This window comes from Pantoea sp. GL120224-02 (assembly GCF_900215395.1).
Lineage (GTDB): Bacteria > Pseudomonadota > Gammaproteobacteria > Enterobacterales > Enterobacteriaceae > Pantoea > Pantoea communis.
In genome coordinates this window covers 401,728-454,734 of sequence record NZ_OBEC01000003.1, presented here as the reverse complement: position 1 = coordinate 454,734, position 53,007 = coordinate 401,728, and the positions used below count along the sequence as shown (strand labels likewise).

The 53,007-nt window shown below is 52.6% G+C and carries 39 protein-coding genes and 1 pseudogene (1 of these 40 only partly in view); 23 read left to right on the top strand and 17 right to left on the bottom strand.

The window, feature by feature from the left end; all coding sequences use genetic code 11:
- The first annotated feature begins 370 nt into the window (after nucleotides 1-370).
- Complete coding sequence (locus CRO33_RS09165; RefSeq protein ID WP_097117923.1) at nucleotides 371-1,855, top strand: sensor domain-containing diguanylate cyclase; 1,485 nt, start codon at nucleotides 371-373, stop codon at nucleotides 1,853-1,855.
- A gap of 19 nt (nucleotides 1,856-1,874) precedes the next feature.
- On the opposite strand, the gene CRO33_RS09160 is transcribed toward CRO33_RS09165, so the two are convergent.
- The gene (locus CRO33_RS09160; RefSeq protein WP_097117922.1) at nucleotides 1,875-3,269 is read right to left on the bottom strand and encodes a M24 family metallopeptidase; all 1,395 of its coding nucleotides are present in this window, start codon (nucleotides 3,267-3,269) and stop codon (nucleotides 1,875-1,877) included.
- Nucleotides 3,270-3,561: 292 nt separating this feature from the next.
- Here CRO33_RS09160 and CRO33_RS09155 point away from each other — a divergent pair, with 292 nt between their 5' ends.
- From CRO33_RS09155 to fecE, 9 genes and pseudogenes are all read left to right on the top strand, one after another.
- Complete coding sequence (locus tag CRO33_RS09155) at nucleotides 3,562-4,554, top strand: sugar phosphate isomerase/epimerase family protein (RefSeq protein ID WP_097117921.1); 993 nt, start codon at nucleotides 3,562-3,564, stop codon at nucleotides 4,552-4,554.
- A 723-nt stretch (nucleotides 4,555-5,277) separates the two neighbouring features.
- A pseudogene (locus tag CRO33_RS09150) lies at nucleotides 5,278-6,201 on the top strand (substrate-binding domain-containing protein).
- 222 nt (nucleotides 6,202-6,423) lie between these two features.
- Nucleotides 6,424-6,945, top strand: a complete 522-nt coding sequence (fecI, locus tag CRO33_RS09145) for a ferric citrate uptake sigma factor FecI (RefSeq protein WP_097117920.1) — start codon at nucleotides 6,424-6,426, stop codon at nucleotides 6,943-6,945.
- 3 nt (nucleotides 6,946-6,948) lie between these two features.
- A complete protein-coding gene (gene fecR / locus CRO33_RS09140; protein WP_202404563.1) occupies nucleotides 6,949-7,896 on the top strand; it encodes a ferric citrate uptake sigma factor regulator FecR in 948 nt (315 codons plus the stop codon).
- Between the two features lie 98 nt (nucleotides 7,897-7,994).
- Nucleotides 7,995-10,355: a TonB-dependent Fe(3+) dicitrate receptor FecA gene (gene fecA, locus CRO33_RS09135; protein WP_097117918.1), complete on the top strand. Its 2,361-nt coding sequence runs from the start codon at nucleotides 7,995-7,997 to the stop codon at nucleotides 10,353-10,355.
- Between the two features lie 64 nt (nucleotides 10,356-10,419).
- Nucleotides 10,420-11,307 (top strand): Fe(3+) dicitrate ABC transporter substrate-binding protein, encoded by an 888-nt coding sequence (locus CRO33_RS09130; RefSeq protein ID WP_176505745.1) that lies wholly within the window; start codon nucleotides 10,420-10,422, stop codon nucleotides 11,305-11,307.
- The gene (gene fecC / locus CRO33_RS09125) at nucleotides 11,304-12,293 is read left to right on the top strand and encodes an iron-dicitrate ABC transporter permease FecC (RefSeq protein ID WP_097117917.1); all 990 of its coding nucleotides are present in this window, start codon (nucleotides 11,304-11,306) and stop codon (nucleotides 12,291-12,293) included. Before CRO33_RS09130 ends, fecC begins: the two co-directional genes overlap by 4 nt.
- Entirely contained in the window at nucleotides 12,290-13,246 is a 957-nt protein-coding gene (gene fecD, locus CRO33_RS09120; protein ID WP_097117916.1) for a Fe(3+) dicitrate ABC transporter permease subunit FecD, read from the top strand. Before fecC ends, fecD begins: the two co-directional genes overlap by 4 nt.
- Nucleotides 13,247-14,020: a Fe(3+) dicitrate ABC transporter ATP-binding protein FecE gene (fecE, locus tag CRO33_RS09115; protein ID WP_097117915.1), complete on the top strand. Its 774-nt coding sequence runs from the start codon at nucleotides 13,247-13,249 to the stop codon at nucleotides 14,018-14,020.
- A 1-nt stretch (nucleotide 14,021) separates the two neighbouring features.
- On the opposite strand, the gene CRO33_RS09110 is transcribed toward fecE, so the two are convergent.
- The 7 genes from CRO33_RS09110 to CRO33_RS09080 form a co-directional block, all read right to left on the bottom strand.
- Complete coding sequence (locus tag CRO33_RS09110; RefSeq protein ID WP_097117914.1) at nucleotides 14,022-15,260, bottom strand: aromatic amino acid transporter; 1,239 nt, start codon at nucleotides 15,258-15,260, stop codon at nucleotides 14,022-14,024.
- A gap of 113 nt (nucleotides 15,261-15,373) precedes the next feature.
- Nucleotides 15,374-15,940, bottom strand: coding sequence for a hypothetical protein (locus tag CRO33_RS09105; protein ID WP_255253261.1), 567 nt, complete (start codon nucleotides 15,938-15,940; stop codon nucleotides 15,374-15,376).
- 232 nt (nucleotides 15,941-16,172) lie between these two features.
- Nucleotides 16,173-16,424 (bottom strand): hypothetical protein, encoded by a 252-nt coding sequence (locus CRO33_RS09100; protein ID WP_236699759.1) that lies wholly within the window; start codon nucleotides 16,422-16,424, stop codon nucleotides 16,173-16,175.
- 233 nt (nucleotides 16,425-16,657) lie between these two features.
- The gene (locus CRO33_RS09095) at nucleotides 16,658-17,668 is read right to left on the bottom strand and encodes a Gfo/Idh/MocA family protein (RefSeq protein ID WP_097117913.1); all 1,011 of its coding nucleotides are present in this window, start codon (nucleotides 17,666-17,668) and stop codon (nucleotides 16,658-16,660) included.
- Nucleotides 17,669-17,701: 33 nt separating this feature from the next.
- Nucleotides 17,702-18,523, bottom strand: coding sequence for a TIM barrel protein (locus CRO33_RS09090; protein WP_097117912.1), 822 nt, complete (start codon nucleotides 18,521-18,523; stop codon nucleotides 17,702-17,704).
- A 144-nt stretch (nucleotides 18,524-18,667) separates the two neighbouring features.
- Nucleotides 18,668-20,113: a sugar porter family MFS transporter gene (locus CRO33_RS09085; protein ID WP_097117911.1), complete on the bottom strand. Its 1,446-nt coding sequence runs from the start codon at nucleotides 20,111-20,113 to the stop codon at nucleotides 18,668-18,670.
- A 320-nt stretch (nucleotides 20,114-20,433) separates the two neighbouring features.
- A complete protein-coding gene (locus tag CRO33_RS09080) occupies nucleotides 20,434-25,983 on the bottom strand; it encodes an autotransporter outer membrane beta-barrel domain-containing protein (protein WP_097117910.1) in 5,550 nt (1,849 codons plus the stop codon).
- Nucleotides 25,984-26,563: 580 nt separating this feature from the next.
- On the opposite strand from CRO33_RS09080, the gene CRO33_RS09075 reads away from it, so the two are divergent.
- Entirely contained in the window at nucleotides 26,564-27,907 is a 1,344-nt protein-coding gene (locus tag CRO33_RS09075; RefSeq protein ID WP_097117909.1) for an MFS transporter, read from the top strand.
- Between the two features lie 135 nt (nucleotides 27,908-28,042).
- Nucleotides 28,043-29,200, top strand: coding sequence for an alpha-hydroxy acid oxidase (locus CRO33_RS09070; protein ID WP_097117908.1), 1,158 nt, complete (start codon nucleotides 28,043-28,045; stop codon nucleotides 29,198-29,200).
- 86 nt (nucleotides 29,201-29,286) lie between these two features.
- Here the strand turns inward: CRO33_RS09070 and arnF are convergent, their stop codons facing one another.
- From arnF to arnB, 7 genes are read right to left on the bottom strand one after another with little or no spacing between them, the layout of a single operon-like run.
- Nucleotides 29,287-29,661: a 4-amino-4-deoxy-L-arabinose-phosphoundecaprenol flippase subunit ArnF gene (gene arnF, locus CRO33_RS09065; RefSeq protein WP_097117907.1), complete on the bottom strand. Its 375-nt coding sequence runs from the start codon at nucleotides 29,659-29,661 to the stop codon at nucleotides 29,287-29,289.
- Nucleotides 29,658-29,990, bottom strand: coding sequence for a 4-amino-4-deoxy-L-arabinose-phosphoundecaprenol flippase subunit ArnE (gene arnE, locus CRO33_RS09060; RefSeq protein ID WP_034829847.1), 333 nt, complete (start codon nucleotides 29,988-29,990; stop codon nucleotides 29,658-29,660). The genes arnF and arnE overlap by 4 nt, the downstream gene beginning before the upstream one ends.
- A complete protein-coding gene (gene arnT / locus CRO33_RS09055; RefSeq protein WP_097117906.1) occupies nucleotides 29,987-31,648 on the bottom strand; it encodes a lipid IV(A) 4-amino-4-deoxy-L-arabinosyltransferase in 1,662 nt (553 codons plus the stop codon). The genes arnE and arnT overlap by 4 nt, the downstream gene beginning before the upstream one ends.
- A 31-nt stretch (nucleotides 31,649-31,679) precedes the next feature.
- Nucleotides 31,680-32,564 carry a 4-deoxy-4-formamido-L-arabinose-phosphoundecaprenol deformylase gene (gene arnD / locus CRO33_RS09050; protein ID WP_097117905.1) on the bottom strand — a complete coding sequence of 295 codons (885 nt, stop codon included), beginning with the start codon at nucleotides 32,562-32,564 and terminating at the stop codon, nucleotides 31,680-31,682.
- The gene (arnA, locus tag CRO33_RS09045) at nucleotides 32,561-34,540 is read right to left on the bottom strand and encodes a bifunctional UDP-4-amino-4-deoxy-L-arabinose formyltransferase/UDP-glucuronic acid oxidase ArnA (RefSeq protein WP_097117904.1); all 1,980 of its coding nucleotides are present in this window, start codon (nucleotides 34,538-34,540) and stop codon (nucleotides 32,561-32,563) included. The genes arnD and arnA overlap by 4 nt, the downstream gene beginning before the upstream one ends.
- Entirely contained in the window at nucleotides 34,537-35,523 is a 987-nt protein-coding gene (gene arnC / locus CRO33_RS09040; RefSeq protein ID WP_097117903.1) for an undecaprenyl-phosphate 4-deoxy-4-formamido-L-arabinose transferase, read from the bottom strand. The genes arnA and arnC overlap by 4 nt, the downstream gene beginning before the upstream one ends.
- 5 nt (nucleotides 35,524-35,528) lie before the next feature.
- Nucleotides 35,529-36,665 carry a UDP-4-amino-4-deoxy-L-arabinose aminotransferase gene (arnB, locus tag CRO33_RS09035; protein ID WP_097117902.1) on the bottom strand — a complete coding sequence of 379 codons (1,137 nt, stop codon included), beginning with the start codon at nucleotides 36,663-36,665 and terminating at the stop codon, nucleotides 35,529-35,531.
- A gap of 516 nt (nucleotides 36,666-37,181) precedes the next feature.
- Here arnB and CRO33_RS09030 point away from each other — a divergent pair.
- The 8 genes from CRO33_RS09030 (at nucleotide 37,182) to CRO33_RS08995 (ending at nucleotide 46,903) form a co-directional block, all read left to right on the top strand.
- Nucleotides 37,182-37,397 (top strand): hypothetical protein, encoded by a 216-nt coding sequence (locus CRO33_RS09030; RefSeq protein WP_097117901.1) that lies wholly within the window; start codon nucleotides 37,182-37,184, stop codon nucleotides 37,395-37,397.
- A 162-nt stretch (nucleotides 37,398-37,559) separates the two neighbouring features.
- Complete coding sequence (locus CRO33_RS09025; protein ID WP_097117900.1) at nucleotides 37,560-38,324, top strand: prepilin peptidase; 765 nt, start codon at nucleotides 37,560-37,562, stop codon at nucleotides 38,322-38,324.
- A gap of 215 nt (nucleotides 38,325-38,539) precedes the next feature.
- Nucleotides 38,540-39,922, top strand: a complete 1,383-nt coding sequence (locus CRO33_RS09020) for a diaminobutyrate--2-oxoglutarate transaminase (protein ID WP_034829839.1) — start codon at nucleotides 38,540-38,542, stop codon at nucleotides 39,920-39,922.
- 12 nt (nucleotides 39,923-39,934) lie between these two features.
- Complete coding sequence (locus CRO33_RS09015; protein WP_097117899.1) at nucleotides 39,935-41,401, top strand: pyridoxal phosphate-dependent decarboxylase family protein; 1,467 nt, start codon at nucleotides 39,935-39,937, stop codon at nucleotides 41,399-41,401.
- 396 nt (nucleotides 41,402-41,797) lie between these two features.
- Nucleotides 41,798-43,291: a purine-cytosine permease family protein gene (locus CRO33_RS09010; RefSeq protein ID WP_097117943.1), complete on the top strand. Its 1,494-nt coding sequence runs from the start codon at nucleotides 41,798-41,800 to the stop codon at nucleotides 43,289-43,291.
- Entirely contained in the window at nucleotides 43,291-44,997 is a 1,707-nt protein-coding gene (locus tag CRO33_RS09005) for a nitrilase-related carbon-nitrogen hydrolase (RefSeq protein ID WP_097117898.1), read from the top strand. The genes CRO33_RS09010 and CRO33_RS09005 overlap by 1 nt, the downstream gene beginning before the upstream one ends.
- 140 nt (nucleotides 44,998-45,137) lie before the next feature.
- Nucleotides 45,138-46,292 (top strand): transporter substrate-binding domain-containing protein, encoded by a 1,155-nt coding sequence (locus tag CRO33_RS09000; protein WP_097117897.1) that lies wholly within the window; start codon nucleotides 45,138-45,140, stop codon nucleotides 46,290-46,292.
- On the top strand, nucleotides 46,289-46,903 hold the full coding sequence (locus CRO33_RS08995) for an ANTAR domain-containing response regulator (protein WP_097117896.1): 615 nt from the start codon (nucleotides 46,289-46,291) through the stop codon (nucleotides 46,901-46,903). Before CRO33_RS09000 ends, CRO33_RS08995 begins: the two co-directional genes overlap by 4 nt.
- A gap of 25 nt (nucleotides 46,904-46,928) precedes the next feature.
- Here the strand turns inward: CRO33_RS08995 and CRO33_RS08990 are convergent, their stop codons facing one another.
- Entirely contained in the window at nucleotides 46,929-47,840 is a 912-nt protein-coding gene (locus CRO33_RS08990) for a LysR family transcriptional regulator (protein ID WP_097117895.1), read from the bottom strand.
- 97 nt (nucleotides 47,841-47,937) lie between these two features.
- On the opposite strand from CRO33_RS08990, the gene CRO33_RS08985 reads away from it, so the two are divergent.
- Complete coding sequence (locus CRO33_RS08985) at nucleotides 47,938-48,795, top strand: aldo/keto reductase family oxidoreductase (protein WP_097117894.1); 858 nt, start codon at nucleotides 47,938-47,940, stop codon at nucleotides 48,793-48,795.
- A 55-nt stretch (nucleotides 48,796-48,850) separates the two neighbouring features.
- Here CRO33_RS08985 and pdxR read toward each other — a convergent pair whose 3' ends face one another.
- Entirely contained in the window at nucleotides 48,851-50,344 is a 1,494-nt protein-coding gene (gene pdxR, locus CRO33_RS08980) for a MocR-like pyridoxine biosynthesis transcription factor PdxR (protein ID WP_058961043.1), read from the bottom strand.
- 109 nt (nucleotides 50,345-50,453) lie between these two features.
- On the opposite strand from pdxR, the gene gabT reads away from it, so the two are divergent.
- Nucleotides 50,454-51,716, top strand: a complete 1,263-nt coding sequence (gabT, locus tag CRO33_RS08975; protein ID WP_058961044.1) for a 4-aminobutyrate--2-oxoglutarate transaminase — start codon at nucleotides 50,454-50,456, stop codon at nucleotides 51,714-51,716.
- 96 nt (nucleotides 51,717-51,812) lie between these two features.
- A protein-coding gene (gene gabP, locus CRO33_RS08970) for a GABA permease (RefSeq protein ID WP_097117893.1) crosses the window boundary here: on the top strand, nucleotides 51,813-53,007 show its 5' portion. It continues 200 nt past the right edge of the window; 1,195 of the gene's 1,395 nt are visible here — the first part of the coding sequence; the start codon lies at nucleotides 51,813-51,815; its stop codon lies off the right edge, out of view.

Below are 53,007 nucleotides of genomic sequence, written 5' to 3'. Positions count from 1 at the left end.
CCGCCATGTCAGGATCCTCAGCAGGTAGCCCGAAGCGGCCAGGTAAGCTTAGCTCAGAACGGCCAGGTTAGCTTTGCCTCCATAATCAAAGTGCGCATAATCATGATTATGTTAAATTTGATATTTTGAAGCACACCACACATCATGCTGGGCTTTCTGGTGCTCACTTCTACGGCGCCAATTCTCGCTCATCAGATTTATTCCACAAATGCATAAAATTTTCTTTACTCAGCTTATGACAGTTACATGAATCCTGTAATATCCCTATCCACTCTGCCCACCTTTTCAGCATGCACAAAGAGTATCAATGCGTAAAAGTGTCCTCTCAGATAGCACCCCTCGTCTGCTAAAGACTTCTCTTGGAAGAAGTATGGCCGTATTTCTGCTTTCCATCAGTTTACTGGTTGTGGCTATTAATGCCTGGTCTCTTTGGCACTCCTGGCAGCAACACCTGGCAGAAAAAGAAGAGGATGCACGCAATCTCTCGCTCTCATTAGCCAAACAAGCTGAAGATGCCTTTTTACAGGTTGATATTACCCTCGCGGATGCTGTGCGCCAGTTACGTCAAAACGGCAACAGCTTTGCTGCAACACCGCAGTTCCTGCATCAAATCAAAGACCAGCAGAGCAAGCTCCCTCAGCTGCACGGATTGTTTGTTTACGATACCGAGGGACATTGGGTGGCTTCATCTGGCAACTTCACGCCAACCAATGCCAGTAACGCCGATCGTGATTACTTTGTCTGGCATCGGACGCATCCCAGTCTGGATATCCATATCAGCCATGTCATCCGCAGTCGCTCCACCGGTGATCTGGTGATTCCTGTTTCGGTACGCCTAAATGATAATGCGGGGAATTTTGCTGGTGTCGCCCTTGCGACGGTCAAAGTGGATTATTTCCGGCAGTACTACAGCTACTACACGCTTGGCGATAAAGATGCGTTGGGATTGATCCTGGCGGATGCCACGGCCCTCTACATCCGCCCTTTCCCTGATACTTATATTGGCCGAACCCTATCCGCCAGCCCGCTGTTTCAAACCGAGCTGAAATCCGCTTCAAGTGGCAGTGCAACCTGGCGTTCAACGCTCGACGGTGTTGAACGTGTGTTCGGCTATGCTCGACTAGAGCGTTATCCACTGATAGTGACGGCTGGCTATGACCGTGACCGGCTTCGCATGGAGTGGATGACGGCCAACCTGACGAATGTTTTGCTCAACATTGTGCTGCTCTTAACCATTACCGGCATGGGCGTTTTTGTATTGCGTCAGGTGGGTACCAATGTGCGTAATCAAATTGAACTGACCCATGTTCGTGATGAACTGACCACCATCAACCATACGCTGCAATCCCTGGCGTTGGTCGATGGTTTGACCGGGCTGGCGAATCGCCGTCAGTTCGATGCTCTGCTGGAGCAAGCCCTGCTTCGTTCAGAAAAGCACGCTGAGCCGCTCTCGCTGGTGATGATCGATATCGATTATTTCAAACGCTATAACGACACCTACGGGCATGTTGCGGGTGATGAGTGTTTGCAGGATGTCGGCCTGGCGTTAAAGGATAGCGTGCATTATCAAGGCGATATCGTGGCACGTTATGGCGGTGAAGAGTTTGCGATCATTCTGCCCAGCACCTCAGCCTTTGATGCCAAAAAAGTGGCGGAGCGCGCGGTCAGATTTGTTGCAGAAACCGGCATTGCACATGAAAGCTCAGATGTTCCAGCTGGCGTAGTGACCATCAGCGCTGGCTACAGCACGCTGACGTCAACTGGTAAAACCGGCGAAGCAGACCAGCTGAAACAGGACGCCGACAAAGCCCTTTATCTGGCAAAACGCAGCGGGCGTAATCAAATTAAGCCCTGATGTTCGCTATCAGTGCGCTCTATTTCTTCACGCTGAGAGACAGGTGTTTAGCGAGCAAAAACGGCCTTAAATAGCCAACAGCATTGGATAGCGGCAATACATCGGCATTGAGTTTAATGCCGATTTCATCGCGCAGGTAATCACGTCGACATGTAATTCGCTGCCAAAGTTTCGGATACGCTTCAGCGATCTTAGCCTGAAGTGATGAATCGGCCAACGCAACACACTCTTCTGCGCTGACACCGTTATAGCCCGGTACCGATGGAATGATATCGAGCTGCAATATCATGCCACTTCTCAACAGTTCGCCGGAATTTGGGTAAACCGGCGATGACATCCACTCTTCATCAGCAACCAGATGGCCGGGATTGAGATGCCAGCCATATCGGGTTTTGGGCAGTACATCTTCGATCACGTCATAAAGCTCACCGCCAGACATACCCACGCGGATATTTTCCAGCCAGGCTACCTGTGCAGAGAAGTAGGGTTTAGCGATTCTGTCTAACCAATCTTTCTGAGCGTCAGGCAGTTCAGCAGGACTGGCGATAACGAAAGCAGCTCTGCTGGACAAGCCACCTTTAAATCCTGTGGTCAGCGACAAAGGATCGCCGTGCTGCACCCTTTTGTATGTTGGATAAAGGTTAGCATGATCGAAGCGGACGCCGGTGGCAGCGATGGAGACCACCGTATTGTATTGGCCTTCCGCCGTCAGAAGCGCGCCCAAATCAATTTCCCGCACTCCTACTTCCACCGCGTCCATCGCATTAAGAATACAGTTAGATGCCAGATTGGCCCCATACTCATAATGCGCGATTTCATTGGCGTTGTTGGTCACTCTTGCACCGCCAGCGCCGCTAATAAATAAGTGCGCTGCATTTAACAGTTCAGCCTCTTTTTTCAGCGTGCGTTGCAACGCATCAAAAATAAAATAAGGTACATCGAAATAGGCAGAACCATTGCCTGCGGCTGGGGTGAACATTTTCCATCCCACCAGGCCTACTTTACTTTTGTTACTCAAGCCGGCAGATGCCAGAAGGTTTTCAAGCGGTGTTTCATGATCCATTGGCTGGTTAGGCAGCGAAAACAACGGGCAGTGAAGCAACGTGACAGGTACGCGTGAAAAGCGAGCCAGTTTGAGATTCTCATTCCCGAGAATAGCGGTACATTCTCCACTGGCATCAACGATCAACAGCCCCTCTTCAAAACGCGGGATGAACCCTGTTAAGTATTCAAAATTCCCGCCGTGTTCTTTGTCTGCATAAATGACCAGCGCATCAAAACCGCCCTCGACCATCCTTTGCATAACCATATTTTTTCGCTCCAGCATAATCTTGTCGGAGAGGAAAACGGGTTCAACCTGGGTAAATTTTATCGGTGCTTTAGTCGGGCCAAGCTGAATTGGGGGAGACATCATGATGAATGACCTCAGGTTAACGTGTTGAAGGCTGGAGTGGCGGAAACTGATTGCCGCAGGATTAAGCAAGGTAGCACCTGTTGATTTTAATTGTGCACGGATAATGTCTTTCCCGATTCCTTTCTCACCTCAGACACACAAATTTTGTGTGAGGCCACCCTCAATTTCTTCACTCAATGCTGGTTAAGCAAGAAGCTCAAGGCGCAGAATGGAATATATAACCGTTAGTGAATATATATTCATGCATTATTGTATCGCCTCGGATTACCCTAATCCCTAAGGAGAATGTCTTATGAGTGGTTACACCTACCCGAAATTTGGTGCCGGTTTGTGGCATTTTGCTAACTACATAGATCGTTATGCCGTCGACGGATACGGTCCGGCGCTCAGCACGCTAGACCAGATCAAACTGGCTGGCAGTGTTGAAGACTTATCGTATGTTGATGTGCCCTATCCCTTTACTGAAGGTGTTACCGTTGCCCAGGTTAAAGAAGCCTTAGACCAGGCTGGGCTGAAAGCGATTGGCGTGACGCCTGAAATCTATCTGCGCCGCTTTTCTCGCGGTGCCTTTACTAATCCTGATCCCGCACTGCGCAAACAGGCCTTCGACCTGATGCATGAAGCGGCCACAGTCGTGCGAGAATTGGGTGCTAATTATGTGAAAATCTGGCCGGGACAAGATGGATGGGATTACCCCTTCCAGGTTGATCATAAAAATCTTTGGAAACTGGCGGTTGATGGCATGCGCGAACTGGCGAGTGCCAATCCTGATGTCAAATTTGCCATCGAGTACAAACCGCGTGAACCACGCGTTAAAATGACCTGGGATTCCGCTGCGCGCACCTTGTTGGGGATCGAAGATATCGGCCTCGATAACGTCGGCGTGTTGCTGGACTTTGGCCACGCGCTATTTGCCGGTGAATCACCAGCGGACTCAGCCCAGTTGATAATTGACCGCGGCAGGCTGTTCGGTATGGACGTGAATGACAACCTACGTGGCTGGGATGACGATCTCGTTGTCGGCACAGTGCACATGACAGAAATTTTTGAGTTCTTCTATGTGCTCAAAATCAATAATTGGGATGGCGTATGGCAGCTAGACCAATTCCCCTTCCGTGAAGACCATGTTGAAGCTGCCAATCTGTCGATTCGATTCCTGAAGCATATTTACCGTGCACTGGATAAGCTGGATATTGCCGCGTTGCAAGCGGCGCAAAGTGAACAAAATCCACTCAAAGCCCAGAAAATCATTCAAAATGCGCTGTTAAGCAGTATTGAAGACTAGCCCTGTTGTGCCCGGCACTTTTTTGGCCGGGCAACCTCAATACGCCCCACGCACGTCACCACCTAAATTCTCGTACGTAATTGCTTGTTATAAAGGTTGGGTAAAACAAGCTGCATCCGAATTACAGCAATCTTGAAGCCTCCCTACTACGTGTGGACGTGAAAAGCATTCGCGAAAAAATCTATGAGCAGAAGTGTTATGGCTCAAGGGGTTGGCTGTGCATCCTGAACGAACTTGGGTTGTTGAAGCAATATCGGGTTATCTCTCACCAATGCCGGCAGTGCTCTCGATTCACGCCAGATAAACGCGATGCTGAAGTTTATCAATACCTTTGTAATCTTTAACTGCCCTCCGATGACAGTTCTTTAGATGCGCGCGATAAACTGCTGTTTAGCTTCAATCGACGCAGTGGCTTACTGATGCGCATCTTTCAGAGACCTTATTGGATGTTGTAACTTAAGCCCGTAATAAACAAGCGGAGCATTGCCAGAAAAAATTTGCACCCGGTAGCATTTCTATTCTCTTGTTAGGATGCTTCGCCCAAATTTTGTGATCCAGATGAAGGAATCAATTTTTAGCGCGTTGACTAATTTCTAGCCTCATCTGAAAGTAATGTTAAGCGCTCAGGGTCACAGCGAAAAATATACACCGCACTGTGTGTTGATACGCAATTTATTGCACCCGGGTGCACAAATTCCCTATCCACCTTACAGAGATACAAACATGAATTTAATTAAAGCAATAATAATCGCCTGTGGTTTACTCAGTGTGTTTGTCGTGCAAGCCAAAACGTATATGGTGGGCGTTGCTCTGGCGAATCTGGATCTTAACTTTGTTTCAATCCTCCGCAGTCAAATGGAAACGCAGTTGAAAGAGAAAGGATTGAATAGCCAGTTTGCCGATGCCAAAGGCGATGTTTCACTGCAAATCTAGCAGGTTGATGATTTTATTAATCAGGGTGCCGACGCGATTATCGTGAACCCGGTAGACACGCAAGGTGTTATGCCTGTGATTGCTGCAGCAAAGAAAGCCAATATCCCTCTGATTTTCGTCAACCGTAAACCTGAAGTGCCCCTGAGCGGTAAGATGGCTTACGTTGGCTCCGACTCTGCTTTGAGTGGAAAAATGGAGATTGAAGCGCTGGCAAAACGCATGAACAACCAGGGGAACATCGCCATCCTGATGGGTTCACTCTCTACCGAGGAAGCGCGCCAACGCACTAAAGCCGTTGAAGATTATGTCAGCGCTCATCCAGGTCTTAAAGTCATTCAAAAGCAGACCGCTAACTGGCAACGCAATGAAGCCGTCGATAAAACCCTCTCCTGGCTACAGGATGGGAACTCGATCAACGCCATTGTTGCTAACAATGATGAGATGGCAATTGGTGCGATTATGGCACTGGATCAGTTGAAGAAGAGCGATGTGTTAGTGGCTGGCATTAATGGCACACCGGATGATTTGCAATTCATCAAGAATGGCAAAATGGCGGTGACCATTTTCCAGGATGCGAAAGGGCAGGCCATTGGCGCAGTTAATGTGGCAAGCGATATGCTGACCGGCAAAAAAACCGAAGCCTATAACTGGGTGCCCTATCAGACCGTCACGAAGGAAAATTACCAGGCCCTCAGTGACAAGAATCAAAAGTGAGATGATGGCGGTCGACAGGGCCGCCAGTTACACGGATGATGATGGCCCCCCTTTTTTTGGCGTGAAAGCTCCATGTGCCAACGCTGTTCATTCATACCCTGCACGGAATTTCATCCACTTACTGAGTTAGTTTCGCAAGCAAAAAAAGCAGCCCATCGATTGTAATGATAACTATTCGCAGTTAGTATCAGCTCAACTTTACATTTGACACACTTTGACATCATGTTGCCCGCTGCCACTTCCTCTGCTGCGCCTTCGCTTGCGACATTCTATGCCGATAACTGCGGCTGGCTGACGCAATGGCTCACTGCAAAGCTGCGATCCGCTTTTGATGCGGATGACGTCACGCAAGATACTTTCATGCGCCTGATGAGCGGCAACAATCTCTCCGAAGTGCGCGATGCCAAATCTTTCCTGTGTACCATTGCCAAACGCGTGATGGTCGATCGTTTTAGACGTCATGCGCTGGAAAAAGCTTATCTGGAGATTCTCAGCCAACTGCCGGAAGCGGTAACGCCCTCACCCGAGTTACAACAGAGTCAGCTGGAAACGCTGCAACTCGTGGATCAGATGCTGGATGGACTGGGTAACAAAGCACGTCAGGCATTTCTGCTGTCACAGTTGGATAACCTCACCTACGCCGAAATCGCACAGCAGCTTTCGGTGTCTGTTAGTTCAGTGAAAAAGTATATGGCAAAAGCCACCGAGCACTGTCTGCTGTTTCGCCTTGAGCACGGTATCTAAATCATGTCATCCCTCACGACTGAACAACGTCAGGCTCTGCGTAACGCCTCACACTGGTATGCCGTGTTAAGCGGCGAACGTGTCAGTCCGCAGCAGGAAGAAAAGTGGCAGCAGTGGGTCGATGCTAATCATGAAAATCAGTGGGCATGGCAGCAGGTGGAAAATCTGCGCCAGCAAATGCAGACCATGCCAGGCAATATTGCCAGCAAAACGCTGCATGATTCTCAACTGACCCGACGCCACGTTCTGAAGGGCTTACTGCTCGCTGTGGGAGCTGGCGCGAGCTGGCAACTTTGGCAAAGTGACCTTTCCACTGGCATCCGCGCTGACTATCACACGGCGAAAGGCGAAATTCGCCAGTTCCCATTAAAAGATGGCAGCTTGCTCACGCTGGACACCGCTTCCGCCGCTAATGTGCGTTATGACGATAACGAGCGGCATATTGATTTGCTGTTTGGCACTCTGGCGCTCACCAGTGGCAAGGATGCGCTGAAGCGCCCGCTTCGTGTTTATACCCCACAAGGACAACTCACTGCGCTGGGTACCGAATTTAGCGTGGAGCAGCAAGATAATCTCACCCTGCTGAGGGTGAACCAACATGCCGTGGCAGTGCGATTGGCACAGCAACCGGATCAGATCATGATCGTGCAGCAAGGTGAGATGCTGAGTTTCAGCGCTAACGCCTTCGATGCAGTGCAAAAGGTTGACGAAAAACTGCAATGGACACGTGGCCTGTTGAGTGTCAGCGATCGTCCGCTCGGCGAAGTCATCGCGCAACTGGCACGTTATCGCCAGGGCATTTTGCGCTGTGATCCTCAAGTCGCTCAGTTGCGCGTCAGTGGAACCTATCCTCTGTTGCAAAGCGATGTTGCGCTCAATGCTTTGCAACAAACGCTGCCCATTTCCCTGCAACGCGTTACGCGCTATTGGGTCACGGTGAAGGCCCGATAATTTTTTTATAAAAAATGTCTCCGGGGATTGTCCCTTTTCTGCCGCTCATACGACTTCTCTCTGAATACAGCAAAACAATGATAATTTTTGGAGACGTTATGACGGTTTCACGTGCCTCTTCACTGCGCGCATTGTCCAAAGCCAGCCCGCTGGTAATGGCTATTCGCCTGAGTTTGTTACCTTTGGCTTGTTTCACACCAGGCATCGCTCAGGCTGCAGCGCCAGCCACCGCGCATTATGCCATTCCTGCGGGTCCTCTTGATGCCGCGTTGAATCAGTTTGCGGCCTCAGCGGGTATTACGCTGTCACTGGATGCCGAGCTAACTCGCGGAAAAAAGAGTCCCGGCTTACAGGGCGACTATACGATTAATGATGCGTTCACCCATTTGCTGCAAGGCAGCGATCTTCAGGCTAATGGCCTCGGCGCAAATGTATGGACTGTCAAACCGCTCGGTCACACCGTGGGTGAACCCAGTCTGACCGTAGTAGGCGACTGGTTAGGTGATGCGCGTGAATCTGACGTATTCGAACATGCCGGTGCACGCGATGTGATCCGTCGCGAGGATTTCGCCAAAAACGGTGCCGCCAGCATGCGCGAAGTGCTTAACCGTATTCCGGGCGTCAATGCGCCGGAGAATAATGGTACCGGCAGCCACGATCTGGCGATGAACTTTGGTATCCGTGGCCTCAATCCTCGTCTCGCCAGCCGATCAACCGTGCTGATGGATGGCATACCAGTGCCCTTCGCACCTTACGGACAGCCGCAACTCTCTCTCGCTCCGGTTTCACTGTGCAATATGGATGCTATTGACGTGGTGCGCGGCGGCGGTGCAGTACGTTACGGGCCACAAAGTGTCGGCGGCGTGGTCAACTTTGTGACGCGTGCCATCCCTGAGCATTTTGGTATCGAAGCCGGCGTTGAAGGCCAGCTCAGCCCCACCTCCTCACAAAATAACCCAAAGGAAACCCATAATCTTCTGGTCGGCGGAACGGCTGACAACGGTTTTGGCAGCGCGCTACTTTATTCGGGCACCCGAGGCAGTGACTGGCGAGAACACAGTGCCACACGTATTGATGATGTGATGTTGAAAAGCCGTTATGCGCCGAATGAAGTCCATACCTTCACCAGCCTGTTGCAATACTACGATGGTGAAGCCGATATGCCGGGCGGCCTGTCGCGCGCGGATTATAATGCCGATCGCTGGCAATCCACCCGTCCTTATGACCGCTTCTGGGGGCGTCGTCAGTTAGCCAGCCTGGGCTATCAGTTCCAACCCGATCAACAGCATAAATTCAACATTCTTGGTTTCTACACCCATACCTTGCGCAGCGGCTATCTCGAACAAGGGTCGCGTATCACCCTATCACCGCGTGAGTACTGGGTGCGCGGCATTGAGCCACGCTACAGCCAGAGCTTCAATCTTGGCCCTTCTGCCCATGAAGTCGGCGTCGGTTATCGCTATGTCAGCGAATCCGGTCATGAAATGCGCTATTACACCCCAACCGTGAGTGGTGAATTGCCCTCTACTGCCAGCTCTTACGATCGCGACACGCGTTCTGGTACCGAAGCGCACGCCTGGTATCTTGATGACCGCATTGATATTGGCAACTGGACCATCACGCCAGGGATGCGTTTCGAGCACATCAGCTCCTATCAACGCAATGCCATTCGCGGCACTCAGCAGGACGTCAGTTATAACGCGCCACTGCCTGCATTGAATGTGCTTTATCACCTGACCGACAGCTGGAACCTCTACGCCAACACCGAAGGCTCCTTCGGTACAGTGCAATATAGCCAGATTGGTAAAGCCGTAGAGAGTGGCAGCGTTGAACCTGAGAAAGCACGCACCTGGGAGATCGGTACGCGCTTTGATGACGGCGCGCTGACGGCCGAAATGGGCTTGTTCCTGATTAACTTTAACAATCAGTACGACTCAAATCAGACTGACGATTCTGTGACGGCTCGCGGGAAAACCCGTCATACCGGCCTGGAATCGCAGGTACGTTATGACCTTTCCGCCCTGAAGCCTGCGCTGGAAAACGTCTCAGTTTATGCCAGCTACACCTACGTGAATGCCGAAATCCGTGAAAAAGGCGATACCTATGGTAATCAGGTACCGTTCTCACCGCGTCAGAAAGGCACGCTTGGCATTGACTACAAACCGGGCAACTGGACCTTCAACCTCAACAGTGATTTCCAGTCCAGCCAGTTCGCTGATAACGCCAATACCGTTCAGGAGAGTGCTGATGGCAGCACCGGCCGCATTCCCGGCTTTATGCTGTGGGGAGCGCGTGCCAATTATGATTTCGGCCCACAAATGGCCAACCTCAATCTGGCCGTTGGCGTGAAAAATATGTTCGATCAGGACTATTTCACTCGATCGTATGATGACAACAACAAAGGCCTGTACGCTGGACAACCGCGCACCTTCTATTTGCAGGGTTCACTCAAGTTCTGATAAGCCATTTATAACCGGGCAGCCCTTGGGCTAGCCCGGTTTTTTGCTTTGTGGAGATGTCACTATGCAACAATTATTTCGCTGGCTGATGATGGGATGTTTCTTCGCATCGGCTTTAAACGCGCACGCTGTCACGGTGCAGGATCAACATGGGACTTTCACCATCGAGAAGGTTCCTCAGCGCATTGTGGTACTGGAGTTATCCTTTGCGGATGCCCTCGCGGCAGTGGCAGTGAGCCCGGTGGGCATCGCTGATGACAATGATCCGCAGCGTCTGCTGCCAGAAGTCCGTCAGCAGCTGCAACCCTGGCAATCCGTTGGCCTGCGGGGACAGCCAAGTCTTGAAGCCATTAGCGCCCTACATCCTGATCTGATTATTGCTGACAGCAGCCGCCACGCCACGATTTATGCCTCACTGCAGCGCATCGCCCCGGTTTTATTACTGCAATCGAGGAATGAAACTTACGCGGAAAACCTGCAATCTGCCGCGATCATTGGCGATGTGGTTGGGAAACATACTGAAATGCAGCAGCGTTTGGCATTGCATCAGCATCGTATGCATGACGCCGCCGCAAAATTGCCGCCAAATACCTCGGTGCTGTTTGGCACTTCACGTGAAAACCAGTTCACTTTGCACTCCTCAGCCAGTTATACCGGAGGCGTGTTAATGGCGTTAGGAATTCTGGTGCCCCAGCCTGTCAATCACACGCCGATGACCGTGCTCAGCCTGGAGCAGTTGCTGGCGATTAATCCTGATTGGTTACTGGTGGCGCACTATCGCGATGAAAGTATAGTGAAAAAATGGCAGCAAGATCCGTTGTGGAGCCTGATCAAGGCTGAACAGCAGCATCATATCCGCGCAGTGGACAGCAACAGCTGGGCGCGCGCACGCGGATTGTTTGCCGCGGAAAAAATTGCCAGTGACGCCGTCACGTTATTGACTGCGCCATGACACAATTTCAACGCTGGTTAATCAGCCTGCTGGCATTGGGCACCGCGTTTTGGTTCAGCCTGATAAGTTTTGCCGCGCTACCGATATCCGCGCAGGCGGCCTGGCATGCACTGCTGCCAGGAGACGCGCACAGTGTGGCGGAAGCCCTGGTTTATAACCTTCGCCTGCCGCGTACGCTGGTGGCCATCATGTTGGGAGCCAGTCTGGCGTTGGCTGGTGCGCTGTTGCAGGTGCTGACCCACAATCCGCTGGCCTCACCGGCTATTCTTGGCATCAACAGCGGTGCGGCTCTGGCGATTGCGCTGACGTCTGCATTTAGCCCGATTGTGTTGCAGGGCTATCCGCTTTCGATCATCGCGGCTACGGGGGGTGGGTTGAGCTGGCTGTGCGTCAGTGCAGCAGGCCGAGGAAGTAACCAGCACACCGACCGCCAGCGGCTGATCCTTGCTGGCATAGCCCTTTCTGCGTTTTGCATAGCGTTAACGCGTGTGACGCTGCTGCTGTCAGAAGATCACGCCTTTGGCATTCTTTACTGGCTGGCTGGCGGTATTTCCCATGCGCGATGGCAACAAGTCTGGTTACTGCTGCCGTTTGTCGGTTTCCTGACGCCGTTAATTTTATTACAGGCTCGTGCGCTCAATCTGCTCGGCATCGGTGATGAGGCTGCTCATGCGCTGGGGGTGAATTTGTATCGCCTTCGACGACTCCTCAGCGTGGCACTGCTGATACTAGTGGGCGCCTGTGTGAGTGTAGCCGGGCCGTTAGGCTTTATCGGGTTGTTGGTTCCTCATCTGGCGCGGGCGTGGATTGGGCATGATTTACGCATCATGTTGCCGATGTCGATGATCCTCGGCGCGTTGATTTTGTTAATGGCGGATATCGCCGCCCGGTGGTTAGCCTGGCCCGGTGAAATACCCGCTGGCGTGGTGCTGGGATTGATTGGCGCGCCGGGATTTGTCTGGCTGGCGCGGAGACGCCATTCATGAGTGCACGCTTAGTATTCTGTTTACTGTTGGCGGGGATGATAGTCGCCGCGCTGTTCAGTTTGAAACTCGGCGTGCAAGGCATGAGCTGGACGGTGTTTTGGCAATCATGGCATTCCGCTGGCGATGCCCACTATGCCGTGTTCGAATATCGTTTGCCGCGCCTGGTGCTGGCGGTTTTGGTGGGGGCGGCGCTGGCCGTTTCCGGTGTTCTGGTACAGGGCATCATTCGCAATCCCCTGGCTTCACCGGACATTCTCGGCGTCAACCATGCCGCGAGCCTGGCTACGTTGTCAGTGCTGCTGCTCTTCCCTGCGCTTCCTGGCTTCTTGCTGCCCCTGTTTGCCTTCGGCGGTGGATGTCTGGCGTTACTGATATTACGCATGCTGGTGAATTTCTCGACACCTTTACGTCTGGCAGTGGTTGGCATCGCGCTGGCGGCTTGCTGGGCAAGTTTGACGGATTACCTGATGTTATCGCGCCCGCAGGATGTCAACATGGCGCTGCTTTGGCTGACTGGCAGCTTGTGGGGACGTGACTGGTCGATGGTTACGCTGGCATTGCCTATCCCACTGTTGCTGCTGGGCAGCCTGCGTTTTACGCGCGATCTTGATCTGCTGGCCCTCGGCGATGAACGCGCCGCCACCCTCGGCTTCGGCCTGGCGTCCGTTCAGCGTTGGGCTTTAATCATCGCCGTGGCGCTGGCGGCGATCGGCGTGGCGATCTGTGGGCCAATCGGCTTTATCAGCCTGGTGGTACCCCATGTGATGCGCCATTGGGTTGGCGGACGCCATCGCCACTTACTGCCGCTAGCGGCTATTGGTGGTGCATTGCTGCTGGTATTCGCTGATTTATTCGCACGCACTATTGCCCCGCCGATGGAACTGCCAGCAGGTGTGATTACAGCACTACTCGGTGCTCCCTGCTTTTTCTGGTTACTGATTAGGATGCGCTAAATGCAACTCTCAACTCACGATCTCTGTATCGGTTATGGCAACAAACGCATCCTTCACCATTTGAATCTTGCGCTACCGAGAGGACAGATTAGCGCGTTGCTCGGTCCCAACGGCTGTGGCAAATCGACGTTGCTGAAAAGTTTTGCCCGATTACTTACCCCGCAGCAAGGCGAAATACGCATTAAACAGCAAGCTTTAACGTCTCTGACTTCTCGTCAACTGGCACGACATCTGGCGTTGTTACCGCAGCAGCATTTGATACCCGAAGGCATCAGCGTTGAAGAGCTGGTGGGATATGGACGCAGTCCGTGGCTGCCCTTCTGGGGCCGCCTGTTAGCCAGCGACAAAATGCAGGTTCAGCATGCGATGGATCGGATGGATATTGGTGACCTCGCGCGTCAACGGGTCACCGCTTTATCAGGAGGCCAACGCCAGCGGGTCTTTCTTGCTATGTTGCTGGCGCAAGATACGCCGCTGGTTTTACTCGATGAACCCACCACCTGGTTAGACATCAATCATCAGGTTGAGCTGATGAAATTGATGGGTGAACTCAAAGCACAGGGTAAAACCGTTATTACCGTGCTGCATGACCTTAACCAGGCCGGCCGCTATTGCGATCACCTGGTGTTACTGAAGCAGGGGCAGTTGGTGACTCAAGGCACACCGACAGAAGTATTGACGCCGCAGGTCTTACGCGAGGTTTTTCAGGTCGAAGCCAGCGTGGTGGCCGACCCATTGTGCGGCGCACCACTCTGTTTATTTCACGATGCTTAAATCAAGCGCCACCGAAGGTGGGCAGCCAGCCCACCCAGCTCAGTAACCAGGCGACGATATTCAGCACACCGAAAATCATCACCAGCACAATCGGAAGCGTGGAACGCGGCATCCCGGCAAAACGCTGTTGTGCTTTCCATGCCAGCATTGCCGGGATAAACACCGCCCAAAGCGTAGCAAACAGTCCTGCGAAGCCAATCGCAGCGACAAAGCCATGTGGCCAGAGTAATGACGCCATCAATGGTGGCAGAAAGGTCAGGCAGGCGGTTTTCAGCCGTGCAGCAGGAGAATTGCCCCAGCCTAAACGATCGGCGATGAAATCAAACAGACCGGCTGTAACGCCGAGAAAGGACGCAATCACAGCGAAATGCGAAAAGATCGACATCATCAATGCCAGTGCGCTGACGTGCAGATGATTGCTCAGCGCCGCCATTAGCGCGGCGATATCGCCACCCTGCTGCACGATTGCAGGAAATGCCGCGCGCGGCAAATTGCCCATGGTGCTGGTAACCCAGAACAGATAGAGTGCCAGCGACATTAGGGTACCGAGCACCAGCGCTTGAGTGATATGCCGTTTATTGCGGTGGTAATAACTCACCAGCCCGGTGATATTGCCGTGATAACCAAAAGACGCCAGACAAAACGGCAATACCCCGAGAGCATAAGGCCAATAGCTTTCCCCAACTGGCGCCGCGCTGATCAACGAAGGTAAACTGACCTGCGTCAGCAAACCACCAAAGAGCAGGATCAACAGCAGGATTTTCGCCAGTACGCAGAAGGTCATTAAACGACTCACGCCAGTGGTACCGAGCCACACCACGGCGGCAACGCAGAGCGTTAGCGTGATTTTCGCACCGGCGGTGGAGAGCGGCAGCCCCGCCAGATTGAGCGAGTGCTGATAAACCGGACCGCTGGCGGAGATGTAGGCATAAGTCAGGATGCCCAGCACAAACAGAATACTGAGACCGTTAAGCGTTGCCCAACCGCGACCCAGTAGATCTTTGGTTAAGGTGTCATAACCCGAACCCTGCGGATAATGCAGGCTGGTGCGCATAAACAGCAAACCTGATAGCAACATCGCGCCCCACGTCACCAATAACAGCAGCAGCGCCCAACCAAACCATGCACCGGCCATCACAATTGGCAAGGTGAACATACCCGCACCCACCACCGTGCCGCAGATAATCATCGCGCCCCACCAAACAGAGGGTTGGCGACGGCTCAAGGTTAAATCCGTCATTTTGTAAAATCCCTGCAAACATCAAAGGCGGCGATATTACACGGAAAGCGGCGTGAGGGAGAGGCAACGGCAGCAGGTCGTGACGCGCTGAGTGTCAGCGTAGGGTGACAGCGTCATTCGTTAGAGAGGTGTTCAGACTTGTTGTTGATGAATTCATCGAAACATTGGTAAGTGCTGGTATCAAATAACGAAATGGCCTCTACTTCATTCATTGGTATCACATGCCGGAAATGTTGCAGGTTCAATCCCTTTGAGTCCGCCGTAATCCCCTTCTTCAGATAGAGTTCGTAATAACGATGTTGTTCGTGATAATACAACGTGTCCTTATCCCGGTAGCCACTGATACAAGGGATGATAGACAGGTGCTGGGTGAGACTGTGCTCTATACGAGGTGCGGCGACATAACCAATGTAGACCTTGCGTGATTTAAGCGTAACGAAAATCAACATGTCCTCATCAATAGCCTGAACCAGCAGGGATTCAATCGCATCCAGGGCTGCCATTTCACGATAGGCGGCCTGACGGACGCGTTCGTCACGCAATGATTTTTGTGCGGCATCACCTGCCCTCCAGGCGATAAAACACCCTGCACACAAAGAGAGAATGAAAAACAGTGGATATGAGAGAGCCGTTTTGTTCGTTAACCACGAATAGAAGTCTTTGATGCCATAGGTGGACACAAACACATGGGGATTGAAATAATGAGACTAACAATGAGTAAAAACAGGTAGATGAACAGAACCAGGCAAAATCCCTGAATGACAAACTTGCAACCATGCATGGCAACATAAAAGTACGATGTCCAGCCATTAGTTCTGGCCTGGCGTATGCGTGATTTTGATAATGATTTTCTGTAAACCAAAAGCCACAGACCAATACAACCATAATCACCAACGGACCCATCGTTAATCCTTAACGTTTCGCGGCCAATTCCTTCATGCGAGCCTGCATGGAATCGCGGACCTGCGGATTACTCATATTTAACCAGGCATTACCGTTCGCATCAGTGATAATTTTACTGTCATTTGACTGCTCAATATCCTGCTGGTTGATTGATTGCATCAATCGCCCCGGCATGCTGAGAAAACGCTCCAGAAATTTTGGCATATGATCTCCTGACTTCACGAAGTTTAAACCGTCAACGGGCATCAACCGTTTCAACATGATGCCTCCTCAAAGTAAAAACTCAACCTTTCCTGAAATTTCGACATTTAAATGTGGGCAACATTCAATTCAAGTCTGAAAAAGTAGCCCTTTTAGAAGGCAAAACAAGCCATCTCGCTTTAAATGAACTGAATATTTATACAGCACTTAGCGGTGAATCTCCAACGATAAATCAAGCACACTTTCTGACGCTGGCTACTGACACGGGCGCACTTGGTGCGCCCGTGTTTCCGTCATTGATAAAACGCAGGGCGTGGTGGCATGGTAATCGGCACAATCTCACCGTTGTTCTGCGCGGCAACACAAGCATCGGCAGCAACCGCCGCAGCATAGCCATCCCAGGCCGATGGGCCCGTCATGTTGTCAGACAACACATTGTTGATGAAATCCTGCAATTCCACATCATAGGCATCGATGAAGCGCTTTTTCCAGTCGATCAGAATTCCCGTGGAGAGTTTAGCCGCGCTTCGCGTCTGAACGGACATCGGCTCAGGTAAGCTCGCAATCCCGGTCTCACCCACCACTTCACACTGGATATCATAGCCATAGGCACAGTTGACGAAAATTTCGACGTCAATACGCACACCTTTCGCCGTTTCCAGCAGAACTATCTGTGGGTCTTTTAGATGGGATGAGGCTTTACGGGTTTTACGCGGGTAAATCACCTGAGCACTGACGTAATCGTCTTTCAGCAACCAGCGCAGAACATCCAGTTCATGGATCAGCGTATCGGTAATCGCCATGTCCGTGGTGTAGGCATCGCCGACTTCCGGGTTACGGTGTGCGCAGTGCAGCATCAAGGGTTCGCCAATGTCTCCGCTATCAATAACGCTTTTCAATGCACGATAGCCGCTATCGTAAGGGCGCATGAAGCCAACCTGCACGCGCTTTTTACCACTCGCGATCTCCGCCTCCACAATGTTCATACAACCCTGCGCCGTCACCGCCAGCGGCTTTTCACAAAATACCGCTTTCCCGGCTTTAATCGCTGCCAGCACAAATTCTTCATGTGTCGGGCCCCATGATGTCACCAGAACCGCCTGTACATCGGGAGCATTAATCAGGTCATGTGCATTGTCATAGATCTCGGCTTTGAGCGCGAGATCGGTCAGGACCTGCTCGCAGTTAGCACGGTTGATGTCATTCAGTGCAACCACGCGAGCGTTTTGCAGCACCTGACTGCAACGACGAATGTGTTCGCGCCCGATTGCGCCAGTGCCAATTACACCAATATTCAGCGTCATGGTTTGTTCCTTCGTTCTTCTGTACGAGTAAAATTAATGGTTCAGATAATCAATGCTGGTACGAATCTCACGCGCGATATCCGCTTCGCTCCACGCTTCCATCACTGACGAGAAGGGTTCAAACGCGTAAGTACCGGTGTAACCTCTCTCCTCCAGGCGCTGGACTTGTCGTTTCGATTGCAACATGTCATCAGCGCTGAGCATGATGCGTTCTTCATCAGTCAATTCTGCAGTTGGACGTGTATCCGTCACACCAGACAGGTGAACCAATCCAATGCGGTTAACGTCAACGCCACCGGCGAAGTCCTGTTCTGCGCCTTCATACAAATGATGATGGAAGGTATCGAGCACGATCTTGAATGGCACATCTGCCTGTTTGATCAACTGTTGTGCCAGTGCCGCCGAACGCAGCGAACTCTGTGGAAAGCCCAAAGGTTCCACCAGCCCTTCAATGCCGTATTCGGCGAACAGCGGCGCGAGCGTTTTTAAAGCGGCAACCGTTTGTTCACTGGAGACCACCGTTCCGTCATTGAGTGGGCACAGCACCAGCGCTTTCGCCCCGGTTTCACGTGCGTCTTTTAATAAACCCCGTGTTTTTTCCAATATCTCAGCGGATAACTGGTTAAAGGGATACACCGCATTGATTGTTTCGATGGTCAGCGCATGTTGATTTGCCAATTCACGAATTTTCTCGCCCCCTAAACCATCCGTCACACTTCCGCCCTTCATATCATTACGAATCTCGACCTTATTTATCCCTAAATCTTTCACCAGGGTGAAAAACTGATTAATAGTTAAGTTCGGCGCAATTTTTCGATTAATACAAAAGCGGTCACGGCTTATTTTCTGGCTCATGTTATTTCCTGAAATGATTATCAGCGCATTGTGTTTTGTTTATTCTGTTTTGCTGCAGTGTTTAGCGTGTTTTGATAGTAATTTATCTTCTGGATTTATACTGCGTCATCGTTGAGTGATTTACATCAAGCTCGCAAATCCATCCTAAGGCTTGCCGTCATACAGCGCGAAGAAGTAATGCTCGACCTGTTCCAGACTGCGCCCCCGCGTTTCCGGAATGGTGCGCAGCACAAACATCGAGCCACCAATACCGATGATCGCGAAGGTGAGGAATGCGCCTGCAAGACCAAAAGCAGCCAGCAATATTGGAAATGCCATTGAAATAGCAAAGTTGGCCATCCACAGTGCGAACACCGCGCCGCCCATGCAGATCCCACGCATGCGCGCCGGGAAGATCTCCGAAAGCAGCAGCCAGGTCACCGGGGAAAGTGCGCCTTGCTGGAAACACAGGAACATCAGCATGCCAGTCAATACCAGATAGGCACGCAGCAGATTGACCTCTCCGCCTGCCAGATATTCCGGCATGAAGAAGCACACGGCGGCAATAAAGAACAGGCAAGCCGTACAGCCCATCTGTCCCACCAGCACCAGCGGTCGACGACCGATTTTGCCTATCATCCAAATCCCGACCAGGGTCATCAACACGGAAATGACGCCGTTGGCAATGGTGGCAAACAGCGCGGCATCATTGCTCAGCCCCGTTGCTGTCAGCATGGTCGGCGCGTAGTACATAATGGTGTTCACGCCGGTCAACTGCTGGATGGCAGCGATACCAATACCTAACAGAAACACCTTACGTAGCCAGGGCGTACGCAGATCGCGCAGCCGACCTTTACCTTTCTGCCGGTTTTCTTCAATGGTCTCTTCAATCTCTTCTAACTCCCACTCAACATCGTCTGCTGCACGGGTCTTCTCCAACACATGCCTGGCTTCGCGGATATTGCCTCGCATCACAAGCCAGCGCGGGCTTTCTGGCATAAAAATCATGCCCAGCCACAACAGCACGGCGGGAACAGTCGAGAGTGCCAGCATCCAGCGCCAGGTATGTTCACCGCCCCAGATTTCATTGAAGGTTGCATTCGAGACATACGCCAGCAGTTGACCCGATACAATCATCAACTCCTGTAAGGTCACCAGTTGGCCGCGTTTATTGGCTGGCGCGATTTCAGCGATATACACCGGCACAGTCGCCGCAGCACCGCCCACGGCAATGCCGAGGAAAAGTCGTGACATAATCATCGACACAACATCCGGCGCAAAGGCTGAACCGACTGCGCCAAGGGCAAAAATAAACGCCAGAGTGATGATGATTTTGCGCCGGCCCATGGCATCGGCGAAATGTCCGGCCAGCAAAGCGCCGAATGCGGCTCCAAACAGTAACGAGCTGGTCACCAGGCCGGTGGTGAAGGGCGTTAATTGCAGGTCACTGCGCATAAATAACAGCGCACCCGATACCACCCCAGTATCGTAGCCAAATAATAATCCGCCGAGCGTTGCCACCAGCGCAATAATCTTCACAAAAGGCTCAGTTCGCGTCACGCTATTCGGGCCTGACGCGGTATTGGTCGAGATATACAGTTCTTTTTCCATAACCTCTCCTGGTAAAAACGCATTTGGAAATACAGCAGAACAAAACAGAAAATGACGCTATCGGTATTTTTATTTCATGTTAATTTTTATTTGAAATTCATTTTCCGAAATGTGATATCAAGCATTCTGGCTGATTTATTTTGATGGTTAAACATCAAAAGGGAGCGTTAATTTAAAGAGTGAGAGGCGAAGATGGATTCGAATAACCCTGGATTGAGGTGGGCAATGTTTATTAATAGCGGCGTGTATGTATTTAAACATTCGAGAGAGGAAATAAGAAAAACCTTACGCCAATGGATATTGGCGTAAGGTAAACGCGATCAGAATTGCCAGCGAACCCCGCCGTTATAGCGCCAGCCTTTCGTACCGTTACCGTCAATTTCCTGACGATAGTCGGCCTCGGCATACAATGAGAGATTCCCTTTTAGCGCGGCCGTACCACCGATGCCCACATCCCACATCTGTCCGAACTTTCCGCTGTAGAAACTGACACTGTCCGCGCCGCCGTTAATGCCCGCTCGCGTAGTGGCCGCCCCTCCCCAACCACGCGTATAGCTGGTGCGCAGATAAGGCGTATATTGCTGGCCGGCTGTATCTTGCCAGGTGCGATCCAAACGCGCGCCCACGCGGCCAATGGTTTGATCGTAATTGCCCCAACTGACGCGTGTGTTATCCCGATCCACCAGATCATCCATGTTAAGTTGCAAGTACATTAACTGCGCCTGCGGTTCGAGACGTACGCCATTGCCCAACTGCCACGGATAGCCGGTTTCCAGTGAAGCGCCCCAGCCATTGCCTTTCAGTTTGCCCACCTCTTTTTGCCGCGCAATATCGGTATCGCCACGATGCCAGTCGAATGACAGTGCCCCATCAACATAGAAGCCACTGTCACGCAGCCAGGTGCCGTACAGCGACAAGGTATCGCTATCGAAAGTGGTCGAGCTGTAACCGTCCGCTGCATCAGGACGAATACGGGCATTACCGCGCGTATAGGCCACTCCGGCTCGCAAACTGTCGCTGGCGCCTTGAAGATGAATCAGATTGCCGCCCAGTTGCACTGCGCTGTAATCAAGATCGAAATCGTAGCCGTTTTGACTCAGGCTGCGATCCGTCTTGTAGGTGAGATTGGAACCCAGATAACGTATAAACATCTCACCGCCATTGCCCGCGCTGCTGCCTGAATCCTGACGTAGCTCTCCCAGTCGCTTATGAAGATCGTCCATCACCGCCATGTTGTAGTAGGCCAGCCCGACCGGCGCAGAAATATAAGATGGCATCTGAGGCGTAAGTTGTGGGCGCACCGCATTACCTGCTGCATCGCTGACAAAGTTACTCGCGAGACGAAAATCCTGACCGGTTCCGTTAGAACCGCTGTAAAGACCATATTGATAAGGACCCGCGGCGACATAGCCCTTTGCCAGCGCGAAGCTGTTAGCACTGGCATTGCCGGTTACCTGCGCCAGTGCAATGCCCTGTTCAGGCGTCATCACCGCCAGACGGTTCCCCGTCGGGTTAACATCCAGCAGAGTGGTGCCGCTGGTATTGCCATTCACACGCACACTGTCACTGACGCCTGTATCAATTTGCGTATTGAGCTTCACGCGTCCGCCAGCTGAATTGAGATCGCCATCGATGGTTAGCGTGTTGCCCGGAACACCATTGCCATTAGTCAGATCCAGCGTACCGGCATTATTCATCACCAGCGAACCGTCGGTGGCGCCACTCAGCAGTGGATTGACGCCGTTGCCCGCATACAACGTTGAGCCTTCGCCGATATTAATGGTGCTGTGCGCCAGTTTCAGGTTATCGGTCAACGTCCATTGAGTGTTATCGAAGTTGATGGTGCTCCAGCCACCGCCAAGGTTGGTGCCTTTGCTCAGGTCATCGGCGCTAAATGACCCGCCGCGCGCATTGATGTCATTAAAATAGAGCGTGCTGCCTGCGCCATTCTGCGTGGTGATGTGCCGGGTATTGGCCAGATCAACCTTCTCCACCAGCGCCTGGTTAGTACCGCTCCCCATTGTCACGCTGCCATTAAGCGTGCCGCCGGACACCTGCACGATGTCGTTACCGGCCCCCGTATTCACATCCCCCACCACGCTGCCTGACATCAGTGCAATGCGGTCGTTGGTCGCGCCGCCCGCCACCACCTCAATATCCGGGAAGGTGGCGCTGATTTGCCCCTGGTTGATAAACAGTGTTTGACCTCCGCGCAGATCAATCACCGGTGAGACTTTACTGTTTGAGACGATACTGCCCCGGTTAATCACTTCACTGGCGGTGTCAGTGACAATCGCCGATCCGCCACTAAAGTCATACACACCGATAAAGCCTTCGTTGATCACTCTGCCGGTCGTATTAGCGCGTACGCCGGTAGTATTGGCACCCGAAAGGAAAATGGTGTAATTGGGACCGAGGGTCAAATCGTTGTGGGTGACAGAACCATCTTCATTAGCAAACAGATAGCCGATGCCGGGCGCGTTGGTCAGGCTGTTGCTGCTGACGTTGATATAAACATGGTCGTCATAGCCGAACGACGTTGCCGAGCGAATGCCATTACCGCCATTGACGTCCAGTCGCACATAATTCAGTGCAATATTGCTGGTTTCAGCGCGGTTATTAATAAGATTGCGGGCACCACTCAATTCCACATGATCGGCGATAAATCCTGCGGCACCGTTATCAATCAACACCGTGTCTGCGTCACCGCTGGACCAGATATTGCTGCTGTAACTGTTGTACTGTTCGCCTTGCCCATCACCAATAATGTTAAGCGAACCGCCATTGCCAACACGAATGGCAGCGGTCCCTTCGGAATAGATCTGTCCACTGCTTTGCCGATAAGTTGACGCTCCTGATGAGGCATCCAAAGCCACACCTTTATAAGCGGAAATCGAACCACTGTTGACCAGAAGGCCGCCATCCGTCAGTGCAACCGCGCGGCTGTTGTTGCCATTGACGGTGACGGTACCCTGGTTATTGATATAGCCGCCGTCGCCTGCACTCAGTAACGAGATGTTCTCCGCATCCGTCGTCAAATTGGAGCTGTTGCTAATGCTGCTAAAGCCTTCAAGCGCCTGATAACCGATTTGATTGGCAGCATGGAATGCAATTTGACTGCCTTCACCAATCACTACCGTTCCGCCATTGCCCGCCTGTGCGCCCACCGCATGTTCACCGTACAGATTGATGGTGCCATTTTGGTAGAAATAAGCGGCGTCCCCAAAAGCTACGCCGCCCACGGAAGGCTGTGTCGCGCTGGCATTGCCGGCGGAGACATTGATCGTGCCGTTGTTGGTCGCACGAGCGCCAACCGAATAGGTATAACCCTCGGTGTAAAGCCCGCTACTGCCATTCGTGATCGACACAGTGCCATTGTTGGTGGCATTCCCGCCGAGCGAGCCAATCCCCACCGTGTTGCTGCCTTCCAGTGCGATATCACCGTTATTGATCAGCTGCCCAGAGCTACTGGCAATAAAACCAATCTGCCGATCCTGCGAGCCATAGATATTGGCATTGTTAGTCAGCAGCGTGTTGGTGTAAGGCAGCGTTGTGGAGTTGGTAATATTGCCATTGAGGTCGGTACGATTGCCTTGTACCTGTGCCACGATGCTATGTATGCCATTCATATTGACGGTAGTTGCAGCGTCAATCGTGCCCTGCGCAGCACCCTCAATACGCAACCCGATGCCATTTTCGCCGAGATTAAAGATGGCATTGCCAGTGCTGACCGTGGTGTTATCACCACTGCCCAGGACGGCGGTGGAAAGATTGCCGTTTGAAGTTAACGTCATGCCACTGCCATCAAAGCTCGCGCCATCCTGCACACGAAAGATGGATGCGTTATCTCCCGTTACGCCGAAGTGGCCATTCTCGGGCAGTAAAATTTTTGCGTTCGGCCCCATAGCGAGAAAGGTGATTTGATCGGCACCGCTATTACCCGTGGGTAGAGCCGCCTGCGACACATTCACCGTGGCATTGCCTTCCGCGCGTATCCCAATCGCGCCAACTCCGTTTAAGGTGATCGGTCCGCTGATCTCCGCCGAAGCGACGCCGCTATCGATACCGTTCACCCATACTGCGGTGTTACGTGTTCCTTCCGTGACATTTGCATTGCCAGCAATATTGATTTGTCCATCAGACCAGGCGTGCGCAAAACCACCGTCATTCGCCATCACCAACAGGCCGGTACCGTTATCGCCATTCAGGTTAATCACTCCGGCATTGCCCACCTGACCGCCGCTGCCAGAGTCCATCACCGCCAGTCCAGTGCCGCGACCATTGACATCAATGACGCCATTATTCAGGGTGACGGCATCCGCGCCGCCAGACACGCTCATCGCCGCGCCGCTTTGTACGCCCGAACCCATGATGATGTGGCCGTTGTTGACTGCGCTGTTGCGACCCAACTGAAGGATACCGGTGGCGCTATCCAGCATAATGTCAGACGTTGCATCACCGGGATGATTTTGCGGCGTACGGCCAAGATAGATTGTGCCGTTGTTAGTAAAGGTGCTCGCATCGCCGCTAAGCGTCACCGCTGTTGCACTGCCGTTGTCGCCGACCAGATTGATGGTGCCGTTATTCACCCCTTCGCTCTTATCCAGCACAACGGCTGATCCCGCGCTGTTGATAATGCCGTTGTTGATAAAGTGACTATCACTGGCATTCACCGCTAATCCGTTAATGCCGAGCGTGCTGGTATCAATGCCACTCCCATCGGCGTTATTAAAGAAACCACTATTAATCACACCGTTGTTGATGCCGCTGCTGCCGTTGGTTAATACCAGGGCATCATTATCGGTGATTCCGCTACCGGTACTCGCTAACTTGCCGTTAATGGTTGCGGTGGCACCATTGTCCGCGCGCATCGCTCCGCCGTTGGCATTCGCCACCTCAAGGGTTTTTCCTGCCTCAATAGTGGCACGCGCATTGGCACCGTCAGCGCTGAGCACCACGCGCTCGCCTATTGGCAGGAAAGCTTCATCGTCATCCGGGGTATTCACTCCCCACACCACCTGCCCGCTGCTGAGCGTCACTGCTTTATTAAATTCGTTGTTGTAGTCAGCGGAACTAATTTGGCCATTCTGCAGTTGCTCAATCAGCCAGTCGTTGTAATTTTGCAGGTCGCTCAACGACGTCACGTTAAAGTCGGTGGTATCGCCATAGAGGCTGGTCACACTAAATGCGCCGTTATACGCCACCAGATTGTCCACATTCAGACCCCACCGCGACACGGCAGGAATCTGCGTCGCGGTGAATGTAATACGGTTATCCGAATCCCAGTTCATGTTGCCTTTGTTGCTGGCAGTGAATAAGCGGCTCTGCTTTGCCGCCATCTCCCAACCATTTGCCACCGTGCTGGCTCCCTCAGTGCCTAGTTGCACGTTGATAGTGCCATTACTCACTGAGGCAACACGCGAATCGATGTACTGCTGATTCTTCACCTCTTCGAAATCGGTGACCAGGGTGCTGCTATCGACCGGGGCGAGATTGCTTAACGCGGCAGTGTTATAAGTCTGAAAGTTGCTGTAAGAGCGGTGATCCTCATCAGGCACGGAGATCGTGAAATCTTGCGCCCCCAGACTCAACCTCTCTTTACCCAATAAGTTGTTATCTGTCACCAATCGGCCTTGATCCTGTAACTCGCCAATGGAGACCTGCAATTCGCCACTTTTACCCGGCGTAAATTGCGGCAACCCCGTTAGCGATTGTGTGCTGCCGTTGCACACGCAAAACACCCCCACTTTGTTGTCATTTTTCGCAGGGTCAAAGGGTTGAATCACGGCGGCATTGGTTTGCATCGCAGGAATCATAATGCCTTGTGCAGCCAGCAAACTGATAACCAGCGGTTTTAATTTAAATAACATCTTTTCCTCCAGAGAGAAAATAATATTTTCCGCGCGGAAAAAACTAATACCGCGCATGACGATTGGTTTAATAAACTTGAGAACAAGAATGGAGAGTGCATTATGTCGAGTTATCTCACCATTTCGTAAAGAAAACGTCTAGCTGGAGTTAAGGCAAACAGGAAGGCTTAAGTCAAATTAAGAATTAACCACTGAAAATCAGCAGGTAACGCGGGGTGACTTAATGGATTCATCTTCATTTATATCAATGCATTAGTCTAAATTTAAAGTCCATTCATTACTGGGTTTATTGAGGCTTATATATTCTTATTATCGATATTCGCAGATAACAGAAAAAACGATTTCCCAGTGAAACAGATCCATTCTATTTTGAATATTAATGTTATGAAGATTAATAAGCGCAGCGCTGTAGCGGGTCGGAAATAATTGACTCAAAATTGATATGCTGTCGATTCTCGAAGGCAGGAATCAAAGCGAGGATGTAAATTCGCACCATCGTAAATTTGTGATCGTTCGCGCAACAAACCAACAAACATCCTTGTATGGTAGTCTAAAATTTTAAACCTGCAGGATTTTGACTATGGCATCTTCCACTTTTACTCAGACCCAAACGGCACAGGGAAATCACACCTCACTCATTCGTCGTGTCGCCAGTGCTTCGGCGATTGGCACCGCGGCGGAATATTATGATTTCTTTGCCTATGGCACGGCTGCAGTGCTGTTTTTTGGCCACCTGTTCTTCCCCAGCCACGACCCTTTGATCAGCACCCTCGCCGCGTTTGCAACTTATGCCGTTGGCTTCCTCGCCCGGCCGATTGGCGGCATCGTTTTTGGCCATATTGGTGACAAAGTGGGACGTAAAAAAGCGCTGGTGGCCACCATCCTGATAGTGGGTCTCGGTACTTTTTGTATTGGCTTGCTGCCAACCTATGAAAAGATCGGCATCTGGGCACCGGTGTTGTTGATCGCTATTCGTCTGCTGCAAGGTTTTGGCGTGGGCGGCGAACAAGCTGGCGCGGTCCTGATGACCGCAGAATATTCGCAAGCATCACGTCGTGGTTTTTTTGCCAGCTGGGTACAAATCGGTGCGCCGGTTGGGTTCCTGCTGCCGCTGGCACTGTTCGCAATTCTTAATGCCTCCCTGAGCGCGGAACAAATGATGGATTGGGGTTGGCGCGTGCCCTTCTTACTGAGCGCAGTGCTGGTCATCGTAGGATTGTTTATTCGTTTGCGCATCGATGAATCGCCAGTGTTCGCCGCCATTCGCGAAACCAAGGCCGCCGAATCGCGTCCGTTAAAAGAAGTGATTCGCGGTAATCCGAAATTAGTCATCAATGGTGTGGCGGCTAAATTAATTGAAGCTTGCGCCTTTGCCCTCTTCACGGTGATTATCCTGGCGTGGGGCAAAGCCAACAATCTCGACGCCGGCATACTGATGAACAGCATGATTGTGGCTGTGATACTCGAGGTATTTGCCATTCCGCTGATGGGGGCGTTATCCGATAAGATCGGTCGCAAACCGGTATACATGATGGGTGCACTGCTGATTGTGATTTCCATCGTGCCGTTCTTTTATGCCCTGTCCCAAAACAGCTACTGGCTAACGCAAAGTGCGATGATTGTCGCGCTGACGCTGGGCCACAGTATGTGCTACGCCCCACAGGCTTCCTGGTTCCCGGAACTGTTCCCGACGCATATTCGCTGCAGCGGCATTGCAGTGATTTGGCAGGTGGGATCGTTAATTGGCAGTGGCGTGCTTGGCTTAGTCGCGGTGAAAATCTTGCAGGCCACCGATGGGCACTGGTATGGCCTGGCGCTGTATGTTGCAGTATTGGGGGTGATTTCCGTTGTAGGCCTGCTGCGATTGCCTGAAACGGCTCCAGGCCGACGTGATGGCGAATATCATACCTGGGAACAACATTAATTAACGATGGGCGCACTAAGGTGCGCCCATATGCTTTATTCAGATATGCAATGCCATTTAAAGCATTTGCCAGACCCCCTTCTTGCAATAGCATGACTTTTCTCTTCTTTATCCTCACAGCTGAATCGCTAGCCCATGCGCAAACTGTATCAACGTTGCCTCTCGTTAAATGATTTCGAGAAATATGCCCAAAAGCGTCTGCCCCATCCGCTGTTCGCTTATGTGTCCGGTGGTGTTGAGGACAACATTGCGCTCCATCACACTCTGCAATCCTATGCTCATTACGGCCTGATACCTGAAAACATGGTCGATGTGTCGCAACGTAATACTGAGGTAGATCTGTTTGGGCATCGCTATGCGGCGCCTGTGGGTATTGCGCCGATGGGCATCTCTGCCATCACCGGTTTTCAGGGCGATATTGCTTTAGCGCGGGCAGCGGCGAGCAAGAACGTGCCCTTTATTATGAGCGGTTCCTCGTTGATTCCACTGGAGGACGTGGCTGCGGCTAATCCGGCGATGTGGTTCCAGGCCTATTTGCCAAAGACGCTGGAAGAGATTGATGCGTTGGTGGATCGCGTCAAGCGAGCGCGCATATCCGTACTGGTCGTGACGGTGGATACGCCGGTCAAAGCTAACCGGGAAAACAACGTGCGCGTCGGATTTTCCACGCCATTCCGCCCCAGTCTGGCCTTGGCGTGGCAAGGCGTCACCCATCCCCGCTGGCTTTACGGCACGCTGTTGAAAACCTTACTGACCTCGGGCATACCTTATTTCGAGAACAACAACGCAGTGCGTGGCGCACCGCTGTTTTCCAAAAATGCCGTGCGTGACTTCAGTGGGCGCAGCCATCTCACCTGGCAGCATATCGAACATATTCGTCAGCGCTGGACGGGCGCGATGGTTATTAAAGGCATTCTGAGTCGAAATGATGCATTGCGCTGTAGATCCATTGGCATCGACGGCATTGTGGTCTCGAATCATGGCGGTCGTCAGTTGGATACGGTGATCCCGCCGAATTGTGTTCTGCCCGAGATTGTCACCGCTGCGGGAAATATGACGGTGATGATGGACAGCGGCATCCGACGTGGCACCGACGCCATCAAAGCATTGGCGCTGGGGGCAAGGGCCTGCTTTGTTGGCAGGCCTTTTAACTATGCAAGTGCAGTAGGCGGAACATCGGGGGTTGAGTGGGCCATTGACCTTATCACTGATGAAGTCAGTCGCGATCTGGGCATGCTGGGTGCACCCTCGCTCGCTGACCTCAGTGAAAAGCATTTACGCCTGATAAGGTGACAGTGTCACGCCATGTAGCTCGTCGACGAAATGTGGTCCCCGCTTTGGTTCCATGGGGATCGCCGGTCACATCTAACGTTCTGCGGCTAAGGTTTACGAGGCAGTGAAACGCACAACAATCCAAACACAATCAATACAACACCGGCAAAACTGCTCCAGCGGAAGGCTTCACCGAACATTGGCAACGAAATAGCTGCCAGCCACACCAGCACATAACTCAGGCTCAGCAACGGATAGAGGCGGTTAAGCTGCATATGACGTAGCGCCAGCATCCAGCACAGCATCGATAATGCGTACGCACCAAGTCCCAGACCGAGCAGGAGCAGCGGCTGCAGATGCTGCCAGAATTGCGGGCTAAGGATTGCAGTCAATGGCGGGAAATGTAGCATCGCGGCACGCAGGACCAATTGCGCCAGCGACACCAGCAGCACGCTACACAGTGCGAGGATCACCCCTTTCATAGGTGGCTCCCCATCAGCGCGACCCCGGCAACAATCGCCAGCGTACCGAACCATTGTTGCAAGGTGTATGTCTCACGCCAGATCAACTTAGCTGCTATGGCCACCAACACGAAGTTGAGACTCAGCATCGGATAGGCCACGCTGACCGGCACCACACGCAATACCAGCAGCCATAGCAACATCGCCACGCCGAGCAAAAAGAGGCTCAGCGCAATCCACAAGATGAGCTGCTTCTTGCCGTGGCGCATCCCCAGATACGCCGCCTGCTTTTGACAAAGCTGGGCGGCGCAGCTCAACAAACTGACCAGAAGAATAAGCAACAGGTTCATGGTGTCGCGTTATAACCGTAATAGACCAGTCGACCTTGACGATAAACGTCATCCGGCGTTGGCATTGCAGGGTCAGGCCCGTTCTCGCCCGAGTTGAGCATCATCACCACGGACACTTTGCTATGGCGACGATGTTCACGCAGCCAGTCAGCAAATGCTACGCCATCAACATAGCGCGTTTTCGCATCGGGATAGCTAAGACCGTATTGCAGTTCGCCTTTGGCATCATAGAAAGTGATATCACTGCGCTCAGTTTCCCATGCCACCGCAGCCGCGATGCCAGGATTGTCAGCCAGCAGATAACGGCTGTCTGCCAGTTGATGATGCACAGCCTGTACAAAACTCTGCGGCTGTTTGGAGTCACGAACCTTCTGCGGTATCGCGAAGCCGATCAGTAGCGCCAGCGTTAACGGACAAAGCGCCGCCAGTTGCCAACGGCAGGCACCCGGTTTGAGACTGAACCACCCCATAATGCCCCAGCCGGCAAAGGCCAGTACGCCACAGATTAACGGCAGTATTTCATCATGGGTATAAACGGGCTTGTGCGCCAATCCCCATGGCGCAACCACCACCAACAGGACTAAGGTGGTTATGGCGCCAAACAGCAGGTTTATCCAGCCATTAACTTTAAACACCTTCACTAATTGTGCAGAACCACTGTGGGCGTAATGCGCCATCAACAGTGCTAAAGGTGCAAAGCACGGCAGAATGTAGGTCGGCAGTTTGCCTTTAGCGATGCTAAAGAACAGCAGTGGCAAGATCACCCAACTTAACAGGTAAACGGCTCCCGCATGTTGACGACGCTGGCGCCATGCGCCCATCAGTGAGCCCGGCAGCAGCGCCAGCCACGGCAGGCATCCCGCCAGCAACACCGGCAGGTAATACCAGAAGGGGGCTTTGTGCTGTGCATCTTTCTCTGCAAAGCGCTGAATATGCTCAACCCAGAAGAAGTAATGCCAGAAATCCCCTTCCTGGCGATAAATGGCCAGCGCCCACGGCGCACTGAGCAGTGCGGCAACGATGATCGTCAAAGGTCCCCAGCGTAATAGCTCGCCGAAGCGTTTTTGCCAAATCGCCCAGGGCACTATCGCCAATACCGGCACCGCCAGCGCAAGGAAGCCCTTGGTCATAAAGCCCATCGCGCAGGCTGCGCCTAGCAGCACATAACCGCAGAGACGCTGTTGCGTAGTAGAAGCTTGCGCCACCAGCCAATAGCTGCACATCGCGGCAACCATCCACAACAGCAGAATAGGATCCAGCACCGCGTAAGTGCCAATGCCATACACCAGAAGCGAAGTGAGAAAAATGATGCTGCCGGTCAGTGCGATTTTCCGGCTGGCAAACATCTGATGGCCCAGCCAATAAATCAGCACTGCACTGAGCGTGGTGCAAAAAATCGAACCGGCGCGTACACCGAAGTTGGTATGGCCAAACAAGAGCTGGCCGATATTGTTGACCCAATAACCCGCTATGGGCTTTTCGAAATAACGCAAATCAAAGAAGTGCGGTACCACCCAATTGCCATTAACCAGCATTTCACGGCTGATTTCAGCGTAGCGGGTTTCATCCGGCTGCCATAAGGCGCGGAATTCGATCGGGATAAGATAATAAAGCGCGAAAAGCGCCAGGAGCAGCGCCGTTTTGGTGCCTGTACGCATCCGTGGTTCCTATAAAGTTTCCTGTTAACGTTTAGCGCTGGCAGCCCAGCCAGCCTTCGCGTCCGGGTATATGCCCACGTACCAGATTGCCCTGCGGGAGTGTGCTGAGATCGTCAGGTAACAACTCGCTCAGAGGACAGAAGTGAATGCCTTGTTGCTCTGCGCGGGTTAACAACTCGCCAAACGCCTTAGAACCGATAATGCCTTCAACTTCAGCATGAATGGTGTACACCGGCGATCCTTCGGCTTCGAGCATCTGCTCAAGAATGAAATCGTTATAGTCAGCGGCGCTAACTGACTGTCCGACGACTTCATCCCAGGTAGGCAATGTCACGGGGATTTGCACCGTGCCTAAGCTGCCATCACGCAGACGCGGCAAGAAGGGTCCAGTACCACGACAATCACTGTTATAGCTGAAACCGAAGGTCTGCTTAGCGGCGACAACGCGGCCATCCGCCCGCCATCCGGCCACGGCAGAGCAAGTGACAGCGTCACCGATAATCGCTTCCAGTGCGGCTTTCCCACGCGAAATCTGTTCCAGCAACTTTTCTTCTGACCACACGCCTGCCCAGGTTTGCCAGGCAAAGTGATCCCAGGCGTGCAGACCGACTTCATGATGATCGGCTGTGGCGCTGATGATCTCCTCCAGACCGCGGCCAATCTCACGTCCTGGCCAGGCCGTACCAGCCAATAAAATATCCCAGCCGTAGAGTGAAGCTGCGCGCGAGCGCAGCATTTTCCATAAGAAGCGCGGTTTCATCAGGCGCCACAAGTGGCGCCCCATGTTATCCGGCCCAACGCTAAAGAAGAAACTGGCCTGCAACTGATGCAGGCTAAACTGCTCTAGCAGCGCCGGAACGCCGAGTTTGGTTCCACGCCAGGTATCAACATCTACGCGCAAACCAATTTTCTTCATGGCTTATCCTGCAACTCAACGGTGCGCAGGAAGAAATCCAGCGTGTTATCGATCGTGGTATCCATCTCAATGGTCGGCGTCCAGTCCAGCAAGCGACGCGCATTTTTGATTGACGGCTTACGATGCTCGACGTCCTGATAACCTTTACCGTAGTAGCTGCTGCTCTCTACTTCGCGGAAACCGGCGAACGGCGGGAATTGGTCGCGCAGCGGATGACGTTCGAAGCTTGCCAGCAGGCGTTCAGCCAGCTCTTTGATGCTCGCCTCGTTTTCCGGGTTGCCGATGTTGACGATCTGACCGTCACAGTTGCTGTTTTTGTTCTCAATGATGCGGAACAACGCTTCGATACCATCGCGAATGTCAGTGAAGCAACGCTTCTGTGCACCACCGTCGATCAACTTGATCGGCGAACCTTCAACCAGGTTGAGGATCAGTTGGGTAATCGCACGGGAGCTACCAATACGCGCAGCGTTCAGGTTGTCGAGACGCGGGCCCATCCAGTTGAAGGGACGGAACAGCGTGAAGCGCAGACCTTCTTTTTCGCCGTACGCCCAGATCACACGGTCCAGCAGTTGTTTGGAAACCGAGTAGATCCAGCGCTGTTTATTGATCGGCCCCACTACCAGGTTGGAGTGATCTTCATCGAAGTGTTTATCGGTGCACATGCCGTACACTTCTGACGTGGAAGGGAAGATGATGCGCTTTTTGTATTTTACGCAATCGCGGATGATCTTGAGGTTCTCTTCAAAATCGAGTTCGAACACGCGCAGCGGGTTGCGGGTGTATTCAATTGGCGTAGCAATCGCCACTAATGGCAACACCACATCACATTTTTTGATGTGATACTCGATCCACTCTGAGTGAATGCTGATATCACCTTCAACAAAGTGGAAGCGCGGCTGATCTAGGAAACGGCTAATGGCATCCGATCCAATATCCAGACCGTAAACTTCAAAGTTGTCATCCTGCAGCAAACGTTCGGTCAAGTGGTTACCGATGAAGCCGTTCACACCCAGAATCAACACGCGTGTACGACGTTTAACGGCTGCAACCGGCTGAGAGTACAACAGTGCGCCCGGCACCATTCCCAGACTCTGCGCCAGTTGGCTGCCGTTCATATAGACGCCATTTTCACTTTGTCCGGTTACTACTTCCAGGGCACCTTCTCCGCAGGCAATCAGGAAAGGTTCAACGGAAATCACTGTGCCTGGCTTGGCTTTTGGCGCATCAACATGTACGCGCCCTTTCCACACCACAAATTTCACAGTACCGGCGAAGGCAAATGCGCCCGGCCATGGATCGGTGACCGCACGCACCAGGTTGTTGATTGACTGTGCGGACTGTTCCCACTTAATGCGACCGTCTTCTGGTGTGCGACGTCCCACCACCGTCGCCTGGCTGTGATCCTGATGAATTGCCGCAATTTCACCACGTTTCATCGCTGGCAGTGCCTGCTCCAGCAGTTGTGTAGCACAGGCTGTCAGTTTGCGATGCAGAGTTAAGGCGTTGTCTTGTTCATCAATGGCGACACGCTGCTGTGCCACGATATCGCCTGCATCCGCGCGTTTTACCATGCGATGCAGGGTCACGCCGGTTTCAGTCTCGCCATTCACTAACGCCCAGTTAAGTGGCGCGCGCCCACGATATTTAGGCAGCAGTGAACCATGCAGGTTGAAAGCGCCCAGGCGCGCGCTGCTGAGGATGCTGTCATTGAGCAGATTGCGATAGTAGAAGGAGAAAATGTAATCCGGTGCCATGGATTTAATGCGGTCGACCCACAAAGGATGGTTAGCATCTTCCGGCGCATACACCGCGATACCCTGCTCTGCCGCCAAACGGGCGACAGAACCAAAGAAGTGGTTCTCATTAGCAGAATCAGCATGGGTGAAGATCGCGCTGATTTCGAAACCCGCATTTAACAGCGCAGTAATACCTGCACAGCCCATATCGTGATAGGCGAAGACGATAGTTTTCATTGCTCAATTTCCTGTACAGAGGAGACATCTTTCTGCGAGTTAATAACACGTTGAATGAAGTAGCGCGGACGAGCGCGGACGTCGTTGTAAATTCGGCCGATGTATTCGCCGAGTAGGCCCATACCGATAAATTGCGCGCCGACAAAAATAAACAGCACCGCAAACAGCATGAACACCCCATCTCCGGCCCAGTCGGCACCGAGAAACAGACGCAATACGATCAGTACCAGTGAGAAGGTGAAACCGGCCAATGCAATCAGACTGCCGACAATACTCAGCAGGCGCAGTGGCGTGGTGGTCAGGCAAGTCACCAGGTCATACATCAGATTGATCAGCTTCATAAAGCTGTATTTCGAATCACCAAATTCGCGCTCGGCGTGGGCGACAGGCAGCTCAATCGTGCGGCGCGCAAAGGTGTTGGCCAGGATAGGAATAAAAGTGCTGCGCTCGTGACAGTTGAGCATGGCATCGACAATGTGACGGCGATAAGCACGTAACATGCAGCCATAGTCACCCATCGCTTTACCGGTGACGCGTTGAATCAGCTGGTTGATGGTGCGGGAAGCGCGGCGACGGAACCAACTGTCCTGACGATTTTGACGCACAGTACCGACCACGTCATACCCCTGCTGAGCGGCTTGCACCAGATTGGGGATCTCTTCAGGTGGATTCTGCAAATCCGCATCCAGTGTGATAATCAGGTCGCCTGATACATGGCTAAAACCGGCCATGATTGCCGAGTGTTGTCCATAGTTGCGGTTCAGCAATACGCCGACCACATGGCTTCCGGGCATGTCAGCGGCATCGGCGATCATCTCACCTGAGCGGTCGCTACTGCCGTCATCCACCAGCAAAATCTCATAATCGAGATTCAGCACAGCACATGCCGCATCGGTGCGACGCACCAACTCTGGCAGGCTCTCCTCTTCGTTGTAAACCGGGATCACCACGGAAACTTTACGAATATCTTTTTCTTCGAGCATGTCAATCAAACTCCAGCGATATGACGTAATGCACCGATTACGCGGCTGACATCTTCATCGCGCATATCAGGGAACAGCGGTATTGAGCAGATGCGGTCGCTATTCCATTCCGTGTTGGGCAAGGAAAATTGCGGATAACGTTCGCGGTAATACTTGTGGGTATGCGCAGCCCGGAAATGCAATCCGGTACCAATATCCTGCTTTTTCAATGTTTCCATTAGTGCATCGCGGCTTAAACCGCAGGTGGCTTCATCGGCGCGGATGATAAACAGATGCCAGGCATGTTGATGAGACCATTCAGGCTGAGCGAGCGGTAAGAAAGGGGTATCCGCCAGCTCGATCAGATAACGCTGCGCAATCTCAGCACGACGCGTATTAATGGCAGCCAATTTGTTTAACTGCACCAGCGCAATCGCCGCGCTGATATCTGGCAAGTTGTATTTGAAACCTGGCATGATCACTTCAGCCTGCGGTTTGCGCCCATGGGTATGGCGGTCATAGGCATCCACACCCAAGCCATGGAATTTCAGGCTGCGCATACAATCGGCAAGTTCAGCGTCATCGGTGACGATCAAACCGCCCTCGGCACAAGTCATATTCTTAATGGCATGGAAGGAGAAAATGGCCGTACCTTGCTGGCCAACGTGCTGACCTTTGTAGTAACAACCTGCGGCATGTGCAGCATCTTCTATGACTGCAATGCCTTGGCGCTCACCGATTGCGCGAATCGCATCAATATCCGCAGGTGCCCCGGCATAATGCACTGGAATAATGGCACGGGTGCGAGGCGTAATCGCTGCTTCAATTTGCTCAGGAGTGACCATCAGCGTATCGCGATCAATATCAATCATCACCGGGGTTGCGCCAAGCAACGTGATGATATTAATCGTCGACACCCACGTCAGCGAAGGGGTAATAACCTCATCACCGGGTTGAATATTTAACGCAAGAAGCGTGACGTGCATGCCTGCCGTGGCGGAACTGACAGCAATCGCATGTTGATTGCCGGTTAACTGGCAAAAGGCTTGTTCGAGTTCCGCATTTTTAGGGCCAGTAGTGATCCAGCCAGATTCAAATACCGCTTTTACCGCTGCTAACTCTTCCTCGCCTAATGAGGGACGCGAGAATGGAAGAAAAGTCATAAGTTTACCTTACCGTTTCAAACCCAAAGTTGCCTGCAATAGGGCCAGTTGCAGTGTGCAATCATAAAGTTTCTCAACAACATCCAGTAACTTGCTGTTTAAACGTAGATTAAGCGGAACCAATTCGGTAGCACGAACTGTTAATTCTTTAATCTGGCGCAAAAAACTTAAGCACACCTGTCATATTGCCTCGTAGAACAAAATACGGAGGAAAACTTAACGGAACATTAAATGGCAGTAAGACAAGATGAGTTATTTCTTAAATGTTGATGATCGGTAGAAGAATCTGGCTGGTAATGTCGTTGTAAAAAGAATATTCATCAATCTTTCATTAAAGATTCAAAATAGGTTAACCACCGCAAGACATACGAAAGGAGGAATGGGAAGTTTCTATTTAAATCAATAATAAACATAACGATAAAAATTCAACCTATACTGTTCTTAAGGTTAAATTAATATTCAAATCTTACTCTATGTTGGGAAATCAAATGGCATATAAATGGAGGAGGATACGCAATGAATACAGGAGCCGACAGACTCGCTCAGGCAGCGCTGCGCCGCCACCATATCGGGGTGAAAACCAAAGGTTTGCGTTTTCGCGGTGACATGTATGTGTTTCGCTACAACGCAGGCCATTATGACGTTTTTCTCAACAATGACCGCGTGATGTCACTGGCCACCAGCAACGTTCAGGAAGCCATTCAAATGTTCAAACAGCAGTCCTCTCTCTGACTGCTGTTCCTGCCCCTTATGCTCTACGTTTTTACGGTTGGATTGTTGAATCTGCTCTGAAATCTCACTGATAAACTATGTAATACCCTGTTCGAACTCGCTAACTTTAACATTCGAGCGTAGCGTCTCCTGGCTCATGCAAAGGGATCGCCGAGGTTAATCATGGAGTGGACGTTATGGATAGTCGTGTGGGTGTTAGGTTCAAGCGTTGGCAGCTTCATTAATGTCGTGGTTTATCGACTGCCCAGACAATGGCTGCATTCGGAAGCGCAGATAAGTTTGTGGCGGCCCGCTTCACACTGCCCGAAATGCAAACAGGCGCTGCACTGGCGGGATTTGCTGCCCGTGATCAGCTGGCTGCTTTTACGAGGTCAATGTCGAGATTGTCACTCTGCAATCAGTGCACGTTATCCCGTGGTCGAATTTTTCAGCTCATCGGTCAGCCTCATCCTCGTCTTCTTGTTTCCTGCTGATGGACATTTCGCCATCACGCTCCTGCTGTTTTGGGCGCTGCTAACCCTATCGCTGATCGATATTGACCATTATTTGTTGCCGGATGTGATCACCCTGCCATTGCTGTGGTTTGGACTATTATTAAAAGCAGTCGGATGGCTACCGGGCTCACTCAATGATGCCGTGTTTGGCGTGGTTTCAGGTTACAGCGCACTTTGGTTAATCAGCCATTTATATCAATGTGTTAGTGGTAAATTAGCACTGGGTATGGGCGATGCAAAGTTAGTGGCGGCATTAGGCGCCTGGCTGGGTTGGGCACTTTTACCCTATGTGCTTTTGCTAGCTTGTAGTGGCGCAATTTGCGCACTATTTTTCGCCAGTATTGGCTGGCAACGTGACCTCTCTCAACCCCTTGCTTTTGGTCCCTGGATTGCTCTGGCGGGCATAAGTCTTTTTATTAACACGATTATTTAATAACCACTTCATCTGCTGGCGCTAAAATAGCCGGCCAATTAGTGGCCAACGCCCTGATTCCTATATGAAAAGAATAAACAAATCTAAACAAAATAAATCATTGTGATGTACGTCAAAAGGCTCTATATTGGCCGCGTTTTTTAAACCACTGATACTTTTTTGTTCAATTAGTCAATCGGCCAGCCATCACGAGCCCCGGTTGAAGGAGAGATATGATGACGGATAAAGTCCGTATTGATAATTTTGGTGCCAACGCATTCAATGGAAACAACGACGCTTTCTTAGCCCGTCAGGCTGAGTTTGAATCAAACGTCAGGAGCTACCCGCGCAAGTTGCCTTTAGCGATTGCCAAAGCCAACGGCGTGTGGATCACAGATGTCGAGAATAAACAATATCTTGACTGCCTGGCTGGCGCAGGGACGCTGGCACTTGGTCATAACCATCCTGATGTTCTGCAGAGCATCCAAAATGTCATTACCAGCGGCTTGCCGTTACATACTCTTGATCTGACGACACCTCTGAAAGATCAATTCTCAGAATCTCTGCTCTCGCTGCTGCCTGGCCAGGGTAAAGAATATTGCCTGCAGTTCACCGGTCCTTCCGGTGCGGATGCGGTTGAAGCAGCACTGAAGCTGGCGAAGAAAGTCACTGGCCGTAGCGGCGTGATCAGCTTCTCTGGTGGTTACCATGGTATGACTCATGGTGCGCTGGCTGTGACTGGCAACCTGTCACCGAAAGAAGCCGTTAACGGCATGATGCCAGAAGTGCAGTTCATGCCTTACCCGCATCTGTACCGTTGCCCACTGGGTCTCGGCGGTGAAGCGGGTGTGAAAGCCCTGACTTACTACTTCGAAAACCTGATCAACGACGTGGAAAGCGGCGTGCGCAAGCCTGCAGCCGTTATCCTGGAAGCCGTTCAGGGTGAAGGCGGTGTGAACCCTGCTCCGGTCGAGTGGCTGCAGCGCATCCGTAAAGTCACTCAGGAACACGGTATTCTGCTGATTCTTGATGAAGTTCAGGCAGGCTTTGCCCGTACCGGCAAATTCTTTGCCTTCGAACACGCAGGCATTGAGCCAGATATTATCGTGATGTCTAAAGCAGTAGGCGGTGGTCTGCCACTGGCTGTTCTGGGTATCAAAAAGCAGTTCGACGCCTGGTCTCCAGGTCACCATACCGGTACCTTCCGCGGCAACCAACTGGCGATGGCAACCGGTCTGGCCACTCTGAAAGTCCTGACCGAGCAGAACATCGCCGGTAAAGTGGCTGAACAAGGTGAATGGCTGAAAGCACAGCTGGCTGAGATGCAGAAACGCTTCCCGGTTATCGGCCACATCCGCGGTCTGGGCATGATGATCGGTATCGAGATCGTTAAACCAAACGAAGCGGCTGACCATATGGGTAGCCTGCCGGCTGATGGTGAACTTTCTGCACTGCTGCAGAAGAAGTGCTTCGAAGCAGGTCTGATTCTGGAGCGTGGCGGTCGTCACGGTGCAGTACTGCGTCTGTTGCCGTCACTGCTGATCACCAACGAAGAGCTGGCGATTTTCCTGGATAAATTTGAGCAGGCGCTGATTGGCGCTGGCGTCAAACCTGTTTGATTGGAAGAGTAAATGTCTGAAGTAAACCCGATTCTGGCCGCCTCTGCACAAAGCATTGAGGCGTACCAGCAGGCGATTGCCCAAAGCAGCGCCGCGGTTGTGCAGTGGCTGCAACAGCCTGAGATGTATCAAGGCAAAAGCGTTGCCGAACTGCGCGAGCGTATCACGCTCGACTTCAATCCAAACGGCCTGGGTAACCAGGCCGCGATTGAACGCGCGATTGAGTATTTCCTGAAAGACAGCCTGTCAGTGCACCACCCACAATGTGTGGCGCACTTGCACTGCCCTAGCCTGGTGGTTAGCCAGGCTGCCGAAGTGTTGATCAACGCCACCAACCAGAGTATGGACTCATGGGATCAGAGCCCTTCTGCCACCATCATTGAGGTCAAACTGATCGAATGGTTGCGTGCACAGGTGGGTTACCCAGCAGGCGATGCTGGCGTGTTCACCAGTGGTGGCACCCAAAGCAACCTGATGGGTCTGATGCTGGCGCGTGATGCGTTCTATCAGCGTCAAGGTCATTCAGTGCAGTTGGACGGCATCACTGGCGATCTGCGTAAGATCAAAGTGTTGTGTTCTGAGAACGCTCACTTCTCGGTACAGAAAAACATGGCGCTGCTTGGCCACGGCTACAATTCTGTGGTGCAGGTGAAGTCTGACCAGTTCGCACGCATGGACGTTAACGACCTGAAAGCCAAACTGGCGCAGGCCGAAGCCAATGGCGAGCAGATTTTGGCGATTGTCGCGACGGCTGGTACTACCGATGCGGGTGCGATTGATCCACTTCGCGAAATCGCGGGCATCGCGGCTGAGCACAACATTTGGATGCATGTCGATGCAGCCTGGGGCGGTGCACTGCTGCTGTCTGAAAAGTATCGTGACTATCTGGACGGCCTGGAGTTAGTGGATTCGGTGACTCTCGACTTCCACAAACAGTATTTCCAGACCATCAGCTGTGGCGCATTCCTGTTGAAAGACGAGCGTCACTATGAGCTGATGCGTTATCAGGCGGCTTACCTGAACTCTGAGTTCGATGAAGAAGCCGGTGTTCCTAACCTGGTTTCAAAATCTCTGCAGACCACGCGTCGTTTCGATGCATTGAAACTGTGGATGGGTCTGGAAGCGTTGGGCCAGAAACAGTATGCCGCGATCATCGACCACGGTGTGACGCTGGCACAGGAAGTGGCGAAGTTTGTTGCGTCAGAACCACGCCTTGAGCTGGTGATGCAGCCACAACTGGCAAGCGTGCTGTTCCGCTATCGTCCAGAGCAGCTGACCGATACCGCGCAGATTGCTCTGTTCAACCAGCGCATCGGCGATGCTCTGCTGGATTCAGGCCGCGCTAACGTTGGCGTGACTGAAAACCAGGGCGTTACCTGCCTGAAACTGACGCTGCTGAACCCAACCGTGACGCTGGAAGACATCAAAGTCTTGCTGGCGCTGGTGGAGAAAACCGCGAATCAGTTGCTGAACGCGTAATTTCGCTTCAAACGAAAAGCCGATAACTGGCAACAGTCATCGGCTTTTTTATTGCCTGTCAATTGCCCAGCCCGTTCATTTTTGCTCACTCATCCCTCTCGAATAACAACCCATTTGGTTGATTGGCAGATAACGTTAGCACGATCAATGACGGTGCAAGTTGCACCGTCATAAGGCTCGATCACGTGGAAAACTGCCTATCAGGTGTTGAAACACTCTCATTTACCCTCTGGCACGGTAATTGCTTATTACTGTCAACCGCATCCTGCATGTCAGGAACAGGCGCCGAAGTCTGGTAAGCGGTTTGTGGCACTCTGCCACTCCAATACATCGAATTCAGGCGAAGAAGCCCCACCGGCAATGCTGTCGGCGGGGCTTTTTTATTGGAGTAAAATTATGAGCAAGTTAAAAGCGTGGTTTCAGGGACCTCAAGACATCACCGAAGCGGAAGCCGTGGAAGATTATGCCGTTGGGCGTGTTCCCTCCCACTATCGCTGGCCGATCCCGGCCATCATTTTAGTGTTACTGGGAAACTCGACCGCCATGTTTTGGTTCAGCCTCGGCGCGGATATGAGCTATCAGGTCGGCTGGCCGCTGCTGCTATTACCGATTGGATATATGGTGGTGTTTGCGACCTTAATTGGCTCCTGCATTATGAAAATGGCCAGTAAAGAAGGCCTGTCGCTCAATCTGATGACGCGAGGCCTGGGCTTCGGATATATGGGGTCGGCTTTTACCTCGCTAATCTATGCCATCAACTTCATCTTTTACTTCTTGTTCGAAGGCACCATCGTGTCGCATGCCATTGCGAACTATGCGGGCGTCCCGGTTAACTCCTTCACGGGCATTGCGATTTTTGCATTAATGGGATTGGCGGCAATCTGGTTTGTTTGGAAAGGCATGTCGTCGATGCAGTTCCTGCAAACCTGGGGCGTGCCGATCTTCATCTTGCTGTTCGGTTTCTGCATCTGGCAACTCACGCACCATTATCCGTCGGTGGGCTTCGGTGGCTGGCAGCCTAAAGCGGAAGTCGACAGCAATGCGCTGTGGTTAGTGATGAACATGGCCAATGGACAAATTGTGTTTCAGGGCCTGATGGCGACTGATTATGGCCGCTTCGCTCGTCCCGGCGTCAGCCATAAAGGCACGGCGACTATCATGCTGGGTATGCTGATTCCGATTGTAGTGGTGATGCTGTTCGGCGCGTTTATGGCCTATACCCTGATGCCACACATTCAGGGAGAGGATGTCTGGTCACTGGCATTAGATCCAGGCTTCGTCTTCCCGCTGATTATTGGGCTGACCGGCGTGCTGTTTGCTGTGATTACACAGATTCGTATTAACGTGCTGAACCTCTACTCCGGATCCATCGCATTGTCGAATACCATGGATATGGCGTTTAACTATCGTCCAGGCCGTCAATGGTGGATGCTGCTGGTCTGGCTGCTCGGCGTGGTGTTCTACGTCTGCAACATTCTGCAGTACACCGGTACTTTCCTGTCGATTACCGGCATTCTGACCAATACCTGGGTGTTCATAATACTCGCTGACTATTATGTCTGCCGCAAAGTGTTGCACCTTGCGCCGTCTGATTTTGTCGAATTCCGCAAAGAGTATCTGCGGATGTGGAACCCAAGTGGCGTCATTGCCCTTTGCGTTGCGGTGGCCATTGGTGCCGCTGGCGTACTCGGTGTTTATCCTATGGTGTACGCGTCGTTCATCGCCATGCTGGTGGGGCCTCTGCTGCACGTTGCAATCAGCGTCGCTACGCGCGGTCGCTATTACTTCAAGACGTTCCCGCAAGATATGCAGACCAACTGGAAACCTTCTGATGCCTATCAGGGACCAAAGCCCGTCTTCAATCCATTGCTGAGTAAGGAGGCTGAATAATGAACGTTAAGGTTGCCACAATTCAGTTTGAACCCACGCAATTTCGCAAAGATGAAAACGTCACTCATCTGCTGCAACTTGCCAGCCAGGCGGCCCGTGATGGCGCGCGATTAATTGTCATGCCGGAAATGGCTACCACCGGTTATTGCTGGCAGGATCGTGCGGAAGTTGCACCTTTTGTAGAAACCGCTGATGGCGTGACCAGTCAGGCTTTCGCTGCTATCGCACGGGAGTTCCAATGTTATCTGGTGTTTGGTATGCCGGAGCGTGACCCTGTCACAGAAATCTATTACAACAGTGCTGTTTTAGTCGGCCCGCAAGGTGTGATTGGCGTTCATCGCAAAACCCACCCTTATATTTCTGAACCCAAGTGGGCTGCCAACGGTGATGCCGGGCATCAGGTCTTTGCCACCGAAATTGGTAATATCGCCTTGCTGATTTGCATGGATATCCATTTTATCGAAACCGCTCGCCTGGCGGCGTTAGGCGGCGCGCAAATTATCTGTCATATCAGTAACTGGTTGGCTGAACGGACACCCGCGCCCTACTGGTTAAATCGCGGTTGGGAGAATGGCTGCGCCTTAATTGAAAGTAATCGTTGGGGCTGGGAGCGCGGCGTACAGTTCAGCGGCGGCAGCTGTATCGTTGACCAGAATGGCATCGTTCTGGCTAGCCGTGATAGCGGCGATGGCGTGATAGCAGCCGAGTTAACGCTGTCTGCGGAGAATCCTTCACTGCGCAAACGACGCCCTGAGCTGTATCAGCGCCTGATGACCAATACCTTTATGTGGAATCCGCAGGATTTCTTTGGCTTGTACGGCGGCGATCCCCTGCCTGCCGCCAAAGATTCACGTATCGCTGTAGCGCAGTTTCATCCAGCCAATAACATTGCTGAAAATCTTTCGGTGATCCGTCATTGGGCCGAACAGGCAAAATCACGCGGTGCTGAACTGCTGATTTTGCCAGAACGAGCGCTGACAGGGGGCGAAGGTAAGAATAATGCGCTTACGCTAAACGATGCGCCAATTCAGAGCCTGCTGAAACTGGCGATTGAACTGGATATCGCGTTGTTAACTGGATTTGCCGAATGCGAAGGTCAGCAGTTTTATAACAGTGCGCTATTGGTAAGCAGCGCGGGATTGAGCGCGCACTATCGACAAATTCACCTTAGCGAAAACGATAAGCAATGGGCCAGTGCAGGCAATCAATGGGTGACCTGCGATCTACCCTGTGGACGCGTGGGAATTCTGCTGGGTGAAGATTTGCTGGTACCAGAGGCAGCACGCATTCTGGCACTGGAAGGGTGCGACATCATCGCCTGTCCCGCCCTGCTCAACACGCCGATCCCGCTGGCGCATACGGGGACGGAGATCCCGCACGCCTGGCCGATTCCGCGCGGTGCCGACCCGTATCACTGGCTATTACCTCGCGTACGCGCGGGCGAGAATAATGTCTGGCTGGCCTTTGCCAACTGGACACCCGCGACCGGCATGAGTTTTGGGCTGAGCGGTGTGTTTGGCCCGGATACGTTTGCGTTTCCACGTACCGAAATCAAAGTGCCGGGCACGGATGGCTTGGCGGTGCTGGATATGACTACCGGGTCAGCGGAAACCGCATATCCTAATCATGTAGTGAGACGAAAGGATTTGGTATTGATGCGCCAGCCGCACTATTACACCCCACTGGTGTTGCCGTCCAGCCAGTAAACACAAGGAGCGGCCTGTTATGACTGTCGTGGTCTTCAACGGTGCAACAGTCGCTCTTATTAAAGCTGATGTATGTCGTTATGTTCTGGCGGCCACCCTGCCGCCAGAACAGGAAAGACGTTTAATCACCAGGAGACTCTATGTCTGCCACACCACCGCCAAAGAGTGTCATTCCGATTGGCATCCTTTACTCCGTATCCGGCGATTATGCCGTGATCGGCCGCGAAATGCTCAACGGCATCCTGCTGGCGATTGAAGAGATTAACGCCAACCCTGATTATCACTTCACCCTCGCGCCAGTGGTGCGTGACCCTGGCGGTTCGCTGGATAAATATTATGACGACTGCCACGACTTACTTTTTCGCCACGGTGTACGTCATGTGATTGGTTGCTACACGTCAGCGGCCCGCAAAACCATTCTCCCGCTCATCGAATCTGCCAACGCTCTGCTGTGGCACTCCGCACGCTATGAAGGTTTTGAAAGCAGTAACAGCGTAATTTATCTGGGGGCGACGCCCAATCAGCATGTGTTGCCGCTTCTGAACTGGCTGTTGCAGCAGCAGAATGTCGCGATGTATCACGTGGGGTCGAATTACGTCTGGTCATGGGAGATGGATCGCATCACGCGTGAAGCGGTCATCCCGGCTGGTGGCGAAGTATTAGCCAGCAAGTTACTGCCGCTCGGTGAAGAGAATGTCGTTGAGCTGATTACCGATATTATCGCGCAGCGGCCCAGGGTGCTACTCAACACCATGGTGGGAAAAAGTGCGTACAGTTTCTACCGTGCCTGGCATCGGGCCAGCCATCAGCAGCCCTGGCTCAATGACGTATTAAAATTAAGCCTGACGCTGTGCGAGCCGGAAGTGAACATGATTGGCGCAGAAGCTCTTGAAGGATATCTTGTCTCAGCGAGTTGGTTTCAGTCCATCGACAGTGCCGCCAACCACGATTTTTTACGCTGCTACCGCCAGCGTTTTGGCGAAGACGTGTCCCCCTCCGTTGACAGCCAAAGTGCCTGGTTGGCGGGACACCTGCTGGCGCGCGCTATCAACCGTCAAGGTGATGCTGACGTTGAGGCCGTGCGTGCTGCCGTGCTTAAAGATGAGATGGATTCCCCCGCCGGACCGATCCGAATTGATGCCGATAATAATCACAGCTGGCTGACGCCGCATCTGGCGCGCTGTCATGATGGCAAGCTAGAAAGTTTTTGGCAGGCACCACAACCGGTAAAGCCTGATCCCTGGTTAGCATGGACCGATCTCGATAATCTGAATCAGGATGGAGAGCGCACATGAGCCGAAAAAACGTGCAAATGCGCGGACTCAAAGTGTGCGTAATGGGCTGTGCGGATCGTGATAATCATCACCTGGAGCAACAATTTTCCCGTATGGGCATTCGGGGAGAATTTTTCCCGGCCTTCCCAGATGTAGAGCAGCTAGTCGGGCAACAGTTACTGGTGTTCGATGGCGACAACCCAGCGCTGTTTCATCCCACTAACAAATTGCCCTGGCCGCCCTTACCTAAAATTGCGCTCACCGCGATGGAAACACCTTCGCGACTGCAGTGGATAACTGAGCAGAAAATTGACAGCTATATGCGTAAACCGGTGCGCTTCGACGGCGTGATGACTGCCTTCACGCTGGCGCTTGAGAGTGCAGCGCGTTTTGCCCAACTGGAACAACAACTTAAGCGTCAGGAGGAACGTCTGCGCGCGCGCAGGTACCTGTTCTCCGCGCAAATACAGGTGATGCAAGCGTTTCAGTTAGGGGAAGATGATGCTTACAACCTGCTACGTCTTGCGGCCATGGCGCAGCATATGACGATTGAGAATCTCAGCTGCGAGTTTCTTAACAATCAAACATCCTGGTTAAACCTGCTTAAAGCGCTGGCAGCTGAGAAATTATGAAAGTGGTTCAGGCAACGTGAAACACTCACTCATCTTGCACATTAAGTTCGCGCACATAATCAAGAAAAGCCTGCAGCGGTGCTGGGATCAAACGGCGGTCGTTATAGTAAAGCCACAGTCCGGAAAAGCTCTGCCACCACTCGCTTAGGATGGGTTGCAGGCTGCCATTATCCAGTGCGGATTTGATCCAATCCTCAAACAGATAGACCACCCCTGCGCCGGATACCGCAGCCGCGACCGTGAGATCCATGGCCGCGCCGATGCTGCAAATAAGCGGCCCCTTAGGCTGTAAACGCACCACCTCTTCGCCCTTTTCAAACTCCCAATCTGCAATGACTCCTGTGGCATAGCGGCCATATAGACAACGATGCTTTAGCAAATCACGTGGATGTTGTGGCGTGCCAAATTTTGCAAGATAAGCGGATGAGGCCGCTGCTGCAAAGCGTTGTACGCGGGGTCCAATCGGTAATGCCACCATATCCTGTTCGAGATGATCGTCGTAACGAATTCCGGCATCACAGCCGTCGCGGAAGATATCCTGCACATTGCTTTCCGCCACCACTTCCAGCTGTATGTCAGGATATCGCGCCAAAAAGCCGGGCACGATAGAGGGCAAAACCAGGCGGGCCGCGCTAACGGGCACATTGATTCTTAACGTGCCACCCGGTGTGTTGCGGAAATGATTGAGCGAATCGAGTGCCGCATCCACTTCATTCATTGCTGGCATTAAGCGCGTCATTAACGCCCTGCCTGCTTCGGTGAGCGCGACGGTGCGCGTGGTGCGATTGAACAACCGCACGCCCAACTGCTCCTCAGCTCGTCTTACGGCGTCACTTAAACGAGAAGGATTGCTTCCCGTCATGCGGGCGGCTTCACGAAATCCGCCCGCTTTTGCCACGGCCACCACCGCATGGAGCAGTGCAATATCCAATGCCATTGTTCGCCATTCCGCACACTGTGTCCTGATTTCACCGGATAGTTGCACAGCCATGCGTCGATTACAATCTGTACACACATCGACGAAGGAGGTTTCCATGTCTCACAACGCAAATACCTATACTTTGGGTGACCGTCAGGTTAAACGCCTCGGTTATGGCGCCATGCAGTTGGCCGGCAAAGGCGTGTTTGGGCCACCAGCCGATGAGAATCGGGCATTACAGGTACTACGTGATGCGGTGGCTGCTGGCGTGAATCATATCGATACCAGCGACTTTTATGGCCCGCACATTACTAACCAACTGATAAAGAAAGCTCTGCATCCCTATTCCGACGATCTGGTGATCGTCACCAAAGTCGGTGCTCGTCGTGATGCGAAAGGAGGCTGGTTGCCCGCTTTCTCCCCCGATGAGTTGACTCAGGCGGTAGAAGACAATCTGCGCCATCTTGGTATGGAGGTGATGGAAGTCGTGAATCTGCGTTCGATGCTCGACGTGCACGCACCTGCAGAAGGCTCACTGGAACCGCAGGTCGAAGCGATGATCAAGCTTAAAGAGCGCGGACTGGTTAAGCATATTGGTCTGAGCAACGTAACGGCCAAACAAGTGGCGGACGCGCAGAAAATGACGTCCATCGCCTGTGTGCAGAATCTTTACAATCTGGTGAATCGCCAGGATGAAGCTCTGGTTGATCAACTGGCTGCGCAGGGTATTCCTTATGTGCCGTTCTTCCCATTGGGTGGTTTCTCACCGCTGCAATCCGAGCAGCTTACCGCCGTGGCCGAAGAGTTGAATGCCACTACATTGCAGGTTGCCCTGGCCTGGTTACTTCAGCGTTCGCCAAACATTCTGTTAATTCCTGGCACATCATCACCAGAACATCTCCAGCAGAATCTCGCCAGTGGCGATCTGGTGTTGAGTGCTGATGTCGTGCAACGTTTAAACGGCATCGCTTAGTCCTGAATGACGCGGCCCCCGGGCCGCCCAACATTATGATTGCATGCGCACACGTCTAAGAACGCGCTAAAATCCCGCTCTCCATCAGACATGCCTTCAATACACCAAACGCATCCTGACACTGACGCTCATCCACGCAGGCATAACCCAGCAGCAATCCTCGTCGCTCCTGCTGGTGCATGTAATATTGCGACAGCGGTCTAACCTTCACACCGCGCCGCAGCGCCAGTGCAGCAATCGCCACATCATCACATCCAGCCGGTAAATTCACCACCAGATGCAAGCCCGCTTCATGATTGACGCGCGGCATAAAATCAGCGCCAAGATAACGCTCAATCAGACCCGCTAAAAATCGACGACGCTGGCTGTAGAGTTTGCGCATACGGCGGATATGCGCCATGTAATGCCCTTTCTGGATAAATTCCGCCAGCGCCCGCTGCACCAGCAGATGCCCGCCACGATAGAGTTCCGCCGCCGCCACGCGTAAAGGTTGAGCCAGCGCTTTTGGCACCACCAGATAACCCAGTCGCAGTGCCGGATAGAGCGTTTTGCTGAACGTGCCCATGTAAATCACCGGCGCATCGGGCTCAAAACCTTGCAGCGAGGGAAATGGCTGACCCGCGAAGCGAAACTCACTGTCGTAGTCATCCTCTATCAACCAGGTTTTATGTTTGCTGGCTAAATCCAGCAACTGCTTACGTCTTTCAAGGCTGAGATGAACGCCCAATGGGTATTGGTGTGACGGTGTCACAAATATCACTTTTGGCGCCCGACTGCGCGGCGGTAAGTCAGGAATAATGCCCTGATCGTCGACCGGCATGGCCTGTATTTTCAACCCATTGATGCGTAAAAGATTACGGGTTCCCCAGTAGCCAGGCTCTTCAATCCACGCGGTATCACCCGGATCGCATAGTACGCGCGTGACCAGATCAACCGCCTGATGGATGCCTTCGGTGATGATGATTTGATCCGCATCCGCACGCACCGATCGGGCCACGCTGAGATAGTCCGCCAGTGCCTGTCGCAATAGCGGACAGCCGCCATTGCTGCTGTAAATTAATCGATCAACATCGGGCTCGCGATTTAATCGCGCCTGAATCTGGCTAAAGAGTTTGTGCGGAAACTGCGTGACATCCGGCGCGCCTGGCACAAACGCGCCCCATTGATAAGGCGAGGCGTTGGCATGGCCCAACAGCGATGCACCGCGTTTAGAAATCGCCGCCGTTTTCACGCTCAGCGGCAGCGTCAGGTCATCGCCACGCGGGCTGTTTAAACACCCTTCAGGCAGCGTTTCGGCGATCCAGGTTCCGCTGCCGGTGCGCGCTGTAACATAGCCCTGTGACATCAAATTTTCATAAACGTTAAGTACGGTATTACGTGACACCGATAACTCCCGTGCCATATCGCGCGTGGCCGGTAATCGCGTGGCGCGTGGAAAAATCCCCTCAACAATCGCCGCCTGCATACACGCTAACAGGCGCTGCTGCAACGTCCCTTCCGGCATAAACTGCAAACGTTCTAATACATGATCGGCGTACAAACTCCGCAATTGGCTCCATCCTTTTCTGTAAAAGTGGCTCTGGCAACAAACCTTAGCGCAGGGATAAATAAGCGTGTTTGTCGTGATTTGTAAAGACGCTTATCGCTAAGGAAAGGTTATGGAAGGTAAAAACAGCCAGCTGCAACAACGTAAAGATGACGCACTCCCACGTGGCACCGGTAATCTTTGCCAGTGGTATGTCGATCAGGCAGAGAACGCGACGTTGCGTGACGTTGAAGGCAACAGCTGGATTGATTTCGCTGGTGGTATCGCGGTGCTCAACACCGGCCACCGTCATCCGCGCATTGTGAAAGCCATCGCGGAACAGTTAGAAAAATTCACCCATACCGCGTTCCAGGTGACGCCTTACGAGAGCTATGTCGGCCTGGCAGAGCGCATCAACAGCGTGGTGCCCATAGCCGGTAAAGCCAAAACCGCCTTTTTCTCAACCGGTGCTGAAGCGGTTGAGAATGCCGTTAAAGTTGCGCGCGCCGCCACACGCCGTCACGGCATTATCACCTTCGGTAACGCGTTCCATGGTCGTACGTTTATGACGATGGCGATGACCGGTAAAGTGGCCCCCTATAAGCGTGACTTTGGCCCGATGCCTGCTTCCGTGTGGCACGCTCGTTACCCCAACAACGTGACCGGTATCAGCGTTGATGATGCTTTGGCGAGCCTGCAAGACATCTTCACTCAGGACATCGCGCCGCAAGACGTGGCAGCCATTGTGCTGGAGCCAGTACAAGGTGAAGGCGGTTTCCACATCGCCCCTGCTGAGTTCTTCGTTCGCCTGCGCCAACTGGCCGATCAACACGGCATTCTGCTGATTGCCGACGAAGTGCAAACCGGCTTTGGTCGTACTGGCAAGCTGTTTGCCATGGACCATTACACCGTTAAACCAGACTTGATCACTATGGCGAAAAGTCTGGCGGGCGGCATGCCGTTGTCTGCGGTGAGTGGTCGCGCAGAGATCATGGATGCGCCCGGCCCCGGTGGGTTGGGTGGCACTTACGCCGGAAACCCGCTAGCGATTGCCGCCGCGCATGCGGTGCTGGATATTATTGCTGAAGAACAACTGTGTGAGCGCTCAGTGAAACTGGGTGCGCAACTGGTCGAATTCCTCAATGAGGCACGTCGCCACTGCTCTGCGATCACCGATATCCGCGCATTAGGTTCGATGGTCGCGGTGGAGTTTGCCGAGGCGCAAACCGCTCAGGCCATCCAGCAACACGCCATGGCGCGCGGTTTACTGTTGTTGACCTGTGGTCCGCAGGGCAACGTGATTCGCTTCCTCTATCCGCTCACTATTCCGGATGCGCAATTCAGCCAGGCGCTGGAGATTCTCAGCCATGTGCTGAGCGCGCACCAGGATTCGTAGGCCCCCAGCTTAGCCAGCCCGTATGCGGGCTGGTCATCCACCTGCTGCAGCCAGGCTGTGTCAAATCACAGCCCGAGAGACAATCTGGAGAAAACAATGAGTTCACAGAATGCTGATGCGCTTGCGCAAGGCTTAAAGCCGCGTCATGTCCGCATGTTATCCATTGCCGGTGTAATAGGTGCCGGCCTGTTTGTCGGTTCCGGTCATGCTATCGCCGAAGCAGGCCCCGCCGTGTTACTGGCCTACATCGCAGCCGGTGCGCTGGTGGTGCTGATTATGCGCATGTTAGCGGAAATGGCCGTTGCCTCACCGGACTCCGGCTCTTTCTCCACCTATGCAGATAAATCACTGGGACGCTGGGCTGGATTTACCATTGGCTGGCTCTACTGGTGGTTTTGGGTGCTGGTCATTCCGCTTGAAGCCAATGCCGCAGGCACGATATTGCACAGTTGGTTCCCGCAGATTGCCGTGTGGGAATATACACTGGCGATCACCACGTTTCTGACGGTCAGCAACCTGTTCAGCGTGAAGAATTACGGTGAGTTCGAATTCTGGTTTGCGCTGCTGAAAGTGGTCGCCATTGTCGCCTTCCTGATTGTCGGCAGCCTGGCGATATTCGGCCTGATGCCCGGTAGCAGCACACAAGGCATTTCCCATCTCTATGACACGCACGGGTTTATGCCAAACGGCATCGGTGCCGTACTGGCTGCCATTCTGACCACCATGTTCTCCTTTATGGGAACGGAAATCGTCACCATCGCGGCAGCGGAATCACGTGAACCGAAAAAGCAGATAACGCAGGCCACCAACTCCGTGATCTGGCGTATTGCGCTGTTTTATTTGCTGTCGATCTTCATTGTTATCTCGCTGGTGCCGTGGAATACCACATCGCTGATGAAAGCCGGTTCGTATCAAACGGCGATGGAGATGATGAATATTCCTTACGCGCGGCAAATCGTCGATGTAGTGGTGTTGATCGCGGTGTGCAGCTGTCTTAACTCTGCGCTCTATACGGCTTCACGCATGCTGTATTCGCTTTCCCGTCGTCAGGATGCCCCTGCCGCGGCATCAAAAACCACGCGCAGCGGTACGCCCTGGGTTGCAGTCATCGCCTCAACTGCCGCTGCATTTCTCGCGGTGATCGCCAATTATCTGGCACCCGCAGCAGTATTTGAGTTCCTGCTAGCCAGTTCCGGCGCGATTGCGTTACTGGTTTACCTGGTGATAGCGGCCTCGCATCTGGTGTTGCGCAAAAAGCGCGAGGCACGGGGTGAGATCTTAAGTTATCGCA

Coding starts and splice junctions, on each gene's coding strand:
- fecE (WP_097117915.1), top strand. CDS start 13,247: ATGCAACTCTCAACTCACGATCTCTGTATCGGTTATGGCAACAAACGC.
- CRO33_RS09000 (WP_097117897.1), top strand. CDS start 45,138: ATGTCTGCCACACCACCGCCAAAGAGTGTCATTCCGATTGGCATCCTT.
- CRO33_RS09010 (WP_097117943.1), top strand. CDS start 41,798: ATGAGCAAGTTAAAAGCGTGGTTTCAGGGACCTCAAGACATCACCGAA.
- CRO33_RS09015 (WP_097117899.1), top strand. CDS start 39,935: ATGTCTGAAGTAAACCCGATTCTGGCCGCCTCTGCACAAAGCATTGAG.
- CRO33_RS09070 (WP_097117908.1), top strand. CDS start 28,043: ATGCGCAAACTGTATCAACGTTGCCTCTCGTTAAATGATTTCGAGAAA.
- CRO33_RS08990 (WP_097117895.1), bottom strand. CDS start 47,840: ATGGCATTGGATATTGCACTGCTCCATGCGGTGGTGGCCGTGGCAAAA.
- CRO33_RS09080 (WP_097117910.1), bottom strand. CDS start 25,983: ATGTTATTTAAATTAAAACCGCTGGTTATCAGTTTGCTGGCTGCACAA.
- arnB (WP_097117902.1), bottom strand. CDS start 36,665: ATGACTTTTCTTCCATTCTCGCGTCCCTCATTAGGCGAGGAAGAGTTA.
- CRO33_RS09030 (WP_097117901.1), top strand. CDS start 37,182: ATGAATACAGGAGCCGACAGACTCGCTCAGGCAGCGCTGCGCCGCCAC.
- CRO33_RS09025 (WP_097117900.1), top strand. CDS start 37,560: ATGGAGTGGACGTTATGGATAGTCGTGTGGGTGTTAGGTTCAAGCGTT.
- CRO33_RS09155 (WP_097117921.1), top strand. CDS start 3,562: ATGAGTGGTTACACCTACCCGAAATTTGGTGCCGGTTTGTGGCATTTT.
- CRO33_RS09165 (WP_097117923.1), top strand. CDS start 371: ATGGCCGTATTTCTGCTTTCCATCAGTTTACTGGTTGTGGCTATTAAT.
- CRO33_RS09020 (WP_034829839.1), top strand. CDS start 38,540: ATGACGGATAAAGTCCGTATTGATAATTTTGGTGCCAACGCATTCAAT.
- CRO33_RS09090 (WP_097117912.1), bottom strand. CDS start 18,523: ATGAGCCAGAAAATAAGCCGTGACCGCTTTTGTATTAATCGAAAAATT.
- CRO33_RS08995 (WP_097117896.1), top strand. CDS start 46,289: ATGAGCCGAAAAAACGTGCAAATGCGCGGACTCAAAGTGTGCGTAATG.
- CRO33_RS09100 (WP_236699759.1), bottom strand. CDS start 16,424: ATGTTGAAACGGTTGATGCCCGTTGACGGTTTAAACTTCGTGAAGTCA.
- arnT (WP_097117906.1), bottom strand. CDS start 31,648: ATGCGTACAGGCACCAAAACGGCGCTGCTCCTGGCGCTTTTCGCGCTT.
- CRO33_RS09005 (WP_097117898.1), top strand. CDS start 43,291: ATGAACGTTAAGGTTGCCACAATTCAGTTTGAACCCACGCAATTTCGC.
- CRO33_RS09130 (WP_176505745.1), top strand. CDS start 10,420: ATGCAACAATTATTTCGCTGGCTGATGATGGGATGTTTCTTCGCATCG.
- fecD (WP_097117916.1), top strand. CDS start 12,290: ATGAGTGCACGCTTAGTATTCTGTTTACTGTTGGCGGGGATGATAGTC.
- CRO33_RS09110 (WP_097117914.1), bottom strand. CDS start 15,260: ATGACGGATTTAACCTTGAGCCGTCGCCAACCCTCTGTTTGGTGGGGC.
- fecA (WP_097117918.1), top strand. CDS start 7,995: ATGACGGTTTCACGTGCCTCTTCACTGCGCGCATTGTCCAAAGCCAGC.
- fecR (WP_202404563.1), top strand. CDS start 6,949: ATGTCATCCCTCACGACTGAACAACGTCAGGCTCTGCGTAACGCCTCA.
- CRO33_RS09160 (WP_097117922.1), bottom strand. CDS start 3,269: ATGATGTCTCCCCCAATTCAGCTTGGCCCGACTAAAGCACCGATAAAA.
- fecI (WP_097117920.1), top strand. CDS start 6,424: ATGTTGCCCGCTGCCACTTCCTCTGCTGCGCCTTCGCTTGCGACATTC.
- arnC (WP_097117903.1), bottom strand. CDS start 35,523: ATGCTCGAAGAAAAAGATATTCGTAAAGTTTCCGTGGTGATCCCGGTT.
- arnF (WP_097117907.1), bottom strand. CDS start 29,661: ATGAAAGGGGTGATCCTCGCACTGTGTAGCGTGCTGCTGGTGTCGCTG.
- fecC (WP_097117917.1), top strand. CDS start 11,304: ATGACACAATTTCAACGCTGGTTAATCAGCCTGCTGGCATTGGGCACC.
- CRO33_RS08985 (WP_097117894.1), top strand. CDS start 47,938: ATGTCTCACAACGCAAATACCTATACTTTGGGTGACCGTCAGGTTAAA.
- arnD (WP_097117905.1), bottom strand. CDS start 32,564: ATGAAGAAAATTGGTTTGCGCGTAGATGTTGATACCTGGCGTGGAACC.
- CRO33_RS09085 (WP_097117911.1), bottom strand. CDS start 20,113: ATGGAAAAAGAACTGTATATCTCGACCAATACCGCGTCAGGCCCGAAT.
- gabT (WP_058961044.1), top strand. CDS start 50,454: ATGGAAGGTAAAAACAGCCAGCTGCAACAACGTAAAGATGACGCACTC.
- arnA (WP_097117904.1), bottom strand. CDS start 34,540: ATGAAAACTATCGTCTTCGCCTATCACGATATGGGCTGTGCAGGTATT.
- arnE (WP_034829847.1), bottom strand. CDS start 29,990: ATGAACCTGTTGCTTATTCTTCTGGTCAGTTTGTTGAGCTGCGCCGCC.
- CRO33_RS09075 (WP_097117909.1), top strand. CDS start 26,564: ATGGCATCTTCCACTTTTACTCAGACCCAAACGGCACAGGGAAATCAC.
- CRO33_RS09095 (WP_097117913.1), bottom strand. CDS start 17,668: ATGACGCTGAATATTGGTGTAATTGGCACTGGCGCAATCGGGCGCGAA.